The sequence below is a fragment of the Pseudomonas sp. CFBP 5748 genome, from assembly GCF_053850495.1.
Genome location: NZ_JBSPTN010000004.1, coordinates 475,216 through 531,400, shown reverse-complemented (window position 1 = coordinate 531,400; position 56,185 = coordinate 475,216). Strand labels below are relative to the sequence as shown.

Genomic DNA, 56,185 nt, shown 5'->3' with positions numbered 1-56,185 from the left:
ACCGAGGCCGTTGAGGTCGATCAGGGTGTTATCGTCGTATTGGCCGCGCAACGAGTCGCTCAAGCGCTTGAGCTGCGTGTAGTGAGCCAGCGTCCAATCGCCGCTGACGCATAGCTTCGGCGCCGAGCCGGAGGTATCCAGTCGGGCACTGCCAGTTTGGGGGCTGGGGGTCATAAGCTCCATGCTCGTTCGGCTTGAACAGCGCTACCTAATAGCACGACCGCCATCATTTTGCTTGGGGTGCCGCAGCGCTCACATTGAACCTCAGTACACCGATCACCTGGCCATTTTCCGTCAGCACCCGCACTTGCCATTTGCCTGTCGGGTCGTCCGGGAAATTCTGTTTGTGGGTCCAGGCGCGATAGCCTTCCTTGCGCCCGCCATGAATATCCAGGGCGATCCGGTCGACTTCTTTACCGTCGAACTGCCAGACATGGTAGATCCGCTCATTGAGCCCTCGTGGTGCGTTGATGGCGGTGTAGGCGTACAGACCGGTGCCGCGAATCTGGGCCGCGCTGACTTCCTTGAGGCTGGCGCCCGGCGTGCGGTCCTCCAGTTGGGTGCTGATCGCCACTTCGGTCATCCACAGCGTGGCTGGCGGCACCCAGGAGCGCAGCACCCAGCCGGCGGCGCCAATCCCTACGGTGATGCATAAAATCGCCAGGGCGTTGCGCACGGTGCGAATCGGAAAGATCGAAGCCAGGCTCGGGAATGACAGCAGCATGGCAGTGCCCAGCGCCAGCTTGAAGCTCTGGTCGGTGGTCAGGTGCAGAATGACGGGCAGTGCGGTGAGCAGGGCGGCGAACAGCGTCAGTGTGTGCAACGCCAGGAACGCCCAGCGCCGGGGTGCCAGCCATTTGTAGTACAAAGGGTCAATGATCGAGACCAGTGCTGCCGCGGTGAGCAGGCCGGTGAAAATCAGCTGGCTGCTGTTCCAGGTGGTGGTGATGAAGAAAAACGGCAGGACGAAAAACAGGCTTTCCTGGTGAATCATCTGCGTGGCGTAACGCAACAGTGGCTGGGGGATTTCCCGTTTGAAAACCCGTGCGAACAGCCGGGTCATGCTGTTCTCCACCATCAACCAGAGCCAGCTCACCAGCATCATGATCGCGATCCAGGTCGCCAGGCCCTGCTGGCGATCCACCAGCATGAAGCTGCCGAGCCCAGAGATGAAACCACCGAGCGCAATGACCCCTGGATAGCGCTTCATCAATTCAAGGAGGCGCTGGATGTAGAGCGTCAGGTTCTGCATTCGGTGGTTTCACAGTAAGTCGTAGGAAATATCCCTGACAGAGTATCGCCAGGGCAACGATGTGACGAGTGCGCTTTGGTGGCGAGGTGATTTAGCGGAACTTGGCACCGCCCTGTAGGAGCTGCCGAAGGCTGCGATCTTTTGATCTTTCACTTGAGACTCAAGTGCCAGGGGAAAGATCGCAGCCTCGTTGCACTCCGTCAGCTCCTACGTCGCCGCCGCACTTGCCACACCACCAACCCGAGCAACAACAACCCCAGCAAGCCGCTCAGCGCCCAAACAAGCTCATCATCACTGAGCAACGGCTTCTCGATGCGCAGGTAACCCGGGTCCTTGAGCAGTTCGCGCAGGGCCTGGTTGGCCTGTTCCAGGCTCACCCCCTGCAAGCGCACGGCCGGGTTGGCGAAGCGACCGTCCTCATAATCACCAAGGGCCCCCCAATAGTAATCGGCCAAGGCGCTGTTGCCTTGAACCGCCCAGGTCTGATGCGCGATGGCCGCTCGCTTGATACGCATGAAACTGTCGGGGTCCAGGCCATCCTTGAGCAGTCCAGCACGCAGTTCTTCGAGCGTTTGTTCAGCTTGCGGCAAGTCTTCGCGGGCCAGGTCTGCGTTCAAGCTGAAGAAGCCGACGCCACCGAACACCTCCCGTCCCACCCACGGCCCGTAGGACAGGCCGCGGGCCAGGCGCAGCTGGCGATAGAGCGCCCAGTCCAGATAGTCCTTGAGCAGGTCAAAGGTTTCGTCGTGCTGCTGTTCCAGCACGGGCTCGGGGAACAACCAGTGCAGCTTGGCGCTGTTGCCCACCAGACCGCGGGTCAGGTTGCGCTTGGTAACCGCGCTGTATTGGATTTGCGCCAGCGCCTCGTGAACGCTGGGCTCGACCGGCTCGAGTTCGCCGTAGGTGCGTTCCAGATAGGCCGGCAGCAACCGGTCAAGATCGCCAACCACGATCAACGTCATATTGTTCGGCGCGTACCACTCCTTGTGCACCTGCTTGAGTCGGGCAAGGGTGAGGTGTTGTACTTCGGCCCGTTCCGCGCAACGCAGGCCCAATTCCACTGCCAGTTGGTTGCCTGCCTTGTTGCCCAGGTCCTGGCGGTCGAGCCAGCGTTGCAGGTGGGTGTAATGGCCGCCATCTTCGCGTTCGACCACCCGTTTGGCCGCCTCCAGGGCTTTGTCGTCGATGCGGGTGCGGGTCAACAGCGCCAGCAGCAGGTCCAGCACCTTGCGTTGATTGCTGGCTGGCGCCTCGATGACAAACGTGGTGTCGGCGTTGCTCGTGAAAGCGTTCCACTCGCCGCCCAGGGCCTGCATGCGCTCTTCGAGGCCGCCTTCGCCGCTGTCATCGACACCACTGAACAGCAAATGCTCGAGCAGGTGCGGCAGCTCCTTGTCGGCGCATTTGAAGTCATCCAGGCCGACGCCGACCACCAGGCGGATCGCCACGTGCCCGCGCTCAGTGCCGGGCTTGAGCAGCAGCTGCAAGCCGTTGGGCAGCGCATAGCCTTCGACCTGGAACCGATCCAGGGCGACCACCGGCAATGAACCGAGCAAGAGAAAGGCGAGCAACAGACAACGCATAAAGGGCTTCCTGGCGGCTTAGTGGAGGTCCATGGCGCCGGGCAGGCCGTCATCGCAAGCGAGCTCGCTCCCCCATCGAATCTATGCGGTTTTTATGACAGAGGGAGCGGGTCGGCCCGCGAATGGCTTCAAGCCCAAGCCATTGTTACTGACTGATCAATGCGCCAGTCGTTCAAGGCGAATGGGTGATGTCAGAAATTTCATCAGCCGCCAGCGCACCGATCTCGGTCGTCTCCAGGACGACGTAGGCGCTGCCGCAGAACAGCGAATTGAGGCGCCGCATGTCGGCGATCAGCTCCAGGTGCAGGGAACTGGTCTCGAGGCTTTGCACGACTTTGCGCTGCAGGCGACTGACGTGGGCATGGGCCATTCGCCGTTCCTGCGCCCGGAAGCGCCGTTTCTCACGCAGCAACTGCCGGGCACTTTCCCGGTCGGCACTGAGAAACACCGACAGCCCCAGCCGCAGGTTGGCGATCAAATGGCTGTGCAGCCCGGCCAACTCTTCCAGGCCGACGTCAGAGAAGGAGCGGCGTTGTGAAGTTTTCTGTTGCTGGACCTTGCGCAGCATGCGCTCGATCAGATCGCTGGCCAGCTTCAGGTTGATCGCCAGCTCGATGATTTCCGCCCATCGACGGCTGTCCTGTTCACTGAGGTCCTCCCGGGGCATTTGCGCCATGTACAACTTGATGGCGCTGCACAGTGCCTCGACGTCATCGCTTATGCGCCGGACTTCCTGGGTGACCGCCGTCTGCTCCCCGCGCAGCACGTCCAGCATGGCTTCGAGCATGTTTTCGATCAGATCGCCGATGCGCAGGGTTTCCCGGGCGGCGTTCGCCAGCGCCAGGCTTGGGGTGGCGAGGGCCGCGAGATCCAGGTGCCGGGGCGTGGCCGTGCCGTTGGTGTTCGGACGTTCCGGCAGCAGCCAGGAGCAGAGCCTGGCCATCGGCGCGACGCTGGGCAGCAGCACCAGGCAACGCACGGTGTTGTAGAGCAGGTGAAAACCGATGACCGTTTCCTGGGGGCTGAAATCCAGGCTGTCGAGCCAGCCCACCAGTGGGTCGAGTACCGGAATGATCAGCAACAGGCCAATCAGCTTGTACAGCAGGCTACCCAGCGCCACCTGGCGCCCGGCGGCGTTCTGCATGCTGGTGCTGAGGAAGGCCAGTATGCCGCTACCGATGTTGGCGCCGATCACCAGGCCGATGGCCACCGGCAGGCTGATCACTGCGGCACCGGCCAATGTCGCGGTCAACAGCACGGCTGCCAGGCTGGAATAGGAGATCATCGCGAACAGCGCGCCGACCAAGGCATCGAGCAGGATGTCGCCGGTCAGTGAGGCGAAGATCACTTTCACCCCTTGGGCGTGGGTGATGGGCGCAGCGGCTTCGACGATCAACTGCAACGCCAGAATGATCAGGCCGAGGCCGATACCGACCCGGCCCATTTGTCCGACGCGAGTCTGTTTGCGCGACAGGAAAAAAATCACCCCGAGGAAAATCAGCAGCGGCGACAGCCACGACAGGTCCAGGGTCAGCACCCGTGCCATCAGCGCGGTGCCGACATCGGCGCCGAGCATGGTTGCCAGGGCCGGGGTCAGCGCCATCAGGCCCTGGCCGACGAACGACGTGACGAGCATGGCCGTGGCGTTGCTGCTCTGGACCATGGCCGTGACCATGATGCCGGCGACGAACGCCAACCAGCGCCTGGACATGTTCTGGCCAATGACATGGCGCAGGTTCGAGCCATAGACCCGCAAGATGCCGGTACGGACGATGTGCGTGCCCCAGATCAGCAGGGCCACGGCGGAGAGCAAATTGAGCAGGGTCAGCATGAGGAGCCCCCTGTTAGCGTCCCAAAGGGACAAATTGACAGTGCCACATAGTTCTTTGTTGTACTTAAGCTGTAGTTGGCGAACGGTTCGAGCGCCAGCATTGCACAGCTAAAGATGGGTTTGAAACAAAACTGTCATAAAAACCGATCATCCAGGACGACAGAGATCCTGTGGGAGCGGGCTTGCTCGCGAAAGCGGTAGGTCAGTCACATTAATACCATCTGATCCACCGCCTTCGCGAGCAAGCCCGCTCCCACAGGGTTTGCATCCGGCGACTTTCCTGCGCGTATGAAAAAGGGGCTCCAAGAGCCCCTTCATTCAATGCCCGGCAGCCTTACTGGCCCGGTACATCCTTACGCAGTTTCACCGGATCCTGTTGCTTGCGCTTACGCGCCATGGCCGTGCGCATCTTGATGTTGATGGCTTCCACCGCCAGGGAGAACGCCATGGCGAAGTAGACGTAGCCTTTTGGCACGTGCACGTCGAACGACTCGGCAATCAGCACCGTACCGACCACCAGCAGGAACGACAGCGCCAGCATTTTCAGCGACGGGTGCTTGTCGATGAACTCGCTGATGGTGCCCGAGGCCAGCATCATCACCAGCACGGCGACGATAATTGCCGCCACCATCACCGGTACATGGGAGACCATGCCGACGGCGGTAATGACCGAGTCCAGGGAGAACACGATGTCGATGATCGCGATCTGGATGATGGTGTAGATGAAGTTACCACCCTTGCCCGAAGGCTCGTCGTTGGTTTCATCTTCGCCCTCCAGCGCGTGGTACATCTCCTGGGAGCTTTTCCACAACAGGAACAGGCCACCGAAGAACAGGATCAGGTCACGACCGGAGATGCCCTGCCCAAACACTTCGAACAAATCGTTGGTCAGGCGCATGACCCAGGTGATGGACAACAGCAACAGGATCCGCGTGATCATGGCCAGGGCCAGGCCGAAGATCCGGGTGCGTGCCTGCATGTGCTTGGGCATGCGGCTGACCAGGATCGAGATCATGATGATGTTATCGATGCCCAGGACAATTTCCAGGGCGGTCAAGGTAAAGAAGGCAACCCAGATTTCCGGGTTGGTCAGCCATTCCATGTGAGTTCCTTTGAGCGAGTGTTAGGCCGCGCCACCGAAGGCAGCGCAGCGGGCATTGCTTTTATAGAGTGCTGAACAGCGGAAAAATCCCCATCAGCAAGGCGGCGAACATTATGCACAGGCAAACCAGTACTGCCCACTTCAAGGTGAAGCGCTGGTGATCGCCGAACTCGATCCCGGCCAAGGCTACCAGCAGGTAAGTGGACGGCACCAGTGGGCTCAACAGGTGGACGGGCTGGCCGACGATGGAGGCACGGGCCATTTCCACTGCCGTGATGCCGTAGTGACTGGCCGCTTCGGAGAGCACCGGCAACACACCATAGTAAAACGCGTCATTGGACATGAAGAACGTGAATGGCATGCTCACCAGCGCCGTAATCACCGCCAGGTACGGGCCGAGGAAATCAGGAATCACCGCCAGCAGGCTTTTCGACATGGCATCGACCATGCCGGTGCCGGACAGGATACCAGTGAAGATACCCGCTGCGAAAATCAGACCGACCACCGCCAGCACGCTACCGGCGTGGGCCGCGACGCGGTCTTTCTGCTGTTGCAGGCAAGGGTAGTTGACGATCATCGCGATACTGAACGCCACCATGAACAGCACCGGCAGCGGCAACAGGCCAGCGATCAGGGTGCACATCAGGCCCAGGGTCAACGCACCATTGAACCAGATCAGCTTCGGACGACGGGCGTCCGGGAACTGGGAAACGCTGATTTCGCTGTGGTCCATGTCGTCACCGACCAGGTGCAGTTCACCCAGACGGGCGCGCTCGCGCTTACCGTACATGTAGGAAATCGCCAGGATCGCCGCCACACCGGCCAGCATCGCAGGAATCATCGGAACGAAGATGTCGGACGGATCGACATGCAGTGCACTGGCCGCCCGGGCAGTCGGACCGCCCCAGGGGGTCATGTTCATCACGCCACCGGCGAGGATGATCAGGCCAGCCATGATGCGTGGGCTCATGCCGATACGGCTGTAGAGCGGCAGCATCGCGGCCACGCAGATCATGTAAGTGGTCGCGCCGTCACCATCGAGGGAAACGACGAGCGCCAGAACGGCGGTGCCGACCGAAACTTTCAGCGGGTCGCCCTTGACCAGTTTGAGGATCTTGCGCACGGCCGGGTCGAACAGGCCGGAGTCGATCATCAGGGCAAAATAGAGAATTGCGAACATCAGCATCACCCCGGTCGGGGCGAGCTTGGTGATGCCTTCGAGCATCATCGGGCCGATCTTCGGTGCAAAGCCACCGAACAGGGCGAACAGAATCGGGATGATGATCAGGGCGATCAGCGCGGACAGGCGCTTGGTCATGATCAGGAACATGAACGTGATGACCATGGCGAAGCCAAGGAAAGTCAGCATAGGAAATACTCCAGGCGTGGCGCGGCGGGCAAAGGCGAACCAGACAGGTCAGCGCAGGACGCTAAGCACGGGACGGACGGATGGAGTTGACGCGATGGGAGAGGTAGCAGCGGACATCAGAATCACCATTGTTGTTGTTAAAAGGGCCGAACGAGCTTTCAACACTCGCTTCTGGCCACCGGTCTTTTGCCGGTAGTGGGGGCGATCCTAATCGCGCAAGCTTTCAGCCAGCTTTCGCGGCTGGCGATGCTGACGGTTGGGCCAGCCTTTGTGCCGAGCGGGAGCAAGCTCCCTCGCCACAAAGGTAAGTCAGGGATTTGCTTTAAACACCGAAAGATCCAACGGCCGCACCGCGCCCATCCAGATCGCATGCTCGGTGTGGTCCACCAGGTCATCGCCGGTATCCGGGTGCATGAAAACCACCAGGCCTTTGCGATTGAGCGCCAGCCACGGCAAGACCACGCCGATGTACTGCGGATCGAACGCCAGCTGACAGCTCCAATCCGGGTGCGGGCCGACCGGGCGTTGGTGGACGCGGCCCATTTTCAGTGGGAACAGTTGCGAGGCTTCCTCGCACAGCGCCCGCGCCTGGTCGATCGTGGTCGCGTCGAAATACACGTGGGCGTGGTAGCCCTTGATCCGCTGCATCTGTGACTCCTCGAAAACAGGCCGAACCCTCTTGGTTTTCCGCAGGTCAGAGCCTTTACACGCGGGAAAAAAGGAAAACAGCCATGAAAAACGCCGAAACCCCGGTCATCAAAGTGGTGCTCTATGGTGCCATGAGCAGCCTCGGCAGTGCGTTGATGGCTGAAATGCTGCGGCGCCAGCACGAAGTCATCGCCATTCTCGATGATCTTACCGCCCTGGCTCCGCGCCCGGGCCTGCGGACCAAGACCGGAGACCTCTATGACCCGGAACGGGTCAAGCAAAGTGTCGCCGGCGCCAGCGCCGTGGTCTGTCTGCTGAACGCGCCGGGGTTGCCGATGAACAGCGAACAAGTGGAGCGCACATTGATTCCGGGGCCCGTGGAGCAAGTATTGGCGGTGGACTCGCTGATTGCCGGAATGGAAGCGGCGACTATTCCCCGGCTGTTCCTGGTCGGCGACTTTGTCGTGCTTGATGAAGAGCAGACGGACGACGATTTACAGCGCCATGCCGCCGAAGAAGTGCTCGATGCCCTGAAGAACAGCACGTTGCAATGGACCTTGATCAATGCACCGTACGCCGTGCCAGGCCTGGGCATCGAGCATTTCAGCCAGGTCAGCACCAGCCTGGAACCCGGCATGGCCGAATCCCTGGAGCGACTGAATCGAGTGGCGGTCGGCATTGCCGATGAGCTGCACTTGAACCTGCATGTGGGGCAGCATGTCAGCTTCGTGGCCACCAACTAGCTGTGAACATCCCCCGTGGCGAGGGAGCTTGCTCCCGCTGGGCTGCGAAGCAGCCCCAAAAGACGGTTACACACTCAAGTCCCCCGCCACGGGCTCAAACAGCAATCGACGGCAACGGCAATCCCGTGAGCGATTCGGCACTGTTGGCCTGTTCTTCCATCAACCAGTCCACGAACAGCCGTATCAACACCCCGCGCCGTTTACGCTGGGGCAAGACCACGTAATAGCCCAACCGTGACAGCACCGTTTCAGCGATTGGACGACACAAGAGGCCCTGGGCCAATAAGTTATCCACAAGGTGGCGCCAGCCGATTGCCACGCCTTGGCCGCCAATCGCCGCCTGGATAAGCAAGGTGTAGTTGTCGAACCGCAGCTGTCCGGGGGCGGGTGGCGAGGTGATGCCCAGCTCACGGAATACGCCACTCCAGTCGAACCAGTTGCTGCTGTTTTCTCCACGCAGATGCAGCAGCGGGAATTCCGACAAGGCTTGGGCCGGCAGGGGCAGGGGGCGCTCCTTGAGCAACAGCGGGCTGCACACCGGAAAAACTTCTTCGCTGAACAGCCAGCGACATTCGCCCTGTTTGAAGCGTCCGTCGCCGAACAGCACGGCAACGTCGATATCCGTGCGCAGCATATTGTGGTTGCGCTCACTGGTGACGAGGCTGACGTCCACCTGCGGGTTGGCCGCGTGAAACCGGTGCAGTCGCGGCATCAGCCAATAGGCGGCGAAAGCGAAGTCCGTGGCGACCTGCAGCACCTCATGCTGATGCTGGGCGGTGATCGCGTTCAGCCCCGCGTCGATACTCTGCAAGCCGGCCTGCACCTGCTCGAACAGGATCGTCCCGGCCTCGGTCAGTTCGATGCCACGGTAGATGCGATCGAACAATCGCGTGCCCAGTTGCTCTTCCAGGCGTTTGATCTGCTGGCTGATGGCCGGTTGCGTGGTGCCCAGCTCAACCGCCGCCGCCGTAAAGCTGCGATGGCGGGCCGCTGCTTCAAAGGCACGGAACAGGTCCAGGGACAGGTCACCCAAGGCTTCATACATAAGCTGTGCTTATCCTAGTCATTACCTTGCATGGGCTTTACCCCAAAAGGTGGGGGCTACATGCTCAATCGCAGCAATGTCGCATAACTGTCTACTATGGAATGCCGCGAATACATGAAGCGCAAGAACATTCTTTTCATCATGGCCGATCAAATGGCCGCGCCAATGTTGCCGATCTACGGTCCTTCGCCTATCAAGCTGCCCAATCTGTCGCGCCTGGCCGACCAAGGCGTGGTATTCGACGCGGCTTATTGCAACAGCCCGCTCTGCGCACCGTCACGCTTCACCCTGGTGAGCGGCCAGTTGCCCAGCAAGATCGGCGCCTATGACAACGCGGCGGATTTCCCCGCAGACGTTCCGACTTATGCCCACTACCTGCGTCGCCTTGGCTACCGCACGGCGTTGTCCGGCAAGATGCACTTTTGTGGGCCGGACCAGTTGCACGGCTATGAAGAACGCCTGACCAGTGACATTTACCCGGCCGATTATGGCTGGGCCGTGAATTGGGATGAGCCCCACGTGCGGCCGAGCTGGTACCACAACATGTCTTCGGTGTTGCAGGCCGGGCCCTGCGTGCGCACCAACCAGTTGGATTTCGATGAAGAGGTGGTGTTCAAGGCCCAGCAGTACCTGTTCGACCACATCCGCGAGGACGGTGACCAGCCGTTCTGCCTGACGGTCTCCATGACCCACCCACACGACCCGTACACAATTCCCAAGGCGTTTTGGGATTTGTATGACGACAACGACATCCCGCTGCCGCAAACCCCGGCGCAAACCGAACTCGACCCGCATTCCCAACGCTTGCTGAAAGTCTACGACCTGTGGGGCAAGCCGCTGCCTGTGGATAAGATTCGCGATGCTCGCCGCGCGTACTTCGGCGCCTGCAGCTATATCGACAGCAATGTCGGCAAGCTGCTGCAAACCCTGGAAGACACCGGATTGCTGGACGACACCATCATCGTGTTCTCCGGCGATCACGGGGACATGCTCGGCGAAAAAGGCCTCTGGTACAAAATGCACTGGTTCGAAATGGCCGCTCGCGTACCGTTGCTGATCAGCGCACCGGGCCAGTTCGCCAGTGGCCGGGTCAGCGCGGCGGTGTCCACCGCCGACTTGCTGCCCACCTTGGTCGAACTCGCTGGCGGCACGCTGGAGCCAGGGCTGCCCCTGGATGGCCGCTCGTTGGTGCCGCACCTGCAAGGGCAGGGCGGGCATGACGAAGTGTTCGGTGAATACATGGCCGAAGGCACCATCAGCCCATTGATGATGATTCGCCGTGGGCCGTGGAAATTCATCTACAGCGAAGATGACCCGTGCCTGCTGTTCGATGTACGCAACGACCCCAAGGAATTGGAAGATCTCAGCCAATCACCCGAGCATCAATCCCTGTTCGCCGATTTTCTCGCCGAGGCGCGGGACAAATGGGACATCCCGGCCATTCATCAACAGGTGCTCGCCAGTCAGCGACGTCGCCGTTTCGTCGCCCAGGCCCTGGCCTTGGGCACACTCAAGAGCTGGGACCACCAGCCACTGGTGGATGCCAGTCAGCAATACATGCGCAATCACATCGACCTCGACGATCTGGAGCGCAAGGCCCGTTATCCACAACCCTGCCAAAACCAATAACGTAAGGGCAAGCACATGCAAAAGTTATCCACAGTACTGACCGCTGGGCTGTTGGCATTGAGCAGTGTTTCGGCGTGGGCCGAACAGAGCTGCGAAACGGTAAAAATGGCCGACCCGGGTTGGAGTGACATCGCCGCGACCAATGCCATCACCGGTTTCCTGCTCGATGGCATGGGTTACAAGGCCAAGGTCGATACCCTCGCGGTGCCCATCACCTTCGGCGGCCTCAAGGACGGCCAGGTGGACGTGTTCCTGGGTAACTGGATGCCGGCGCAGCAGGGCTTCTATGACAAGTTCGTCGCCACCGGCGATGTCACGCAACTTGCCAAGAACCTGGACGGTACGGAGTTCACCCTGGCGGTTCCGGACTACGTCTGGGACGCGGGTGTGCATAACTTTGCCGACCTGAACAAATTTGCCGACAAGTTCGACAAAAAAATCTACGGCATCGGTTCAGGTGCCCCGGCGAACCTTTCCCTGAAAGAAATCATCAAGACCAATGATTTCGGCATGGGCGAGTGGAAACTGGTGGAGTCCAGCGAACAGGCAATGCTGGCGGAAGTCTCCCGGGCCGTGAAGAAACAGAAGTTCGTGACCTTCCTCGGCTGGACGCCGCACCCGATGAACGTGCAATTGAAAATGCACTACCTCAAGGGCGGCGAGAAGTACTTCGGCGACACCGGCAGTGTTTATACACTGACGCGCAAAGGTTATGCACAGGCGTGCCCGAACGTTGGCAAGTTGTTGACCAACCTGAGCTTCACCCAGGAAATGGAAAACAGCATCATGGCCGAGGTGGTGAACAACAAAGTCAGCAACGCCGATGCGGCCAAGGCCTGGATCAAGGCTAACCCGGCGGTGTTGGATAAATGGCTGGACGGCGTGAAGACCCTCGATGGCAAGGATGCGTTGGCGGCGGTGAAAGCCAAGCTCTAGGCATAACAGCGAGCGGCTTTTGTGGCGAGGGCGCTTGCTCTCGCTGAAGCTGTAGGCGCTGCCGAAGGCTGCGATCTTTTGATCTTTCACTTGAGATTCAAGTGTCTGGGGAAAGATCGCAGCCTCGTTGCACTCGACAGCTCCTACAGTGCAGTCCAGCGGGAGCAAGCCCCCCTCGCCACGGGGGATCGTTCGCCTGATACTCTTGCGCCAAACCCCACCCTTGAGGCCCCATGGCATTCCCCACTCGCCATTCACTCTTCCCTTTCCTGAGCTGGCTGCCGCGACAGACTCGGGCCAGTGTCGGCCGTGATCTGATCGTAGGCCTGAGCGGTGCGATTCTCGCGTTGCCGCAGTCTATTGCCTACGCGCTGATTGCCGGTTTGCCGCCTGAATACGGGCTGTACGCGGCGATTGTCCCTGTGCTGATCGCCTGCCTGTGGGGTTCGTCATGGCACCTGATCTGCGGTCCTACGGCGGCGATTTCCATCGTCCTGTATGCCAGCGTCAGTCCTCTGGCCGTGCCCGCCAGCGACGACTACGTGACTTTGATCCTGCTGCTGACGGTGTTGGCCGGTATTTTCCAATGGCTGCTGGGGCTGTTGCGGTTCGGTGCGCTGGTGAATTTCGTTTCGCACTCGGTGGTGCTGGGTTTCACCCTGGGGGCAGCGGTGGTGATTGCGCTGGGGCAGTTGCCGAACCTGCTGGGCCTCGACCTGCCGAACGAAGCGACGGCGTTGAAAGGTTTGCTGATGTTGCTCAGCCATATCCAGGCTGTGGATAAACCGTCATTGCTGCTGGGATTGGGGACGCTGGTGCTGGGTGTCGTGCTCAAGCGGTTGCTGCCGCGCTGGCCGAGCCTGTTGATCACATTGGTGATCAGCAGCCTGGTGGTCTGGCTGTGGCCGGCGATGTTCGGCCATGTGGCGCTGGTCAGCGCCTTTGCCGGGCGCCTGCCACCTCTCACGCCACTGCCGCTGGATCTGGAGCTGATCCTGCGCCTGCTGCCCGGTGCCGTCGCGGTGGGCATGCTCGGGCTGGTCACCAGCCTGTCTATCGCCCGTTCGCTGTCGGTACGCTCCGGGCAATTGCTCGATGCGAATCAAGAGGTGAGGGCGCAGGGGCTTTCCAACATCATTGGCGGATTTTTCTCTGGATCCTTGTCGGCCGGTTCCTTTACCCGTTCCGGCCTCAGCTATGAAGCCGGGGCGTGTTCACCCCTGGCCGGGGTGTTCTCGGCCCTATGGGTGGCACTGTTTGCGGTGGCGGGCGCGAAACTGATCGCGCACATTCCGATCCCGGCCATGGCCGGCAGTATTCTGCTGATCGCCTGGGGATTGGTGGACCATCGCGGTATCCGGGCGTTGTACCGCGTGAGCCGCGCCGAATTCGTGGTGATGAGCCTGACCTGCCTGGCTACGTTGCTGCTGGAGCTGCAAACCGCAATCTATGCCGGTGTGCTGGCCTCGCTGTTCTTTTACCTTAAGCGCACTTCACAGCCACGAGTACAACATTCCCATGAAGGGGAAGCAGACATCCTACGGGTTGGCGGCTCGATCTTTTTTGGTGCCAGTCATTACTTGCAAGTGCGCTTGCAACGGCTGCAAGCGCAGCGGGTGGTGATTGATGCCCAGCAGATCAACTTCATCGACTATTCAGGGGTGGAAATGCTCCACCAGGAAGCCCGGCGCCTGCGCAGCCAGGGGCGCAGCCTGACGTTGCGCAGGGCCCGGCCGCATGTGGTGGAGGAGTTGAAGAAGCTGGAAGGGCCGCAGAACTGCCCGATCCTTTTCGAGGACTGAAAAGCTTCAGATGAATGCAATTTGTGGCGAGGGTTTATGTGGGAGCAAAGCTTGCTCCCACAACAGCTTAAAGTGCTAGCTGACGGCGCAGTTCGGCCAGTACCGGCGCAGTGTCCGGGCGAACCCCGCGCCACAGGTAGAACGCTTCGCCCGCCTGTTCGGCCAGCATGCCCAGGCCATCCATCACCACCGCAGCGCCTTGTTCCTTTGCCCAACGGCAGAACGAGGTCGGTTCCTTGCCATACATCATGTCGTAGCAAACCGTCTTGCCGGGCTCGATCAAACTTCCAGCAATGGGCGGTACATCCCCTGACAGGCTGGCGGATGTGGCATTGATGATCAGGTCCACCGGCTCTTGCAGCCAGTCGAAACCACTGGCCGACACCGGGCCCAGGTCCGCAAACAACTCAGCCAGCAATTCGGCCTTTTCCACCGTACGATTGGCGATGATCACCGAGGCTGGCGCTTCAGCCAGCAGCGGCTCCAAGGCACCACGCACCGCACCGCCGGCCCCCAGCAACAGGATGCGCTTGCCCTTGAGGCTAAAACCCGCGTTGACGGTCAGGTCCCGAACCAGCCCGGCGCCATCGGTGTTGTCGCCCAACAGGCGACCGTCGGCCAGCTTGCTCAACGTATTGACCGCCCCCGCCCGCTGAGCTCGCTCGGTCAGGCTGTCGGCCAGGCGGAAGGCGTCTTCCTTGAACGGCACGGTGACATTTGCCCCACGGCCCTCGCGGAAAAATTCCCGCGCGCAACCGACGAAATCATCCAGGGGCGCCAGCAGCGTGGTGTAGTCCAGCACTTGCCCGGTCTGTTCGGCGAACAGGCGGTGGATCAATGGCGACTTGCTGTGGCCGATCGGGTTACCCATTACAACGTAGTGATCCATGGAAAATCCCCGTTCAGGCTGTCGCCAGCCAATCGCGATCCTGCAGGAAGTATTCGGTCAGCCGTGCCTCTTCGCTGCCCGGTTCGGCTTTCCAGTCGTAGCCCCAGCGCACTTGCGGCGGCAGCGACATGAGGATCGACTCGGTACGCCCGCCCGATTGCAGCCCGAACAGGGTGCCGCGGTCGTAGACCAGGTTGAATTCCACGTAGCGCCCACGGCGGAACTCCTGGAATTCCCGTTGTTTGGCGGTGAACGGGTCATGCTTGCGGCGACGCATGATCGGCAGGTAGGCATCGATGTAGGCATCGCCGATAGCGCGCATGAAGGCGAAGCTGGTGTCGAAATCCCACTCGTTCAGATCGTCGAAAAACAGGCCGCCGATACCCCGGGGCTCGTTGCGATGCTTGAGATGGAAATAGCTGTCGCACCAGGCCTTGTAGCGCGGATACACCTGCGGGCCGAATGGCGCGCAGGCCTGCTCGGCAATGCGATGCCAATGCACACAATCTTCCTCCACGCCGTAATAAGGCGTCAGGTCGAAGCCGCCGCCGAACCACCAGACCGGTTCTTCGCCTTCCTTTTCAGCGATGAAAAAGCGCACGTTGGCGTGGGACGTCGGCACATGGGGGTTATGCGGATGGATCACCAACGATACACCCAAGGCCTCGAAACCACGCCCGGCCAATTCCGGCCGATGGGCGCTGGCCGACGGTGGCAGGCCGCTGCCGAAGACGTGGGAAAAGTTCACGCCGCCTTTTTCGATCACCGTGCCGTGTTCGATCACCCGGGTGCGACCGCCACCACCGGCAGGCCGGGTCCAGGCATCTTCGACAAAACGAGTGCCGCCGTCCTCGGTTTCCAGGGCGGCGCAGATACGGTCTTGCAGGTCGAGCAGGTAGGCTTTCACGGCCTCGGTGCGAGTGGACATGACATCACCTTGATCAGGACTACGCTACGCGGCGTACAGTGGGCCGGTGGCAAATGGGCGCACAGGATACCACCGCACTTGCCCATGCCACAGTTGACGAAGGTCAAGCTTAGGAGTCCGATAGAAGGCTTGGTAAAAAGTCCTGCGACAAGGAGAGAGTGAAGATGGCCAAACGTATCCAGTTCAGTTCCCACGGTGGTCCCGAAGTGCTTGAGTATGTGGGTTATCAGCCTGCCGAGCCGGGCCCGCAGCAGGTGCGTGTCAGCAACAAGGCGATCGGCCTGAACTTCATCGACACCTATTACCGCAGTGGGCTTTACCCACCGCCGACGCTGCCATCAGGCCTGGGCGCCGAAGGCGCGGGCGTGGTCGAGGCGGTCGGTAGCGACGTCACGCGGTTCAAGGTGGGTGACCGGGTGGCCTATGGCAGCGGTCCGCTGGGGGCCTACAGCGATGTGCATGTGTTGCCCGAGGCCAACCTGGTGCATTTGCCCGAAACCATCAGTTTCGAACAGGCCGCCGGGGTGATGCTCAAGGGCCTGACTGTGCAATACCTGTTGCGCCAGACGTATGAACTCAAGGGTGGCGAAACCATCCTGTTCCACGCCGCCGCCGGTGGCGTGGGCTCCTTGGCCTGTCAATGGGCCAAGGCCTTGGGCGTGAAGTTGATCGGTACCGTCAGCTCGCCGGAAAAAGCCGCCATCGCCAAGGCCCACGGCGCTTGGGAAACCATCGACTACAGCAAGGAAAACGTCGTACAGCGTGTGCTGGAGTTGACCGACGGCAAGAAAGTGCCGGTGGTGTACGACGGGGTCGGTAAGGACACCTGGCTGACCTCGCTGGACTGCGTGTCCCCCCGTGGCCTGGTGGTGAGCTTCGGCAATGCCTCCGGGGCGGTGGATGGCGTGAACCTGGGGATTCTCTCGGCCAAGGGCTCGCTGTACGTCACCCGCCCGACCCTGGCGACTTACGCCAACAATGCCGAAAACCTGCAACGCATGGCCGACGAGCTGTTCGGGATGATCAGCAGCGGCAAGATCAAAGTGGATATCAACCAGCGTTATCCCCTGGCGGAAGCGGCCAAGGCCCAGGCCGAGTTGTCGGCACGGCGCACGACTGGCTCGACGATTCTCCTGCCCTGATTTAAAGGTTGCTAAAGAACCTGTGGGAGCAAGCTCGCTCCCACAGTGGTTTTGTGCAAGATGCAGAAGGTGTGTTCGGGCTCAGTCCGGCCGCACCACTTTCCCGGTCGCCAGGTCACGAATCACGCTGGGGTTCCTGCGTCCACCCAGGTTGCCACCGAGCACCAGGTCGATCTGCCCACGGAAATACTGCTCGACGCGAATCCGCGTGCGCGCTGCCGGGCGGCCCTGGGGGTTGGCCGAGGTGGACACCAGCGGCCCCACCAGTGAGCACAAATCACGTACGGTCGGGTGATCGCTAACCCGCAGTGCAACGGTGTCGTGCACGCCGGTGATCCATTCCGGCAACAGGTTCTGGTGCGGCACCAGCCAGGTATTGGGCCCCGGCCAAGTGCTGGCCATGCGGTCCATCCAGGTTTCCGGGAAGTCTTCGAACAGAAAGTCGAACTGGTGGATGTTGTCAGCCACTAGAATCAGACCCTTGTCAGGCAGCCGTGACTTGATCGCCAGCAGACGCTCCACCGCTTCCTCGTTCCACGGGTCGCAGCCCAGGCCCCAGACCGCCTCGGTTGGATAGGCAATCACCGCCCCGGCGCGAATTTCTCGCGCGGCTTGTTGCACACGCCAACTGTTGACCATGAAAGACTCTCCGCAACACAAATAAGGCTGTGCGCAGTTTACCGATCTTCCCCATAAAACCTAGCGCGCAAACCAGCGCCCGTTGTCACAGGTGGCGCGTCCTTCCATTTCCAACTCGGTCAGCGCCGCCAGCACTTTGGGCAAGCCCCAGCCACTGGCGTCGGCCAGCGCCTCGCTGCTCAGCGGCGCGGCATGCAGCAGGCGCAGCAGCGGATGGGTCACGGGCTGAGGCTCCGAGGCCGGCGGCAACCGCTGCCAACCGCGCAGCGCTTCGAGGATGTGCTCGACGGTTTCCACCAGCGCCGCGCCGTCGCGGATCAATTGATGGCAGCCCCGGGCGCCGGGGTGATGAATCGACCCCGGAATGGCATACACCTCGCGGCCTTGTTCCGCCGCCAATCGCGCGGTGATCAGCGAACCGCTGGCGACGCTGGCCTCGACCACCAGCACTCCCAGGGACAAGCCACTGATGATCCGGTTGCGCCGTGGAAAGTTGCTGGCATGGGGTGGCGCGTCCAGGGGGAACTCCGATAACACCGCGCTGCCCTGGGCGATCATCGCGTCCGCCAGCCGGCGATTGCGCTGTGGATAAAAATTTTCGAGCCCGGTGCCCAACACGCCGATGGTCTGCCCGCCGACGTCCAGCGCTGCTTGATGAGCCGCTGCGTCGATGCCCAAAGCCAAGCCGCTGGTGATGACAAAACCGGCCCCGGCCAGGCTTCGGGAAAAAGCCGCCGCGGTGTCCATGCCTGGCCGCGATGCGCGGCGACTGCCGACCATCGCCAACTGTGGTTTTTCCAGGAATCCGGCGTTGCCGGCAACGAACAGCAGCGGTGGCGCATCGCTGATCTGCGTCAGCAGCGCCGGGTAGTCAGGCTGGTCCCACATCAGTAAATGCTGGTCCGAACGCTCAAGCCAGGCCAGTGCGTGGGCGGCGCCGTCACGCACATCCGGGTTACGCCGGGCTTCGGCACACGCCGCCGGCAACCCCAGCGCGCGCCATGCGCTGGCCGGTGCGCTGATGGCTTTGGAGGCAGAGCCAAAGGCCTCCATGAGGGTCATGAAACGTTTGGGCCCCAGTTCCGGCAAACGGTGCAGGCGTAGACGGGCCTCCAGTTCCGCAGGGGAAACCGAAGCAGATTCAGGCAATGGCATGTGATCATCCTTGATCGTTATAAGCCCCGACAAAACGGGAACAAGCTGTGGATAACTCTGTTGGTAACTTGTGAGAACAGCTAAGGATTACGCACCTTGTCGAGCACCGCCAACGAGCGCGAGGCGTACAGCACCAAGCCGTAGCTGAGCTTGTCGTAGGTGCGGAAAACCATCAGCAGGCCGGCCCGTTCATCCGGGATTTTCACCTGCTCGCCGGTGATGCGGTCGCGCACGGTTTCGCCGGTCTTCATCACCGCCAGCACGTTGCCTTCAGCCAGCCCGTCCCGGCGCCCCTTGTTCAGGGTAACCACATCCAGCGCACCGATCTGGGTCACGCCGCGGGGTACGTCAAGGATCAGCCCATTGATCGGCGACTTCGGCGCGCTAGGCATGAACGTCGAGTTGATCGAGCGCTCTTCGCCGCTGAACAGCCGGTCACCGAGGCGCACCTCCTGGGTGGTGCGTTGCAGGGCCAGGGTGGTGACGTCGCCTTCGGTGGCGACCACCTCGCCGCTGCCGATGTCGTCGGCGTTGACGCCCAGGAACTCCTTGGTCTCGGGGTCAGTGTAGACCTTGCCCTGGCGGAAGATACCGTACGCTGGCTGGCTCGCGTCGAATGGGCCACGGGCAAAGACCCGATCCCCCATGCCGCTGAGTACCCGTTCGGCATTGCCGGCAACGATGTACGGCGCTTTATTGAAGTCCTCGGCCTTGTCGACGATGCGGTTGCTCAACAGAAAGCTGTTGATGGCTTGCAGCGGAATGCTCGGGATGGCATCGGCCACTGGCGAGCTGCGGATGCGTGGCGACAGCTTGATGGTGCCACGCGAGGCACCGCGATTGAGAGTCAGGCGCGGCTGGCCGTTGACGTAGACCAGTGACAGGGTGTCGCCAGGGTAAATCAGGTTGGGGTTTTCGATCTGCGGGTTGGCCTGCCAGAGCTCCGGCCATTTCCAGGGTTCGCGCAGGTATTTTCCGGAAATGTCCCACAGTGTGTCCCCCGTCACCACCGTGTATTGCTGGGGAAAACCTTCCCGAAGTTGCACTTGCCCGTGCGCGATACCGGCCGAGGCCAGGAGCAGCAGGGCGAGTAGTGATTTCCTCATGCGGTGAATCCCTTTATTATGTGCGTTCGCGTAAAACGCCAGAGCCCCCGTGGCTCGCTCCGTTTCACACAGAGCAACGTTTTACAACGGTAGCCTGCATCCCAAGACACGCCAGGCCAGCCACCCGACTTTACCTCACACGTGCATTTATCAAGCTTATGGCCATTTTGAACATTCTCGAATTTCCGGACCCGCGCCTGCGCACTATCGCCAAACCAGTGGCCGTAGTGGACGACGAAGTGCGTCAGTTGGTCGATGACATGTTTGAAACAATGTATGAAGCGCCAGGCATCGGCCTCGCCGCGACCCAGGTCAACGTGCACAAGCGTATCGTCGTGATGGACCTCTCCGAAGACCGCAGCGAGCCGCGGGTGTTCATCAACCCCGAGTTCGAAACCCTGACCGACGAGATGGGCCAATACCAGGAAGGCTGCCTTTCGGTGCCGGGCTTCTATGAAAACGTCGACCGCCCGCAGCAGGTCAAGATCAAGGCCCTGGATCGCGACGGCCAACCTTACGAGCTGATCGCCGAAGGCTTGCTGGCGGTGTGCATCCAGCACGAGTGTGACCACCTCAACGGCAAGTTGTTCGTCGATTACCTGTCTACCCTCAAGCGTGACCGGATCAAGAAGAAACTGGAAAAACTTCATCGCCAGAATGCTTGATGCCCTCCTTACAAAGGCTTGCTGCGGCAAGCCTTTTTCTTTTGCGACTGCTTTGTAAATGAGAGCCTCCCATGACTGAGCCACTGCGCATCGTCTTTGCCGGCACCCCCGAGTTTGCCGCCGAACATCTCAAGGCCCTGCTCGCCAGCCCCCATGAAATCATCGCGGCCTACACCCAGCCGGATCGGCCGGCCGGTCGCGGGCAAAAACTGATGCCCAGCCCGGTCAAGCAGCTGGCCCTGGAGAATGGTCTCCAGGTGTTGCAGCCGCCGACTTTACGTGATGCCCAAGCCCAGGCCGAACTGGCGGCGCTGAAACCGGACTTGATGGTGGTGGTCGCCTACGGCCTGATCCTGCCCCAAGTGGTGCTGGATATCCCGCGCCTGGGTTGCATCAACAGCCACGCCTCGTTGCTGCCGCGCTGGCGCGGTGCGGCGCCGATCCAGCGCGCCGTGGAAGCCGGCGACGCGATGAGCGGCGTCACGGTGATGCGCATGGAAGCCGGCCTGGACACCGGGCCGATGCTGCTCAAGGTCAGCACCCCCATCAGCGCCGAAGACACCGGCGGCAGCCTGCACGATCGCCTTGCACTGATCGGCCCGCCGGCCGTGGTCCAGGCCATCGCTGGCCTGGCCGCCGGTACGCTGGAGGGCGAAGTGCAGGATGACCACCTCGCCACCTATGCGCACAAACTGAACAAGGACGAGGCGCGCATCGACTGGAGCCGCCCGGCCATCGAGCTGGAGCGCCTGGTGCGCGCCTTCTACCCATGGCCGATCTGCCACAGCACCTTGAACGGCGAAGCCCTGAAAGTGCTGGCGGCCAGCTGCGCCGAAGGGCAGGGCACACCTGGTGAAATCCTCGGCGCCAGCAAGGACGGCCTGGTCGTGGCCTGCGGTGAGCAGGCGTTGTGTCTGACGCGCCTGCAACTGCCCGGTGGCAAGGCGCTGAACTTCAGTGACTTGTTCAACAGCCGACGTGAGAAATTTGCCGTCGGCACGCGCCTGGGCCAAGCGGTGGACGCCTCATGAACCCGCGTCTGGCCGCCGCCAAGGCGCTTGCTGCCGTCCTCAACGGAAAAGCCTCACTCAACAGTTCCCTGCCGACCCAGCTGGACAAGGTGGAAGACCGCGATCGCGGTTTCACCCAGGACCTGGCGTTCGGCACCGCCCGCTGGCAGCCGCGCTTGTCGGCCCTGGCGGCCAAGCTGCTGCAGAAGCCCTTCAAGGCGGCCGATGCCGACGTCGAAGCGCTGCTGTTGGTGGGGCTTTATCAGTTGCTCTACACCCGCGTTCCCGCTCACGCCGCCATTGGCGAAACCGTGGGCTGCGCCGACAAACTGAAAAAGCCCTGGGCCAAGGCCCTGCTCAATGCCGTGTTGCGCCGTGCCCAACGGGAAAGCGAAACCCTGCTGGCCGAGCTGGAACATGATCCGGTGGTGCGCACCGCCCACCCGCGCTGGTTACAGAAATCCCTGAAAGCTTTCTGGCCCGAGCAATGGGAAGCCATCTGCGCGGCCAACAATGCCCATCCACCGATGATCCTGCGGGTCAACCGCCGCCACCATACGCGCGATGCCTACCTGGCCTTGCTCGGCGAGGCGGGCATCCCGGCCATCCCGTGCCAGTACAGCCGCGACGGTATCGTGCTGGAAACCCCCGGCGATGTGCGTGCGCTGCCGGGCTTCGCCGAGGGCTGGATCAGCGTCCAGGACGAAGCTGCCCAACTGGCCGCCGATCTGCTGGAACTGGCGCCCGGTCAACGGGTGCTGGACGCCTGCTGCGCACCGGGTGGCAAGACCTGTCACATCCTTGAGGTCGAGCCAAAACTGGCCGGCGTGGTGGCGGTGGACCTGGAAGCCAAGCGCCTGGTGCGGGTCAAGGAAAACCTCGAGCGCCTGGGCCTGGAGGCCGAACTGATCGCCGCCGATGGTCGCGACACCGCGACCTGGTGGGACGGCAAGCCGTTCCAACGTATCCTGCTGGACGCGCCGTGCTCGGCCACCGGTGTTATCCGCCGTCATCCAGACATCAAGCTCACCCGCCAGCCGGACGACATCGCCGCACTGGCGGTGCTGCAGGGCGAATTGCTCGATGCCCTGTGGCCGACCCTGGAAGTCGGCGGCATGTTGCTGTACGCCACCTGTTCGACGTTGCCGACCGAGAACACTGAAGTGATCGAAGCCTTCCTCGCTCGCACCCCGGGCGCCCGGGAGCTGGACATCGCCAGCCAGGCCGGCGTGAAGCAGCCCCATGGCCGCCAGTTGCTGGCCCAGGAGGGCGGTCATGACGGGTTCTACTACGCCAAACTGATCAAGATCGCCGCCGCACGCGGTTAAAACCGATTCGATAGGAGTGACTGGATGAAAATCATCATCCTCGGCGCAGGACAAGTCGGCGGTTCGCTGGCAGAGCATCTGGCCAGCGAAGCCAACGACATCACCGTGGTCGACACCGACGGCGACCGCCTGCGGGACTTGGGCGACCGCCTCGACATCCGTACCGTACAAGGGCGCGGCTCGCTGCCTACGGTGCTGCGCCAGGCCGGTGCCGACGACGCCGACATGCTGGTAGCCGTGACCAACAGCGATGAAACCAACATGGTCGCCTGCCAGGTCGCCCACACGTTGTTCCACACCCCGACCAAAATCGCCCGGGTGCGCGAAGCGTCCTACCTGACCCGCGCCGAACTGTTCGACAACGAAGCGATTCCGGTGGATGTGCTGATCAGCCCCGAGCAGGTAGTGACCAATTACATCAAGCGCCTGATCCAACACCCGGGCGCTTTGCAGGTGATCGACTTCGCCGAAGGCAAGGCCCAACTGGTGGCGGTCAAGGCTTACTACGGCGGGCCGCTGGTGGGTCAGCAACTGCGCCAGCTGCGCGAGCACATGCCGAATGTGGAGACCCGGGTCGCGGCGATTTTCCGACGTGACCGGCCGATCCTGCCCCAGGGCGATACGGTGATCGAAGCGGACGACGAGGTGTTCTTCATCGCCGCCAAAGCGAACATTCGCGCCGTCATGAGCGAAATGCGCCGTCTCGACGAGAACTACAAGCGCATCGTGATTGCCGGTGGCGGGCAGATCGGCGAGCGCCTGGCCGAAGCCATCGAAAGCCGCTACCAGGTCAAGATCATCGAGATGAACCCGGCACGCTGCCGCTACCTCTCGGACACCCTCGACAGCACCGTGGTGTTGCAGGGCAGTGCCTCGGACCGCGACCTGTTGATGGAAGAGAACATCGCCGACGCCGACATCTTCCTGGCCCTGACCAATGACGACGAAGCCAACATCATGTCGTCGCTATTGGCCAAGCGCCTGGGGGCGAAGAAGGTGATGACCATCATCAACAACCCGGCCTACGTCGACCTGATCCAGGGCGGTGACATCGACATCGCCATCAGCCCGCAACTGGCGACCATCGGCACCTTGCTTGCCCACGTGCGCCGCGGCGACATCGTCAGCGTGCACTCCCTGCGCCGTGGCGCGGCCGAAGCGATCGAGGCGATTGCCCACGGCGATGCCAAGTCCAGCAAAGTCATCGGCAAAGCCATCCGCGACCTCGGCCTGCCGCCAGGCACCACCATCGGCGCGATCATCCGCGACGAAGAAGTGCTGATCGCCCACGACGACACCACCATCCAGACCGGCGACCATGTGATCCTGTTCCTGGTGGATAAAAAGCACATTCGTGATGTCGAGAAGCTGTTCCATGTGGGGTTGAGCTTCTTCTGATTCAGGCTTTGCGGTGGCAGTAATGGCCCCATCGCGAGCTTGCTCGCGATAGCTATCTAGCAGCCAACTGATCAACCCCTGACACAACCGATAAGGACGCCGCCATGCTCGACTCCCTGGAAAAAATGCTCGCCAAGGGTGTGGATAACTCCCTGCTGCGCTTCGGCCTGGGCAAGGGTTACCTGGACCTCGGCGAATTCGCCCGGGCAGCCGAACACCTTCAGCGCTGCGTCGAATTCGACCCCAAATATTCAGCCGCATGGAAACTGCTGGGCAAGGCCCACCAAGGCCACGGCGACCTACCGGCAGCCCGCCAAGCCTGGGAACAAGGCCTCGAAGCCGCCCGAGCCCACGGCGACAAACAAGCCGAAAAAGAAATGACCGTGTTCCTCAAAAAACTGGACCGCCAGCGCTGAAAACTTTCAGCCCAGCACAGCCCCCGTGGCGAGGGAGCTTGCTCCCGCTTGAGTGCAAAGCACTCATAAAAAAGCCCACCCCCAACCCACTGCCAATCCGCTAAAAGCTCAGACGGCGCAAAAACTGTGGGAGCAAAGCTTGCTCGCGATAGCGGTAGACCAGCCAAACCCGTTGTCGACAGCCCTGCCCCAATCGCGAGCAAGCTTTGCTCCCACAGGTTTGCGGCTTAACTGGCCGGCATTCCCCGCTCATGAAAAGGGGACAGAATTATTGGCTGGAAATAAATCTGCCCTTTTTCTGAAGCGATTCACTCCGCCCCCGCTAGCCGGGCTGATTACCGATGCAATCAGGCAGGTCGGTGCCAATCGTGATCATTTCGACAGAAACCGTAGGGTGGCTGCCGAAGCCCCAAGACACAGGCCCCCCATAATTCACCAGATCGTAGATCGCGCTTTCGCCAATCAGCTGGCCGTTGCGATTATCGTACAGGCGAAAAAAGGCTGGAATCTCCCAGCGAACAAACCACTGCTGCTGCTCTGGCTCATCCGGGGGCGACTGGGGGTGAAAGAGGCCGGGCAGTAACCAAAAAGGTTTGAATTCCTGAACCCGGTAGCAGCCGTTGGGGCTGATCCTGGCGGCGCCAACGGGCTTCGCCAGAGCCTTTTCCCACCACTGTGAAACGGCCCATAGCCCCGCGCAGAACACGAGTGCAATGAGGGCTAACGTTGGGAGCCGGGTTAGTTTTTTCATGTTCGCAGACCTATCGGTAACTCGCATATGAAGTTGTTCCCACTCTTGAGCCCCTGGCACTGGGCTAACGCTCAATGCGCGGTTTGACTGCCGGAATGGCAGTCACCTTACTCAAGGCAGATTTGAGACGTTGCGGGCAAGCTATTGAGGGACAGAAAAGGGGACACCCAATAGCCGGTATCAAGTCAAGGCTAATGGGTGTCCCCTTATTCCTTGAGACGGGTTGCATCGATAGCAGAGTAGAGGGTCGTCCAAGCACCTCCCTTCGTCTCGTAAAGTGGCAACCCGACTGAGCCGTGCCTATAGTCTTTGGCGCCATTTTGGCTATCGGAGGCATGGACATGAGCCAGAGCATTTCGCCCGCCGCTTCAGCTGCGCGGAACACAGGCATGGTCGCCACGACCTTATGGGGCTCGGACAAAATCGCAGGTATCACGGTCGATCCGGACGGTGCGATCTGGCTTGGCGCTTATAGTCGCCTGGGGCTAGGAGGCGAAGAGGATTCAGGCTTCACCGGCAGCCTGGTCCGGTTCAATGCCAACGGTAGCCTGGACCGCAACTTCAGCGGCGACGGTAAATCCCTCCTCCCTGTTGCGCTCGATATCGAGGACGGCGGCAATGCCGCCGTGCAGCCGGGAGGGGGCTACCTGGTGGCGCGCTACGTGAAAGTAGGCGACGCCTGGGTGTCGGGCGTCAGTCGTAACTTGGCGGACGGCAGCCTCGATACGAGTTTCGGGAACGGCGGCACCGCGACAGTGCCTTTCTATTGGAATGAAGATCTAGGCCAGCAAGCGTCGTTCTCCGTGCAACGCGACGGCAGCTTCTTCGCAAGCGCTGGGTATCCCTCTGGAGAGATCTACATCGCCCGCTTCGACGCGACGGGGGCCTTGGTTTCGTCTTTCGCGGAGGCCGGGGTCCTGCACCTACCAGCATCCGTCGGCATTCATCCCAGCGGTACGATCGACGTTTCGCTGCAGGGAGACGGGAAGGTATTGGTCACGGGGCAAGATACCCTGACCCGCCTCAACCCGGACGGTACGGTGGATAGCAGCTTTGCGAACGGGGGCAGCCTGGCCCTGGATGTTCACGCAGCCGCCCTCGTCATCCAGGATGACGGCAAAATCCTGCTGGCAGGCGCCTCGGGCGGCGTGGCGAGCGTCATCCGACTCAATGCCGACGGCTCACTTGACACCGATTTCGGTGATCAGGGTCAGGTACGTTGGGGCTCAGAAAGCGCTCCGTTCGCAGTCGCCGACATGATCGTGCTGGCTGACGGCAAGCTATTGATAGGTGGAAGCCAAGGTACGCGCGCGGACGGCTATCTGGCCGCCTTGGTCCAGTTGAACCCCGACGGCAGCCTGGACCACAGCTTTGGCAATCCCGACGACGGCTATTACCACCTTGACGGTGGCCACGACGATGACTTCTTGCTCGGGACCGCCTCGTTCGACGATGCGATCTTTGGCGGGGCCGGAAACGATCTGCTCGATGGCCAGCAAGGTCGTGACCTGCTGACGGGCGGTGCCGGGGCCGATACGTTCCGTTACCAGTCAGTCACAGACAGCTACCGCACCGCAACCGCAGCCCATAGCGACCGCATCACCGACTTCGACCCCGGCAGCGATACCCTCGACCTCTCCTCCCTGGGCTTCCTCGGGCTGGGCAATGGCCATGACGGAACGCTGGCGATACGCGTCAATGAAAGCGGGACGCGGACCTACCTCAAGAGTTTCGATACCAACGCGGACGGGGAACGTTTCGAAGTGGTCTTCGACGGTAACTTGGGCCAAGCGCTGAATGAAACCAACATTCTGTTTCAGCAAGCCAGGTTGGTGGGCACCGAAGGGGACGATCGTTTACAAGGCAACGCTCGAGGCGAAATTATCGAAGGGGGCGCGGGCGATGATCGCCTTTATGGCGCGCTAGGGAATGATGTGTTGGTTGGCGGAGAGGGCCGGGACCTGTTGGTGGGTGGTGGTAACAACGATGTGTTCCGCTTCGACGGACTGAGCGACAGCTACCGTACCGCCACCGAAAACCACACGGATCGCTTGATCGACTATACCGCGGGTGAAGATACGATCGACTTGTCTGCCTTGGGCTTTACCCGGCTGGGAGATGGTTATGGCGGCACGTTGGATGTGGTGGTCAATGAAGCCAAGAACCTGACTTACTTGAAGAGCTACGAAGTCGATGCGTCCGGGGCTCGATTTGAGTTGAGCTTGGTGGGGGACCACTCCGGTTACCGTGATTTGAACATCATCTTTGCCGAGCCCTCGGAAGGGGAGGCTATTCAATTAGTTGGAGTGGCTAATGACGTCTGGGTGTAAAACGCACTCCCTGCTGTGCTTCGGCCTGGATAAGGGCTACCTGGATCTCGGCAAATTCATCCGGCAGCCGAACACCTTTTGTGGCGAGGGGATTTATCCCCGCTGGGCTGCGAAGCAGACCCTAATAGCCAACGCGGTCGTCTGACATACCGGGAGTAACAGAGACTTCTCCTTAATCGATGTCTGTTTTCGGCCGGGGCTGTGTAAAAACGTTTTAGGGCCGGTTCAACGGTCAAAACCAGAACGAAAATTTCGTTCCTACGCAAATTTTGGGTCTACTGACTAACCAAGCACAGGCAGATTTTACGTAGCAACGCGGACTTCAAAACGACGCCTGCGTTTTTACACAGCCTGGGCCAAAAGCAGACTGTCCTCCAGCGGGGGTAGTCCAAAAGCCTGTCGACCACCTTGGCGTAGATTTCTGCATTTCATAAGCCCAAAGGCTAGCTAACCTGATCATCCTTTTTCATGGATATAGTAGAGGAGCAGCCGCGTCGCGAACCGGCGAGGCACTTCTGCTTCTGCACGTAAGCTTGAGCAAGACAGGCCGATTGGCTGAGACAAAGCACAACATACATGCACTATCAGTCGATCTAGCACTACATGTTGTATTTATCCGTTTCGATGCTACCTTCTACTAGGCAGGCAACTCACTAGTAGAGGTGTTCCATGGCAGGCAAAAATCAGCACGTCGTGAAACGTGATGAAGGCTGGGCGGTTCGGGGTGAGGGCAATACTAAAGACACCTCCCACCATCGGACTCAAAAGGAAGCTGCTGACGCGGCTCGTCAGATAGCTCAAAACCAAAAAAGCGAGGTGCTCATCCACGGCCGGGACAACCTGATCCGTGAACGTGACTCTTATGGCAACGACCCCCATCCTCCCAAGGGCTAATTACGACCTCACAGCGCCTCCGGAAGGAGGCGCATCCTGGGCTTCAATAAGGTATTCGGTATGAAGATCGTAACGGTGGTTCACGTGCACCTGAATCGAATCGGCTCTACCCGTGGCGGGTTTGGAAGTCATAAGCGACTGACCACCTATGCAGAAGCATCGGATGCAGAAATCGAAACCCTTCGAGATCTAGTGATTTCGATTGCCGAGCAAAATGGTGAGGCACCTGGGTCTCTGAACGACCTTCGCCATGAACGGCAAAGCCGCCACCCTCCCCAGGTTAAGGTCTTCAACATTCATGCGCCCAGCACCTCATTCAGCGAGCCCTATGCATATTGCGAAGCCTTTCCAGCGCTCAAGGCTGACAACCGGATCTTCAAGCTAGAAGAACTGCCAAGCTGAGACACGAAGGGTTCGAAGGGTTCATTGTTGCTTATCCCCCTTCCGCCTGCTGGCCACGCTCAATTCTTTAGGAAAGCTTGCGCCCGATTCGGAACAAAGCGTCTTCCAGCCACTGGTTGAAAACGCCCTGTGACGCTGGAATCAGCAGTTTTCTTTCCTCAATGTTTTTCTCACTGCGGTGCGGCATGGACATCGACGATGCAGGGGTGGTTGGCGGCTCTGCGTAGACTTGGTGAGAAATTCCGTAGATCCCCAGCTGGAACCAGCCTCCCTTACCTCGGCTAATCAAACTAAAAGCTTCTTCCGCAAAGCGTTTTAGCCGGCTGGGTGAGATGTAATAGGAGGCAAAATATTCGCCGCCCTTTCCTGGGGCTGCCAGAGGAATAGAGAGCCAGCTCATCCCATTATCGTGATGCCGCCAAGAGGCCTCCTCCGCATCTAGGCCGGTGATGTCTCCCTCGTTAAATGACTTGTAACCACCCTTGATAGAAACCAAGCCCGCCTGAGAAAGCTTGAGGAAGAATTCATCATGCTGAGTATGCATGGAACGCAACGTACCCGAGAGAATGGGCTGCGGTAGAAACACGAGCTCAATGCGATCTTCACGAGGCCGGCTATTCCAATTTCGGCTGTTGCTACGATTCTGCAGGTGCTGAACGAACTCCTGTTCGGAAATGGCGCTGCGACTGGCTGCAAGTTGGCTTAGCCCCTGGATGATTTTGTCTGAGAGGTCGCGATCACCTGTGAAGGTGGAACGGAAAAGGCCGTCGACGTAATCGGAAACCTCCCAGTGAAAGCGCTTTTGATCATCCTCGACCGGAACCTCTTCCAGAAAAGCCAGGATGGGTTTATTGGCAGCTTTGGCGCGATGGAACTCCTGCTGAGTGACGGACTCACCTGTGTGGGTTTTGAAGCCGAAGTCCGCGCCAAGAATCAGCACCACTACGTCGGCCTGGTCAACCTCAGTCATGCATGCGACTTCAGAGGAATAGGGTCTTGCACCAAAATCCTCACACATCACTGGGGTGTGCCCCAACAGAGAAACTGCTTTTTTGGCGGCCGCACGATAGTGCTCAAAATTACGTACTACAGAGCTGATAAACACGTTCATAGCAGTCCCCATCACTAATCGGCCACATCCGTTTCGCCTCATCATACCGGCCGCTTTACTCGAAGTGACATCTGCTGAAAAAAAAGCTAGCCGCTGAATAGCCCCCCGATTTCGTAGATACTGACTGCTTTTGGCCGATTTCTGCCTGTCACGAGGGGCTGTAATCGACCCAAAGCTCCCCTGGCTGAAAGTATGAATTGACCTATTACTACCGGTCGCTGTAAGCAGTTCAGAGTCCAAAATCATCGCCCAGGATTGGCACCATTGACACGCAACGGGAGATCACGGTATCCCGCTTCGTGGGGACAACATATCGTTCGCTTCAGTTTTTTGCTGACGGCAGGACTGAAAAGTCTCATTTGGTGGGGCGAGTAGTCCCTACCGCTAGATCATATACATCGCCCTCCCAATCAGCTTGTGAGGTTTTCAGTAAAAATTGAGGTAATAGCCCGATATGTCAGAACCTCTAGAGAGGCCCACGGAATTCAAACATTTAATAGCTGAGCTATTTAGTTGCTTAGGCTTTAATAAAGTAAAAATTGACCATGTATATTACGGGGCACTTGGACATGACTATGATATAGATATTCTCTATGGAGTTTTAGGTAACGCAACTGTAGCAGAGGTTAAGTGCTATAGAATCGATTCCCCTCCACGTAACGACCTTGTCATGGCTGCCCTTCAAAGCGTTAGGAGTCTGAAAAGTAACACTGGGGCGGAAAATTGCGCGTTGATAATGTCTTGTCAATTGACCGTAACCACTGCATCTCTGGTATCAGCATACGGGGATGTTGATGTATGGGACTTAGGGCGAATATTTTCGGCGGCTCAAGCATTTCCTGATGTGTTTCGCAGACTAGCGGTTTCCCTAGAAATCGATGTGAATAAGGCAGCAAGCTATGTAGGCAGTTCCATCGCTGTAGTTCACGACGATGGTCAGCCTTACAAAAGAGGTCTAGTATTAGCCGAGATCATCAAGAATATTCCCTCTGGCAGAGAGAAATTTCGAGACTATGAAGACGCCTGCATACATTCCTTGAAGTATTTGTTTGATCAGGACCTTACAGGATGGCATGAGCAGCACCAAACTCATGACGGGCATCATAGAAGGGACCTTGTATGCCGAGCTCTGCCGAATGCAGAGCTTTGGAGATTAATACTCTCTGACCTAAAAAGCCGATATGTAGTTTTTGAATTCAAAAATTATTCTTACGAAATAAAAGAGACCGAAATCAGTCAGGCAGAAAAATACCTTTACCCTGTTGCCTTGAGGTGCGTTGCATTCATTATTTCACCTACGGGTTTTTCAACAGCTGCTCTCGCAGCCACACATGGCGCAATGCGCGAGAGCGGAAAAATGATTATTTCCATTAGCTCTAAGGAGCTAATTCAGATGCTAATAGGAAAAGATGAGGGTGCTGACCCTAATGTTATTATGTTCAAGATTGTAGACGAGCTTCTCATGGGATTGGGACGGTAAACACCGTAAAGATCGAAGAAGAAAACAATTTACTCTCCTGTGGGGACTTCTAACGCAGCATGGCGGCAGTAGCGGCCAAAAGTGTGCTTCTGCTAGCGCTGAATGCTCTGGCGTTGTTTGACAACACACGCCTCTCAGTCGGAATCTGATTTAGGAGAGCGGCAGTAATTTTAGCAAAATTTAAGCTTTAAAACAGGGGCGGACGTAAATTTCTAAAATAAACTCGCTCTTTTTTCTGGAGGGCGGGAGCCGTCAAGAAGCCGTCGCTCAGATGCTCCAAAAAACTAGAGATGATTCATACGTGCGAGAAATTTGATGTTCGGAAAACACTTCTTATACATCCTATTTAGAGAGAATGGTGTTTGTCACAAAATGGGCGTTACCAGTGACATTCATCGTCGAGTAAATGATCTCAACAGACTGCATGGACCATTTTGTTTGAAGCGGTCATTGGTTCTCCGAACCGATAGCAAAAACGAAGCTTATATGCTCGAGACGGCACTGAAGTGCTCATATTCAGGCTACAATACTCCACTCCCTGGAGAGTATTACACGGATGGTGGAACCGAGTGGTTTGCAATAGATTGTTATAGCGATATGTGTAATTCATTAATTTCTTTTGCAAAGGATAGAATGGGCGACGGATACAGCATTGAGCTGATGAATCCAAGCCTCCTAAAGCCACTTACTAAAAATGGTATTTCTAAGCAACTTAAATTTCAGAAATTTTTAGAAGGTAGAAAGGCTCAGATTGAGGCGCTTTGCCAAAACACAAAAAACGTCAGGAGCTTTAGAACAGCAATTAAATTACTAATGCCAAGCCTTATTGGAGTTGCGAAAACCGACTCCAATGAACTTAGTAATTCATACGAGATTTTTTTGAGTGCAGATACATCGTCAGAGGTTCTTGATGAGGTCTTCTCGGTCTCACGCTTAAGTGCGGACAATGATGAAGTTTGGGCTGGCGCGAACTTATGCGTATCAACGCAGAGCTCCTGCAAGTATAAAAAAGCTTCATTTTCAATCCCTCACCGAGGCGATCACTTTGAAAGCAGCTGGGAGTCAAAGGGAAAGCTTTTAACTTATGTTTCTATGCTGGAGGATCTAGCAGTCGCATTTCCTGTGCCGCCCGCATATCAACAACATGTCGGGCGCACACTCTGGGATGATCTGTCACCTGATGAACGCTCTTTATATCGTCGCGCCATTTGGGAGGCGCTATTCGATTATGGTTCTGAAAGCCACTATGAAACTGACAATAAAATACTCCGCCACAGGAAAAATTCTAATTCTCGAACAATCAAAATACGGAGAGATGAGTCGCCAGGTGAGCACCCTTATACCCAACTAAATTTTGATTTTTCTGATTAGAACTGCTGGCAATCAATAGCTTTTTCTTTTTTTTACAAAATCCGTAAGGTGTTTGGATGTGTGAAATCTCTGCCATTGAATCAATAGCCCTAAATGGCCGGTGTAAGCCCCAAAAGAAGGTTTACTATTGCCAACGGCAGCCTTGGCCTGAGAGGCTACTTTTGGCCGGTTACTGTCTGTCACGAATGGCTGCTTCCTGCGAAACTGGGACAGACCACGATTTTGCGTTCACCTGTAATCGGCCCGTCTCATAATCGTGGTTTGTCCCCGTTTCCGCAGGCTGCGTTTTGGCCGGTCAGACCCGCTTGTTGGGGTTTGATCTGGGGTTGCTGTCGGCTTTTGCCGTGGCGATAGGGATGGGGTTGTTCATGAAGCGACGGCGGTTTGAGTAGGTTGGCTGAGTGCGAAAGGCGGGCGGATTTAATACTTGAAAATAAATCCGTCCGCTTGAGTGCTCATACCAGAAAATTTATCCATCTTCTTATTCCAGCTTATCAGGGCTTGTAGAGGTCAGTTTCAAGCTCTACTCGATAGGTATCGTCCAGTTTTACCTCATAGGTCTTCTGGGTGACGATGTACGTGAAATCGGGAAAGACTTCGAATCTGAGCAGATCGCCTCGATTTATGGAGTCGTCCAGGGTTATTTCCTTGACGGAGGCTCCCTTGGAAAGTTGGTGTTCGGGTAGTTTGATCCAATATGAATGAGCCATTGGATAGTTCCTTTTACTTGTTCGGGAAGACCATTCAATGCTTATCGAACCTTCTTCGCTACTGTCAGAAATGACAGTAGCGACAAATGGTAAAAGGAAACGATAGCACTACCGGCAAGCGAGTCCAGGGCTTTGCTCCGTGTCGTGGTCAGCGCACGCGCCGGTGACATTTAGAAGGCCATCGTTCAGCTCTACAGGGAGAGCGTTGGCGAGTGCCCCAAGCTTTGAGTGCTAGGCTTGGTCTCTGAGATATCTTGTGGCGTATTGCTGCTTTGGGTGTCTAAGCACCATGGTTGCCTCTGGCCGAGATATAGCGCCAACCCCTGCTGGGGTTTTCCCACGTTTCGTTAGCGAGCCTCCAAGCCCTTGTGTATGCGCATTGTAGTGCTGGCCCTGGTCCTCACGCTGTTCGGCTGCGCTACCGCGTCGGACCCGCCGAGGGGCGAGGGTGGCGATTGGCGGTCCTTCTATGTAGTGAATCATGGCCTGCATACCGGGTTGATAATTGCGCGCCCCGATCTACTTCAAGTGCTTCCCGCACTGGCTGAAGAATTCAGCGACGGCGACTTCGTTGAGTTCGGTTGGGGTGACGAGGATTTTTACCGAGCCCCACAGGCCACCTTGAGCCTCGCCCTGCGAGCCTTGTTCGGGTCGAAGGCAACCGTGCTGCATGCGGTGAAGATTGATGGGGACCCCAGGCGGCGTTTCGCCGCAAGCGAGGTCATCGAGGTGCGGGTGACGGGGGACGGCTACCAACGACTGCTCGCGTTCGTGGCCGGGACCTTCACCCACTCAGCGACGGGCACCTTGGTGGTACTCGGGCCTGGCCTGTATGGAGAGAGCCGGTTCTTCCAGGCCGAGGGTCGCTATTCGCTGTTTTATACCTGCAATACCTGGGTTGCAGAGGCGCTGGCAGCGAGCAACTGTCCAATGTCGCCTGCAGCGGTGATTACGGCGGGGAACGTCATGTCGCAGTTGCGCCGGGCGACAGCGGTTGGTGCATCCTGCGTTGACTGAAAAGGGGACAGAATCATTTGCTATTTGTTGGAAATAAACCTGTCTCTCTTTTTTCCATTTAAATGTTTGCGGCAAGCCGTTTGAGAGTTGAGGCGGCGCTTTCGTAGCCCGGTTTTCCATCTAGATGTTCGCCGAGCTTTTTAACTGCTTCTGCGACGGTAGGATTTGCCTGCTCTTTGATATTGAATAGGGAAACTTGTTTCAAGTGTTCAGAGCATAATCTCTCGCCAAGGCTTGATCTGAAACGAAAAACCCGCACGTAAATGTGATTGGTCTGAAGCTTTAGAAAGTCAACATGTTCATCGTAAGTATGGAAGATTGGATGAAGGCAATCGAACAAATTGGCTTTGTAATTACCAGAAAGATTTTTGACACGATAAAAATCATTGTCGCTCTTCAAGGCATTGCACGTGACGCATGCGAGAGCTAGGTTGTTATAATCAAAAGCAAACATCGGATAATGCTTGATTGGTAAGATGTGTTCAATATTAGAGTTTTTTCCGTGGAAGATCCTGTCGCGACAATAACAGCACAGAGACTTCTGTCGTTCAAGCAAGTGTTTGCTAAGTTTTTTATGTATGTACTTGCCTCTGGCCTCTTCGTAAAACTTGCTCCAGATACTTTTCCGCGGAGGAAACTGATTATGTGCGGCCGACCTGTATTCCAAAATACAGCTTAGTGCTTCACGGTGATATTTTATTGACCTGCTGTACAAGCTTTTTACGAAGCCGGCACGACTACTGCTTACAGGTTTAAGCATGGTTACCGTTCCTGTTCAATATTTCTAGCACTGCTCCTTCAAACTCTTCCGCTGCTCCTGTTACACCCAGGCTGTCAGCGTCAGAGGTAGAAAGGTCTTGGATTCGCTTTTTTAGCGCGCCAAGCTCAGCCTTTATACTGCTTTTTGTATACGTACTATCATTAACATGATCAATAGCCATGCTTAGAATTCTGGCGAACTCTTCAAACAACGCTTTGTTCTTTGGCGTGTAAGTATGGAACTCCTTGAGCATCAGCATTTCAACATTGATATCTTCCCTCGTTATCACCCTCAAGCCGCTACCTTGCTCCATATTAAAACAATTAGCCCCCACGGCCATTGCGCTTGATATCAGCACCGGAGAGTGTGTGGCAACTATCATTCGGCAATTATTAGTACTGGAAATAATACGATGTACAAGGCTCGGCCAAGCTAACTGCCACTCCAAGTGCAGACTAATTTCGGGTTCGTCTACAAAAAAAATAACGCCTTCCCTTAAGTTTGAAATAATTTTTAGTGCTGTCGATATGATATTTTGCTCGCCAGAGCTGAGATCAATAAAATTTATTTGCTCATCACGTTTACTGATCGATAATGAAAAAGGTTTGACAGGATTCGCCAGAACTTTTGAGTGCTGCTCAACGAAGGTGTCGTCAAGGACTGAACGATTAAAGCCTGCGTCTTCTGCGCGTATCTTCTTGGTGGTACGGGGTGTTACATAAACAATTGGATCAAAACCAAGCCTAATCAAAAAATCAGATAATATGGAAGAAGTTCCCCTCTTTAGGCTCTCCACATAATGCAACACTGCATTCGCAGAAAGAGTAGTTATATGGCTTGCGTTTCCAACAGTACGATTACCTAAATAGGTATAGCTCCCTTGTTTTTCTTTTCTAACTGTCCTGCCAAATCGAAATTTATCAGTCAGGCCTGATGCAATGACCACAACATCCTGTCGAAGGGAGATTTTCTTGGCATTATGCTCAAGCATGCGGCTCTTCCCTACGCCGTTGTTACCGATCAGGTATGTGAATTTCGCACTCAAATCGAGAGTAGGAAATACTGGAATTGAAATCGTAATTTCCATAGAAGCGTGCTTCCTTGCTAAATTTTGATAATGGCATTATGCCTTAGTCGTAAGAACCCATAAAGCACCAGATGGACGTGTATTTCAAGAACATGCGCTACGAATTCGGCCTAAAAATATCGTCTGATGCACCGTTGCATCAATGTGAAGGCAAGGCACCAACATAAGGCATACACGTGTCTGCTTATCGTCGTTTGTAACTGTCGCTGGAAAGGAGGGGGTCATTGGCTAAAAATTTAAGGAAAGCAGAAATTGCTCCCCCGTGTTTGCGGGTGAAGAAAAAACCCGGCACAGGCGTCGGGTTTTTCTTTGAATATTATTGACTACCGTCTCGGCTCCACGTTATCCAACACCTGATTCGCCAGCAACGAACTCAGCTCAATCAACTGCTGAATACCAAGCGCAATATGACGCCGCGATCCATCCAACTCAAACGCCAAGTCATTAATCATCGCATCAGCCGAAGCCAGGGTTTCACTGAGATTCGCGAGCAAGCATTCGTTATCGAGGCCTTTCACGATGGTGAATACCTGCCCAGGTTTGGGGTCGTCTTGAGATTTGTCCGGTTTCGGTAGCAAGTAGTGATCGAGCACGCGTTTGGTGGTTTCGTCTTGCTTCTTGGCTTTGGATTTTGCGGATGTAGAGGTGGAATCTGCTTCTGGCGGATTCGGGGATACTTTGAACATACGCTTCGGTTCCTGATGTGGTGCCGACACCCCGAAGCTACTAAACAATGGGGTGGTAGCTGTACGCAGGTTAGTAGACCGGGGAACCGAAGAAGCCGGCGCGCCTAAGCGCCCTGCGTACAGCCACCATCAAGAACAGGGGTTGGGCCCTGTTTGAGAAGCGCTTGTACAACTTCGATTACCTCGGGCTACTAAACCCGACCACTGATGGGCAGTGGCAGGAGAGACAATAGAACCCAGGGAAAAGGCGCACAAGCGGGCGGATTCTGGCGTAGTTGTAGGCAAAGGCGCAAGGATGCGTGGCTTGGTGGAGGTGTGTAGGTGGGGGCTGTAGGAGCGAGGTTTGCCGGCGATGCGGGAGACTTGTTTTGGTCTGGAACCGCGTCGATTTCATCGCCAACAAGCTCGCTCCCACAGGAGAATGGCGGTGGGAGCAAGCGCTCTCGTCGTGGCGTTATTTACGCTTGAGCATCTCCGGCAACTGCGCCACCAGTTTCTGGTTATTCAATGGCGCACGAATAAACCCACGTTGGGTGCCGTCCGGGCCGATGACGGCCAGGTTGCCGCTGTGATCAACCGTGTAGTTGGGTTTGCTGGTGTCCGCCGGAATGAACGGAATGCTCACCGCATTCGCCAGTTTCTGCAGGTCTTCAACCGACGAGGCGGTCAGGCCTTTGAACTGCGGGTCGAAGTAACCCAGGTACTGCTTGAGTTGCTTGGGCGTGTCGCGGTTCGGGTCGACGCTCACCAGTACGATCTGCAACTTATCCACAGCCTCGGGCGGCAGTTCGCTTTTGATCTGGCGCAGTTGGGCGAGGGTGGTCGGGCAGATGTCCGGGCAGAAGGTGTAGCCGAAGAACAGCAGGCTCCATTTGCCTTTCAACCCGTCCATCGCCACGGGCTGGCCGTCCTGGTCGGTCATTTTCACGTCCGGCAGGTTGCGGCTCTGGGGCAGCAGGATGATGCCGGCATCGATCAGCGCAGTCGGGTCGCCCTGGCCTCTGCCGGACAGTACTTTGTTGATGGTCAGGCCGAGGATCACAGCGATCACGGCCGCGAGGATGAAGACGGTTTTCTGGGTTCGAGTCATAGGCTCAACAGTAAGTAATGATCTACAAGCAGGGCGATGAACAGCAGGAACAAGTACCAGATAGAGTACTTGAAGGTGTTGATCGCCGCGTGCGGCCGACTGCCACGGTACAACACCACGGCCCATTGCAGGAACCTGGCGCCCAATACGAGAGCGCAGACAAGATAGAGCATCCCGCTCATCTGGATCACGAACGGCATCAGGCTCACCGCCAGCAGCACCAGGGTGTACAGCAGGATATGGATCTTGGTGTAGTGCTCGCCGTGGGTCACCGGCAACATCGGGATGTCCGCCTTGGCGTATTCCTCCTTGCGGTGAATCGCCAGGGCCCAGAAATGCGGCGGGGTCCAGGCGAAGATGATCAGCACCAGCAACAGCGGTTCGGCGCTGACGTGACCGGTGGCGGCCACCCAACCCAACAGCGGTGGCGCCGCACCGGCGAGGCCGCCGATGACGATGTTCTGCGGTGTCGCCCGTTTGAGGAAACCGGTGTAGACCACCGCATACCCCAGCAACGAGGCCAGGGTCAGCCAGGCGGTCAGCGGGTTGGTGAACGCCAGCAGCATGGCCTGGCCGGCCACTGCCAGCGCCAGGGCGAAGGTCAGTGCGGCGGCCGGTGAGATGCGTCCCTCGGCCAAGGGTCGTTTGTGGGTGCGGGCCATCACCGCGTCGATGCGCCGGTCCACCACATGGTTGACTGCCGCCGCGCCACCGGCACACAGGGCGATCCCCAGGTTGCCGAATACCAGGACCGTCCACGGCACCCCGGCGCGGGTGGCGAGGAACATGCCGACCAGCGAGGTGATCAGCATCAGCACCACCACTTTGGGCTTGGTCAGCTCCAGATAGTCGCGCCAGATCGCCTGGTTGTGGCGTTCACCGGTCAGGGTTGCCATGGCATCTCTCCTTTTATTGTTATGGGACTGGCGCTGTGTTTATGCGGGTAGAAGCGCCAGCGCAGCGGGACGTGATGCTTGACCCGGACCAGGCTGGTACGGGCGTGATAATTGACCAGCACCAGGGTCAGCAGCAGCGCGGCGCCCCCGGCGTTATGAGCGACCGCCACCGGCAACGGCAGATGGAACAGCACGTTGCTGATGCCCAGGGTGATCTGCGCCGCCAGGGCGATCAACACCAGCCCGGCCAGGCGGGTCATGCCAACCGCCTTGAGTTGCCAGGCCAGCCCCAGTAGCACCAGCGTCACCAGCAATGCGCCAATGCGATGGGTCAGGTGGATGGCTGTGCGCGCATCGCTGTCGAGCTGGCCGCCCAGGTAGTTGGGGCCGATGTGCTGGGTCAGGTGAAAGCCATTGGCGAAATCGGCTGGTGGCAGCCATTGGCCGTGGCAGGTGGGGAAATCAATGCAGGCCACCGCCGCGTAATTGGAGCTGACCCAGCCGCCCAGGGCGATCTGGCCGATCACCAGCAGCAGCCCGGCCGTCGCCCAATGTTGCAGGCGCTTGGGCACAGTCAGCGCCGGCAGTACGCCGGACAATCTCAAGGTCAGCAGAAACAGCAGGCTCAACGTCGCGAACCCGCCCAGCAAGTGCCCGGTGACCACTTGCGGCCAGAGTTTCAGGGTCACGGTCCACATGCCGAACGCCGCTTGCGCAAAGACCACGGCCAGTAGAAACAGCGGCAGCTTCAAGGGTAGACCGGGGTGACGACGGTTCATCCAGGCCCGGGCGGCCAGCACGGTAATCATTAGCCCCAGGGCGCCCGCGAAGTAGCGATGGACCATTTCGTTCCAGCCCTTGTGGGCTTCCACCGGGGCGTCGGGATAATGCAACTCGGCATGGGCCAGTTGGGCTTCGCTCTTGGGCACGCTGATAAAACCGTAGCAACCGGGCCAGTCCGGGCAACCGAGGCCCGCGTGGGTCAGCCGGGTGTAGGCGCCCAGCAGTACGACGATCAGTGCCAGCAACGTGGCAAACAGCGCGAGGCGAAATCCAGGTTTGGCCATGTCGATGCCCTCATCCGATGTTCGACAGTTTCAGCAGGTGGCGCAGGTCGTTGAGCAAGTCCTTGCCCTTGACCCGGGCGTCGTAGCGCAGCACCAGGTTGCTGTGGGGATCGATAATCCACAGTTGCGCGCCGCCAGAGCCCTGGGCGCCTTTCTGATAGGCCGGCAGGTCCAGTGGATAGCGTTGCAGTTGCGGGTATTCGCGCTGCAGTTGCGCGTCATATTCCGCATCCAGCGGTTGTGCGATGGCCAGGGCATGACTGGCGCGACCGGCTTCGCGGCCCAGGCCGATCTGCACCTGGCGGGCCAGGTACACCAGTTGCCGGCAATCCACCGAGCATTCCTGCGGTGCGGTGACCAGGATCTGCCAGCGCTGTTCATCGGCCTGTACGCCAATTTCGGCGCGGGTCTGGCCGTTGCCAATCAGTTCGCCGTGGTAGCTGCGGCTTTCCGGCACCCAGAACTGGAATTTGTACATGCCGGTGGCGAGAATCATCGGGCCGATCACCCCGAGCACGATCAGCAGCAATTGCACGCGGCCCTTGCGACGGTTGGGCGCCTCAGACGTGTTGGTTGGATTCATGGTGCTTCCCATGGTGTCTCCCTGCGTTGTGCCATCCGAGATAAAGGAACAGGCCAAACAGCGCCGCCGCCATGGCGAACCACTGCACGGCATAACCGAGGTGTTTTTCCGGCCCCATGGCCACCACGGGCCAATCGGTCCGGTAGGCGCCGGGGCCGTTTTGTTGGCGTAACTCGTATGTGAAACCGTTGCGGCCCAGTTCGGCCCAGAGCTTGCCCGGCTCGATGGCGGTGACCAGTCGCGGCCACGGTGCATCGGCCGGATCGGCGTGCAATTGGAACGTGGCGCCCGGTGCAACGTAGACCCAGGCTTGAAGGCTCACAGGTGCTTCAGGTGTGTTGAAGACTGGCGGGGTGCGGCGGTCGGGCCAGGGTATCCAGCCGCGATTGACCAGCAGCCACAACCCGGTTGCCTGGTCGAGAAACGGTTGCAGCAATTCGACGCCGACCTTGCCGTCGTGCTGACGGTTGTCCAAAAGGATGCTGTGCTCGGTGTCGAACTGGCCGTGCAGGCTGACCGGTCGAAAAGCCGGATCCGGCGTTTGTTGCAACTGCGTGCTGTCCAGCGGCGGCGCCACGCGGCGCTCGGCATAACTGTCCATGAGCACACGCTTTTGTTCGCCCCGGCTCAATTGCCAGAACCCCAGGCACACCATGACCGGCACTAGAACAGCGACCACCAGAGACGGCACGACGCCCGGCCGGAAGTGTTTCATGGCACCGTCCGAAAGCCGTCGAACGGGATAGCTATACTCACGTGCATTGCATCCCCCCGGAGTGTCCCTAATGCTAAAAGCAGCCATCGTCCTGATGCTGATTGCCACGATTGCCAGCCTGTTCAGCGGTCTGTTTTTTCTGGTCAAGGACGACAGCAGTTCCAATCGCCTGGTCATCGCCCTGGCGATTCGGGTCAGCCTGGCTGCCGCCACCGTCGGCTTGATTGCCTGGGGTTTTTTCAGCGGCCAGTTGGTCTCCCACGCGCCCTGGTAACGCTGGTTTCAGAGCACGTAGACGAAGACGAACAAGCCGATCCACACCACATCGACGAAGTGCCAGTACCAGCTTGCAGCCTCGAAGCCGAACTGGTGCTCGTTGTCGAAATGCCCGCGCATGATCCGCATCAGCATGACGAACAGGATGATCGTGCCGATGGTGACGTGGGCGCCGTGGAACCCGGTGAGCATGAAGAACGTTGCGCCGTAGACACCCGAGCCCAGGGTCAGGCCCAGTTCCTTATAGGCGTGGATGTATTCCTCGGCCTGGAAGCCCAGGAAGGCACAACCCAGCAGGACAGTGATCGCCAGCCAGACTTTCAGCGCGCCGCGATGGCCTTTTTTCAGGGCGTGGTGGGCGATGGTGACGGTCACGCTGGAGCTGACCAGCAGGATGGTATTGAGCAGCGGCAAGCCCCAGGGGCTGATGACGTCCTTGGGCGCCGGAAAGAGTTTCGGGTCGGGGTTGTTCAGCAAGGGCCAGGCGAACTCGAAGCTCGGCCAGAGCATGTGCGACAGGCCCTTGGTCCCTTCACCCGCCAGGCCTGGCGCCGAGATGTTGCGCACATAGAACAGCGCACCGAAGAAGGCGATGAAGAACATTACTTCGGAAAAGATGAACCAGCTCATGCCCCAGCGGAACGAGCGATCGAGCTGCGCACTGTAGAGCCCGGCGCGACTTTCCTTGATCACCGCGCCGAACCAGCCGAACAGCATGTAGGCCACCAGCAGGCCGCCGACGAAAAAGATCAGCGGGCCATGGGATTCCGGGCGCGCCGCCTTCAGGTCGTTGAACCAGGTCGCCAGGCCATACACCGTGACGAACATCCCGACCGTGGCGATGATCGGCCATTTGCTCTGGGCCGGAACGTAATAGTGTTCGTGAGTTGCCATTTATTGTTCTCCTTATCGGGCACGCTATCGGTCAGTGTTTACAGCCACCGGTGGATGACGAGCGGTGATATCGAACAGCGTGTAGGACAGCGTCAGGTGCTTCACTTCCTTGGGCATGTCCCGGTCAACGATGAAGCGCATGGGCATTTCGATACGTTCGCCGGGTTGCAGCACTTGCTGGGTAAAACAAAAACATTCGGTCTTGTGGAAATAGGCCGCCGCGTTGCTCGGCGCGATGCTCGGCACCGCCTGGGCGCTCATCGGCCGGTTGGTGGGGTTGTGGGCGACGAAGACCATCTCGTTCACCGCCCCCGGCCGGACCACCAGTTCATCGCCCTTGGGGTAGAAGTCCCAGACCATGTCCACTGAGTTGGTCGACAGGAACTGCACGCGAACCTGCCGTGATTCATCGACGGTTTGCTCACCTTCGTACTGCCCGGCGGTCTTGCCGTTGATGCCAAACGCCTTGCACATCACGTCGTAGATCGGCACCAGGGCAAAGCCGAAGATAAACATGGCCACCACCACCATCAGCAGGCGAGTGACCAGCTTCTTCAGCGAGATCGAGTCAGCCATGATTTCCAGCCCCTACCAAGCACCCTGTGGGAGCGAGCTTGCTCGCGATGCAGGCAGCGCGGTGTGTCAGACACACCGCTATCGCGAGCAAGCTCGCTCCCACATAGGGCCCCGGTATCATCTATTTCACTTCCGGCGGCGTAGTGAAGGTGTGATACGGCGCCGGCGAAGGCACGCTCCACTCCAACCCTTCGGCCCCATCCCACGGCTTGGCCGGTGCCGGTTCGCCGCCACGGATGGTCTTGATCACGATGAACAGGAAGAAGATCTGCGTGGTGCCGAACATGAATGCGCCGATGGACGAAACCATGTTGAAGTCGGCGAATTGCAGGTTGTAGTCGGGGATCCGCCGGGGCATGCCCGCCAGGCCGACGAAGTGCATCGGGAAGAACGCCAGGTTCATGCCGACGAACGACAACCAGAAATGCAGCTTGCCAAGGGTTTCGTCATACATGTGGCCGGTCCACTTCGGCAGCCAATAGTAGGCCGAGGCGAAGATCCCGAAGATCGCGCCAGGCACCAACACATAGTGGAAGTGCGCGACCACGAAGTAGGTGTCCTGGTACTGGAAGTCCGCCGGTGCGATGGCCAGCATCAGCCCGGAGAAACCGCCAATGGAAAACAGGATCACGAACGCCACGGCAAACAGCATCGGCGTTTCGAAGGTCAGTGAGCCTTGCCACATGGTGCTGGCCCAGTTGAACACCTTCACCCCGGTGGGCACGGCGATCAGCAGGGTGGCGTACATGAAGAACAGCTCGCCCACCAGCGGAATGCCCACCACGAACATGTGGTGCGCCCAGACGATGAACGACAGGAACGCAATGGCCGCCGTGGCGTAGACCATCGAGGTGTAGCCGAACAACGGCTTGCGCGAGAACGCCGGGATGATCGAGCTGACGGCACCGAAGGCCGGCAGGATCATGATGTACACCTCGGGGTGACCGAAGAACCAGAACACGTGCTGGAACAGCACCGGGTCACCGCCGCCGGCGGCACTGAAGAAGCTGGTGCCGAAGTGGATGTCCATCAGCATCATCGTCACGCAGCCGGCCAGCACCGGCATTACCGCAATCAGCAGGAACGCGGTGATCAGCCAGGTCCAGACGAACAGCGGCATTTTCATCAAGGTCATGCCGGGGGCGCGCAGGTTGAGGATGGTGGCGACCACGTTGATCGCGCCCATGATCGAACTGATGCCCATCAGGTGGATGGCAAAGATGAAGAACGTCACGCTTTCCGGCGCATAGGTGGTGGACAGCGGCGCGTAGAAGGTCCAGCCGAAGTTCGGCCCGCCGCCGGGTGTGAACAGTGTGGACACCAGCATCAGGAACGCCGCCGGCAACAGCCAGAAGCTGAAGTTGTTCATCCGTGGCAGCGCCATGTCTGGTGCGCCGATCATCAGCGGGATCATCCAGTTGGCGAGGCCGACGAAGGCCGGCATCACCGCGCCGAAAACCATCACCAGGCCATGCATGGTGGTCATCTGGTTGAAGAATTCCGGCTGCACGATCTGCAAGCCGGGCTGGAACAGCTCGGCGCGGATCACCATGGCGAACGAGCCGCCCAGCAGGAACATCGAGAACGCGAACCACAAATACAGCGTGCCGATATCTTTGTGGTTGGTGGTCAGTACCCAGCGCATCAGGCCCTTGGCGGGGCCGTGGGCGTGGTCGGCACCGGCATGACCGTGGTCATCGATCACAGCACTCATGTCCTGTCTCCTTCGAACGAGTGGGCTGGACGGCGCGGGGCGCTGAGCCCCGACCGGCTGCAGGAACAAGCATCAGGCCGGCTCATTTGCTTTCCGCCTGTTTGAGTTCCAGCACTTGTTTGGGCGTAACCATGTCGCCCTTGTTGTTGCCCCAGGCGTTACGTTCATAGGTCACGACCGCGGCGATATCGACTTCCGACAACTGCTTGCCGAATGCGGCCATGGAGGTGCCGGGTTTGCCGTGGAAGACAATGTTCAGGTGGTCAGCCACAGGCCCGGTGGCGATTTTCGAGCCCTTGAGTGCCGGGAACATCGGCGGCAGGCCCTGGCCTTCGGCCTGGTGACAGGCCACGCAGGTGGTGTGGTAGACCTTGTCACCGCGCTCGATGAGCTCCTGCTGGGTCCATTCCTTGCTGGTCAGCTCTTTAAGCTGCGCGGCCTCGGCCTTGCGCTCGCCCAGCCACTTTTCATAGTCGGGCTTGCTCTTGACCTCCACCACGATCGGCATGAACCCGTGGTCCTTGCCGCACAGCTCGGCGCACTGGCCGCGGTACAGGCCGGGCTTGTCGACGCGGGTCCAGGCTTCGTTGACGAACCCGGGAATCGCATCGCGCTTGACCGCGAAGGCCGGCACCCACCAGGAGTGGATCACGTCGGCGGAGGTCACCAAAAAGCGCACCTTGGCATCGACCGGCAGCACCAGCGGCTTGTCGACTTCCAACAGGTAATGTTCGCCCTTGGCGCTCTGGTTATGGATTTGTTCGGCGGGGGTGGCCAGGTTGCTGAAGAACTCGACGTCCTGGCCCAGGTACTTGTAGTGCCACTTCCATTGATAGCCGGTGACCTGGATATCGATGTCCGACTCGCTGGAGTCGTACATCTTGATCAGGGTGGCGGTGGCAGGAATCGCCATCAGCACCAGGATCAGGAAGGGCACGATGGTCCAGAGAATTTCGACCCGGGTGTTTTCGTGAAAATGAGCGGCATTTTGGCCGGTTGAACGGCGGTGCATGATCATCGACCAGAACATGGCGCCGAAGACGATGATGCCGATGACTACACAGATCCAGAAAATGGTCATGTGCAAGTCGAACACTGCGTTGCTGATCTGTGTCGCTCCAGGCGCCATATTCACAGTCCAGGCCGCTTGCGCCTGGCTGAAAATCGACCACAACAGGAGGCCCATCCATACGTGTGGATGTCGCGTCATTGCGGGTTCCCCTTATCGTTCTTGTTATCCCGTAGGCTTAACGCCTGCGGCAAGGGAGCGGTTACAACAGACTACGAACTCGACCGCCGTGCCTTGCTGCTTGTGCATCGGGTGTCATCAGCTAACTCCATTCAGAACCGAGTATAGACAGCGACTGCAACCTCGCAACGCGATGGCGTAAATCGTTTGAAACAGACGGGGCTTGCGCTAGAGCCCGCGAATGGAGAAGGATGCGAACTGCGTGATGGCAAATCGATATAACTGATGTCGTATCAAGGAAGAGGCAGTTATGCAAAATAGGTCTTAGGAGTGTTTTTGCGCCAGCTAAGTTATGTCTTCCCTATTTCATTGCCTTTGTTTCCTGGAGTTGTCATGAACACCGCCGCATTGCGCGAGCAGATCCAAAAAGCCCAACAACATGAAGCCGAGACCGGCCAGTTGACCCGTCAGCTGGAAGCCCAGTTGCCGAGCTTGCATGCAGCCATTCAACTGCCAGACGTTGATGCCAAGGGCGTCATGACCCGCTTTGTCACCGCTTATATCGAGCAGGTGCCCGACCTGCTGGACGCCGCCAACGAGGTGGCTCGCGAGGCCGGTATTGAATCGCAGATCAAGCCGGTGCTGAAAATCGCCGAGCAGTTTTTCCTCCAGCCACCCAAGTTGATGGAAGGTCACGTCGGCCTGGACAGCCTGTTGGATGAAGCCTACCTGGCGCACCGGCTGGTGGAGGAGGTCAACGATTTGTACATCAAGCATTTCAGCCAGCCACTGATCCCACTGGACATGACCGTCGCCAACCTGATCGCCCACCATTTGATCGGCGAACCGTTCGCCAACCAGTTGGATGAAGCCGTGCACCACGCGGTGGATGAAATGCTCGACGAAGACAGCTTTGCGCTGGAGTCGGTGGAATCGTATCGGGAAAAGCTCAACAGCCCGGACACCGGCGCTGCCTGGAAGCGCTGGCCGTGCCTGTCGCGCCAGTTGGGCGTTGGGTTGGAGCTGGATCAGCCAGCGGCTTGATCCAGCAGAAACCTAACCCCCTGTGGGAGCGGGCTTGCTCGCGAAAGCGGTGGATCAGTTAACGAACAGGTTGACTGGTGGTCTGCAATCGCGAGCAAGGCTTACCCGCAGGTCCATTCGATACCTGTGTAAGCAAGGCTTGCCCGCGATGACGTCCTACCCGCAATAAAGCCCTTTCAGACTACCCTCAAGCCGGAATCGCCTTAGCCTTAGGCTCCCGCGCCCACACCCGATGCTGAGCAATCGCCGCAAAAAATGCCGGGAATTTGCTGGCATCCGCGTCAGGAATCAACCCCGCATCCGCCTCCAGTTTCAACAGCACCAACAACTGCCGCGCTTCGCCATTCAGCGCGATGGCTTTCAAGTGCTTGTAAGCCTCCAGCACGTAATGCAACGCCACCCCATCGGCACTCAAGGCCTTGATCGATTGCGCACCGCCCGGTACGAACACCGCGTCAAAGGCAATCGAGGGCAGCCCTTCCATCGACGCATCCACGGGTAGCGTCTTCCCGGCGGCAGTGGTGACCGGCGCAGAGGTCGGCCCCAGCACCTTGGCGTGAGCCCCCTCAGCCTTCAGAGCTTTTTTGAGCGCCTCGATGATCGCGCCATCGACACCGTTGGCCACCAGCACCGCCACCTTGCGGGTCTTGATGTCCCCGGGAAGCAGGTTCGCCTGGCTCAAGGCCGGGGATTTCTCCAGCGAGGGCTTCGGTACATCGACGGTGCCGGCGGTGGGAGCTGGCAATCCGAGGTTTTTCGCCACCCGCGCCGCCAGTTCCAAGTCGATGTTGGCGAGGATCTCATTGACCTGCCGCGCCCGAATGAACTCCCGCTCGACTTTGCCCAACTCGAAGCTGTAGGCCGCGATGATGTGCTCCTGCTCGTGGGCGCTCATGCTCTGGTAGAACAGCCGCGCCTGGGAGAAATGATCGCCGAACGACTCGCTGCGCTGGCGAATCTTGTACGCGTCGATGCGCTCCGGATAGCTTTCAAAACCACCGTCCTCAGGGCCGGACGGGGTTTCCTTCGGCCAGCCGCCATCGATGGAGTTCGGCTCGTAGGACGTGCGCCCCTTGTCGATGGTGCTGCGGTGCATGCCGTCACGCTGGCCGTTGTGCACCGGGGTGATAGCACGGTTGATCGGCAGTTCATGAAAGTTCGGCCCACCGAGTCGGCTGATTTGCGTATCGGTGTAGGAAAACAGCCGACCTTGCAGCAACGGGTCGTTGGAAAAGTCGATGCCCGGCACGATGTGCCCGGGGCAGAACGCAACTTGCTCAACCTCGGCAAAGAAATTGTCCGGGTTGCGGTTCAGCACCATCTTGCCCAAAGGTGTAATAGGGACGAGTTCTTCCGGGATCAGCTTGGTCGGGTCGAGCAGGTCGAAGTCGAACTTGTGCTCGTCTTCTTCAGCGATGATTTGTACGCCAAATTCCCATTCCGGGTAGTCCCCCATCTCGATCGCCTCCCAAAGATCGCGACGGTGATAGTCGGTGTCTTTACCGGCCAGTTTCTGGGCTTCGTCCCACACCAGCGAGCAGGTGCCTGCCGAGGGACGCCAGTGGAACTTGACGAAACTGCTACGGCCTTCGGCGTTGATCATACGGAAGGTGTGCACCCCAAAGCCCTGCATGCTACGTAGGCTTTTCGGGATCGCCCTGTCGGACATCGCCCAGATCACCATGTGCGCCGATTCCGGCACCAGCGAGACAAAATCCCAGAAGGTGTCGTGAGCCGAGCCGCCGGTAGGAATTTCATTGTGGGGCTCGGGTTTCACCGCGTGGACAAAGTCGGGGAACTTGACCGCGTCCTGGATGAAAAACACCGGCATGTTGTTGCCCACCAAGTCGAAGTTGCCTTCGTCAGTGAAGAACTTCACCGCAAAGCCACGCACGTCGCGCACGGTGTCGCCGGACCCCCGGGGCCCTTGCACAGTGGAAAAACGCACGAATACCGGGGTCTTTTTGCTCGGATCCTGTAGGAAACCGGCTTTGGTCAGCGCCGAATGCGCTTCATAGGTTTGGAAATAACCATGGGCGCCGGTGCCGCGGGCGTGAACGATACGTTCCGGGATGCGTTCATGGTCAAAATGCGTGATTTTCTCACGCATGATGAAGTCTTCCAGCAGCGAGGGACCGCGCGCCCCGGCCCGGAGGGTGTTCTGGTTATCAGCGATTTTCACACCCTGATTGGTGCGCAGGGCCTGTTCGGTGGCGTCGGAGCGAAATTGTTCCAGACTTTCGAGCTTGGTATTGGTGTTGCCGCGATCCAGCGTATCGGTCCCGGCCAGTTGGCTCTTGTTGACCGTGGTTTTTTTGTTACTCATCAGGCATAACTCCTCTTTGCGATCCCCGCCATGGCCAGGACTCTGAGTTCGATACCGCAGGTCGATACCCGGGCATTTTCGAGTTGCTTAATGAGTGACCGATGCCGTTTGGCCGTGTTCCTTTTTTATGGCCTTTGATCGCGTTATTGCCAAATGACAGGTCTGATCGCAAATAAATGCTAAGAACCTCTATACGGACAGGCTAAAATGCGCGCCCGGCTAACCGCTGATCCTTTTCCAACGCGCCCCACAAGGTTCGCTACGTGATCGAGTTTCAAAACGTCCATAAAACCTACCGGGTCGCCGGTAGGGATATCCCCGCCCTGCACCCGACCAGTCTGACGATTGAGAACGGTCAGGTCTTCGGCCTGATTGGCCATTCCGGTGCGGGAAAAAGTACCCTGCTGCGCCTGATCAATCGCCTGGAAGACTCCAGTGGCGGCAAGATCATCGTCGACGGCGAAGAAGTCACCGCCCTCGACGCCAGCGGCCTGCGGCGCTTCCGGCAGCAGGTCGGGATGATTTTCCAGCACTTCAACCTGCTGGCCTCCAAGACCGTGGCCGACAACGTCGCGCTGCCGCTGACCTTGGCGGGCGAATTGTCCCGCAGCGAAATCGATCAGCGCGTCGCCGAGTTGCTGGCGCGGGTGGGTTTGTCCGACCACGCCCGCAAATACCCGGCGCAATTGTCCGGTGGCCAGAAGCAGCGCGTCGGCATCGCCCGCGCCCTGGCGACCAAGCCCAAGATTTTGCTGTGCGACGAAGCCACCAGCGCCCTCGACCCGCAAACCACCGCATCGGTGCTGCAGCTGCTGGCGGAGATCAACCGCGAACTGAAGCTGACCATCGTGTTGATCACCCATGAAATGGACGTGATCCGCCGCGTCTGCGATCAGGTAGCGGTGATGGACGCCGGCGTGATCGTCGAGCAAGGGCCGGTGGCCGAGGTGTTCCTGCACCCCAAGCACGCGACCACCAAACGTTTCGTCCAGGAAGACGAACAGATCGACGAAAGCGAACAGCGCGACGATTTTGCCCACGTGCCGGGGCGCATCGTGCGTCTGACGTTCCAGGGCGAAGCGACCTACGCGCCGTTACTCGGCACCGTCGCCCGGGAAACCGGCGTGGACTACAGCATCCTGGCCGGCCGCATCGACCGCATCAAAGACACCCCCTACGGGCAACTGACCCTCGCCATCACCGGCGGTGACATGGAGGCGGCGTTTGCCCGCTTCACCGCGGCTGATGTCCACATGGAGGTGCTGCGCTGATGGACCTGTTGAATTCGTTTTTCTCCAACATCGACTGGCTGGAAATCTGGCTGGCGACGGGCGATACCTTCCTGATGCTGTTCGGCTCGCTGTTGTTCACCGTGCTGCTCGGCCTGCCGCTGGGGGTGCTGCTGTTCCTGTGCAGCCCGCGCCAGTTGCTCGAAGCCCGCGGCGTTTATGCGCTGCTGTCGCTGGTCGTCAACATCCTGCGCTCGCTGCCGTTCATCATCCTGTTGATCGTGATGATCCCGTTCACGGTATTGATTACCGGCACTTCGCTGGGCGTGGCCGGTGCGATCCCGCCTCTGGTGGTCGGCGCGACGCCGTTCTTCGCGCGGTTGGTGGAAACCGCCTTGCGCGAAGTCGATCGCGGCATCATCGAAGCGACCCAGGCCATGGGCGCGACGACTCGGCAGATCATCGTCAACGCCTTGCTGCCGGAAGCCCGTCCGGGCATTTTTGCCGCGATTACGGTGACAGCGATTACGCTGGTGTCCTACACGGCCATGGCCGGTGTGGTCGGCGCCGGTGGTTTGGGCGACCTGGCGATCCGTTTCGGTTACCAGCGCTTCCAGACCGATGTCATGGTGGTCACGGTGGTGTTGCTGCTGGTGCTGGTCCAAGTCCTGCAAACCGTGGGCGACAAACTGGTTGTACATTTTTCTAGAAAATAAGGCCTCGCGGCCAATAAACCATGAGCCGGCCATTCGCTGGCAGGCGCCGAGAGCAGGCGCCTCAAAAGGAGTTAGCTGAATGAAGAAACTACTGGTTGCCTTCGCTGCCGCCGCAGCGTTTTCCGCCCACGCCGCCGACACCCTGACCGTCGCCGCAACGCCGGTGCCGCACGCGGAAATCCTCGAATTCGTCAAACCTGCCCTGGCCAAAGAAGGCGTGGACCTCAAGGTCAAAGTCTTCACCGACTACATCCAGCCGAACGTACAGGTCGCCGAAAAGCGCCTGGACGCCAACTTCTTCCAGCACCAGCCATACCTGGATGAGTTCAACAAGGCCAAGGGCACGCACCTGGTGAGCGTGGCCGGTGTGCACCTGGAACCCCTGGGCGCGTACTCCAGCAAGTACAAGGCCCTTACCGAACTGCCGGGCGGCGCCAACGTGGTCATCCCGAACGACGCCACCAACGGCGGCCGTGCGCTGTTGCTGCTGGCGAAGGCCGGGGTGATCAAGTTGAAGGATTCGAACAACATCCTGTCGACTACCAAAGACATCACCGAGAACCCGAAGGATCTGAAGTTCCGTGAACTGGAAGCGGCGACCATTCCGCGGGTACTGACTCAGGTGGATCTGGCGCTGATCAATACCAACTATGCGTTGGAGGCCAAGCTTGATCCTTCCAAGGATGCGCTGGTGATTGAAGGTAACGACTCGCCTTATGTGAACATCCTGGTGGCTCGTGAGGATGACAAGGACAGTGAGGCGATGAAGAAGCTGGTGGCGGCGCTGCATACGCCGGAAGTGAAGGCTTTTATTCTTGAGAAGTACAAAGGGGCGGTTTTGCCGGCTTTTTGAGCTGATTGAGTGGTAAAAAAACGGGCCTGCATGGGAATGCAGGCCCGTTTTTTATGCTCGAGATGTCACTGGCTCGTGGCGAGAGAGCTTGCTCCGCTAGGAGGAAGGCGGCGGGAACGACGCAACCCTTTTCAGCAATCACCGGCTCCCGACCCTCTATCTGCATTTGCCTATTTTTCGGGCCGAATGAACCATAGGATCTGCTTCATTGTTCTACAACCCTCATGATAAATTCCCCACCGCGACCTCTAATGAATAGAGGGCATTCAGGGAGAGAAGTGAGTGATCAAGTCTTTGTTGGTTGGGGCATTGCTGGCAATGGCATCAGCATCGGCATCTGCGATGAGTTGCGATAACCCTAGAAACGCCTATGACAGAACCTATTGCGCGTCGCTGAAAATGGTTCAGTCGGATCAGGACATCAACGATCAATACAAGAAGACGATGAGTGCTCTGAACCCGGAGCAAAAGAAAAAGGTGAAAGCCGCTCAAATCCAATGGATCAAAAATCGTGACAGCGCCTGTTCCAACGATGGCCTGCTCTACCTGGACTGTGCCAATGAGAAGACCGAGGCACGTATCGTCATACTCAAGGCTGTCGAGCGCGAGTGCCGTGCTGCCGGTTGCGACGACGCCAAGCTGTCGCAAGTCGAGTAACCCGTAAACAATGAGCACATCGGGCTTGCTCTCGCTCATTCAACATTGCGCTCCATCCCTTTTGCACCCGTGACTCACTCGCGGGTCGGAATAAGCTGCGTTTGAGTGGCCGTTTTTGGCCGCAGTCTGCCAAGGGCCGCTGACCTCTATCGCTAAGAAGAAGCGATAGGACAAGCGATAGGACAAGCGAAAAGTCGTACCCCACGAAAAACCCGACGTAAAGCGTCGGGTTTTTCTTTTGGCGGATTGATTCCAGCTTGATTGCCGATCCCTTGTAAAACAGAAGATGCGGTTTGTCCGCGCAGTGGTTAAGGCTGCTTTGTAGCCTAGCGGGAGCAAGCTCTCGCCACGGGGTTCAGTTTTAATCGAGATATTGGAACCTGGTTGTGGCCAAGAGCGTAATTCAGTTGTTTGCGCTAATGGCAGGGTGCCACAATCGTTTTTTTGTTGCGTCATAACCAGGTGGTTCAAATGGATGGCCCAAGATTGCGCAATGGCCAGGATTTTGTAATAGCCGAGCAGGTGCGAACTGACCGATTGCAGCAACTGTTTCGCCAATCCGTTTCTGCGGTTTTGGGTAGTTACCTTGCTGCCATCATGCTGAGTTGGCTGTGCTGGGATCGTTTTGAACACGGCGCTATTTTCTGGTGGCTGGCCATACTGACCGGCTCGACGCTGTTGCGTATCGCGATGTTTGTTGCCTATTTCCGCAGCGACGAAAGTCAGCGCACGCCTCAACATTGGGAGCGCAAATATTGGGTCACGCTGGTGTTATCCGCCAGCATTTGGGGCGGTGGCGCGTTCGTTGTCATGCCGGCGGACGACCTGTTGTCGCAGGCGTTGGTCATGCTCTTTACGGTCGGCATGTCCGTCAGCGCGGTGTCCTGCTACTCGGCTTACCGCGATATGACTTTGGTCTCCATTGGCCTGGTGCTATTCCCGTGCACCGCCTGGCTGCTGTTTCAACCGTCGCCGATTCAAGTCGGCATGGCACTTTCGATCTTGGTGTTCGCGGCATTTGCTGCCCGCGCCACACACAAAATGTCCCAGGCACTGGAAATCGCCTTTCGACTCACCCGTGAAATGGAACAGGCGAACAGCATTTCAACCCGCGCCGCACAAACCGATGAACTGACTGGCCTGAAAAGTCGTCGGGCTTTTTTCGAGCATGCCCAGCAGCTTTACAACGAATGTAAGGCCAAGCGGCAAGGGTTATGCGCGGTCATGTTGGACATGGATCACTTCAAGCACATCAACGACACCTACGGCCATCAGGTGGGGGATCAGGTTTTGCGCCAAATGGGAGAGGTCATCAGTTCGTCGTTTCGGGCAACGGACATCCATGGCCGGCTAGGTGGTGAAGAATTCGCCATTCTGCTGCCGAACACTTCCATCGAAGTCGCCACCCAGATTGCAGAGCGGCTCATTGATACGATCGCAGCCTTGGTGATCGAGCCCGTGCACTGCATATCAGCCAGCCTCGGCGTTGCATCGACGGAGGCCTGTAATAAGGATCTTCACAGCTTGATGAACGATGCGGATAAGGCCCTGTATCGAGCGAAGGCGCTAGGGCGGAATCGAGTGGCTGTTGCTTAGTCGGATTGGCTTTGCATCATTAATCGGAATTAAAAAACAAAAAGACCGCCAATTCGGCGGTCTTTTTGTATCGGCAGAACTCAGGTTCTGACACCAGCCATTCGGCCAACGGGTTCAAGCTGCTTACCCTTGTCAAGGCTAACCGACAAGAATTGGCGCTCAATACTGGTCGCGCAACCAGCCAGACGGCGGGCTTCCGCTTGGTACTGAGCTGCAAGCAAGGGCTTTGGAGTGGGCTTGGAAGTCTTCATGGAAAACTCGTCAATAGAATGGGGGATCATGTTATGCCTCGTTCACCGCTATAACTCTGATGTTTAAAATCGCTGATGCGTGGCCGTTTCATGTGGCAAATACGATGATGGGCAGTGGCAGAAAACAATAGAACCCGGGGACAGGGCGTACAAGCAGGTGGGTTCTGGCGTTGTTGTAGGCAAAGGCGCAAGGATGTGTGGGCTGGCGGAAGCGTGGTGGGAACGATCGAGAACCCACCATTCTGCTGCTGAACGCCCTCTCCCCGAAGGCCTGCAACTGCACTGTCCCTGCTGATACCCCCTAGCACCTCCTTCCCCTTGGCTCATCTCGCGGCCCACGCGGGTAGGCAGCACTGCGACACCTAAAAATAAATTTCCTTTTATATCAACTAGTTAAATACAAATCGGTAAATTTTCAAAAATTTATCTTGCGCGCAAACTATTTGCCCGTTAACTTTAACTCAACTGGTTAGCGCACAAACATTTAGCGCAAACCAAACGATCAAATCAATCAGCAAGAGAGGAAACACCATGAACGTTCTCTATACCGCAGTCGCAACCTCCACCGGTGGCCGTGATGGCCGTGCTGTTTCCAGCGACAAGATTCTCGACGTGAAATTGGCCACTCCAAAAGCCTTGGGCGGCGCCGGTGGTGAAGCCACCAACCCTGAGCAGTTGTTCGCAGCCGGCTACTCGGCCTGCTTCATCGGCGCATTGAAGTTTGTCGCCAGCCAGAGCAAACGCAGCATTCCTGCTGACGCCTCGATCACGGCACACGTCGGCATCGGCCAGATCCCTGGTGGTTTCGGTCTGGACATCGATCTGCACATCAACCTGCCAGGTCTGGATCAAGCCGATGCTCAAGCGCTGGTCGACGCGGCTCACCAGGTTTGCCCGTACTCCAACGCGACACGCGGCAACGTCGACGTCCGTTTGCACGTCACCGTCTAACTCACTTCATTCACGAATAAAAAGGATCAGGACATGAACACTTTCAGCAAAACTCTCGTTGGCTCGCTTCTGGCACTGTCCCTCGGCAATGCGTTCGCGACTTCTTTTGTTCAACCTACGTTCGCTGAGGGTGGTTCGGATCGCCTGATCGAAAAACGCGTAGCCGAAGGCGGCTCGGATCGCCTGATGGGAAACCGCGTAGCCGAAGGTGGCTCGGATCGACTGATGGGAAACCGTGTAGCCGAAGGTGGCTCGGATCGACTGATTGAAAACCGTGTAGCCGAAGGTGGCTCGGATCGACTGATGGGAAACCGCGTAGCCGAAGGTGGCTCGGATCGACTGATGGG

53 protein-coding genes and 1 pseudogene (1 of these 54 cut by a window edge) are annotated in these 56,185 nt (G+C 58.4%); 25 read left to right on the top strand and 29 right to left on the bottom strand.

Annotated elements, in window-relative coordinates; genetic code table 11:
• The 7 genes from ACWNZ1_RS12450 to ACWNZ1_RS12420 all read right to left on the bottom strand — a co-directional run.
• Positions 1-174, bottom strand: partial view of an ABC transporter permease gene (locus tag ACWNZ1_RS12450; protein ID WP_135843007.1) — the start only. 975 nt of this gene lie to the left of the window's left edge; 174 of the gene's 1,149 nt are visible here — the first part of the coding sequence; its start codon is at positions 172-174; the stop codon falls past the left edge of the window.
• Positions 175-226: 52 nt separating this feature from the next.
• Complete coding sequence (locus tag ACWNZ1_RS12445) at positions 227-1,252, bottom strand: DUF5924 family protein (protein ID WP_135843008.1); 1,026 nt, start codon at positions 1,250-1,252, stop codon at positions 227-229.
• Positions 1,253-1,452: 200 nt separating this feature from the next.
• A complete protein-coding gene (locus ACWNZ1_RS12440; RefSeq protein ID WP_256453987.1) occupies positions 1,453-2,835 on the bottom strand; it encodes a M16 family metallopeptidase in 1,383 nt (460 codons plus the stop codon).
• Between the two features lie 172 nt (positions 2,836-3,007).
• A complete protein-coding gene (locus ACWNZ1_RS12435; RefSeq protein ID WP_256453988.1) occupies positions 3,008-4,666 on the bottom strand; it encodes a Na/Pi cotransporter family protein in 1,659 nt (552 codons plus the stop codon).
• A 334-nt stretch (positions 4,667-5,000) separates the two neighbouring features.
• The gene (locus tag ACWNZ1_RS12430) at positions 5,001-5,768 is read right to left on the bottom strand and encodes a TerC family protein (protein ID WP_135843011.1); all 768 of its coding nucleotides are present in this window, start codon (positions 5,766-5,768) and stop codon (positions 5,001-5,003) included.
• Positions 5,769-5,829: 61 nt separating this feature from the next.
• Positions 5,830-7,137 (bottom strand): CitMHS family transporter, encoded by a 1,308-nt coding sequence (locus ACWNZ1_RS12425; protein ID WP_135843012.1) that lies wholly within the window; start codon positions 7,135-7,137, stop codon positions 5,830-5,832.
• A gap of 309 nt (positions 7,138-7,446) precedes the next feature.
• Complete coding sequence (locus ACWNZ1_RS12420; RefSeq protein WP_135843013.1) at positions 7,447-7,785, bottom strand: DOPA 4,5-dioxygenase family protein; 339 nt, start codon at positions 7,783-7,785, stop codon at positions 7,447-7,449.
• 83 nt (positions 7,786-7,868) lie between these two features.
• Here ACWNZ1_RS12420 and ACWNZ1_RS12415 point away from each other — a divergent pair, with 83 nt between their 5' ends.
• Positions 7,869-8,528: an NAD(P)-dependent oxidoreductase gene (locus ACWNZ1_RS12415; RefSeq protein WP_135843014.1), complete on the top strand. Its 660-nt coding sequence runs from the start codon at positions 7,869-7,871 to the stop codon at positions 8,526-8,528.
• 94 nt (positions 8,529-8,622) lie between these two features.
• On the opposite strand, the gene ACWNZ1_RS12410 is transcribed toward ACWNZ1_RS12415, so the two are convergent.
• Positions 8,623-9,573, bottom strand: coding sequence for a choline sulfate utilization transcriptional regulator (locus tag ACWNZ1_RS12410; RefSeq protein ID WP_456027652.1), 951 nt, complete (start codon positions 9,571-9,573; stop codon positions 8,623-8,625).
• A 114-nt stretch (positions 9,574-9,687) separates the two neighbouring features.
• On the opposite strand from ACWNZ1_RS12410, the gene betC reads away from it, so the two are divergent.
• From betC to ACWNZ1_RS12395, 3 genes are all read left to right on the top strand, one after another.
• Entirely contained in the window at positions 9,688-11,202 is a 1,515-nt protein-coding gene (gene betC, locus ACWNZ1_RS12405; RefSeq protein WP_135843017.1) for a choline-sulfatase, read from the top strand.
• A gap of 15 nt (positions 11,203-11,217) precedes the next feature.
• Entirely contained in the window at positions 11,218-12,138 is a 921-nt protein-coding gene (gene choX / locus ACWNZ1_RS12400) for a choline ABC transporter substrate-binding protein (protein ID WP_092167778.1), read from the top strand.
• A gap of 233 nt (positions 12,139-12,371) precedes the next feature.
• Positions 12,372-13,940: a SulP family inorganic anion transporter gene (locus ACWNZ1_RS12395; RefSeq protein ID WP_135843019.1), complete on the top strand. Its 1,569-nt coding sequence runs from the start codon at positions 12,372-12,374 to the stop codon at positions 13,938-13,940.
• 67 nt (positions 13,941-14,007) lie between these two features.
• On the opposite strand, the gene aroE is transcribed toward ACWNZ1_RS12395, so the two are convergent.
• On the bottom strand, positions 14,008-14,829 hold the full coding sequence (gene aroE / locus ACWNZ1_RS12390) for a shikimate dehydrogenase (RefSeq protein WP_265072534.1): 822 nt from the start codon (positions 14,827-14,829) through the stop codon (positions 14,008-14,010).
• A 13-nt stretch (positions 14,830-14,842) separates the two neighbouring features.
• Positions 14,843-15,757: an oxygen-dependent coproporphyrinogen oxidase gene (hemF, locus tag ACWNZ1_RS12385; protein WP_135843021.1), complete on the bottom strand. Its 915-nt coding sequence runs from the start codon at positions 15,755-15,757 to the stop codon at positions 14,843-14,845.
• A gap of 164 nt (positions 15,758-15,921) precedes the next feature.
• Between hemF and ACWNZ1_RS12380 the strand changes: the two genes are divergently transcribed.
• A complete protein-coding gene (locus tag ACWNZ1_RS12380) occupies positions 15,922-16,899 on the top strand; it encodes an NADPH:quinone reductase (protein ID WP_135843022.1) in 978 nt (325 codons plus the stop codon).
• 81 nt (positions 16,900-16,980) lie between these two features.
• Here ACWNZ1_RS12380 and ACWNZ1_RS12375 read toward each other — a convergent pair whose 3' ends face one another.
• The 3 genes from ACWNZ1_RS12375 to ACWNZ1_RS12365 all read right to left on the bottom strand — a co-directional run bounded on the left by ACWNZ1_RS12375 (position 16,981) and on the right by ACWNZ1_RS12365 (position 19,799).
• Entirely contained in the window at positions 16,981-17,538 is a 558-nt protein-coding gene (locus tag ACWNZ1_RS12375; RefSeq protein WP_018603585.1) for an L-threonylcarbamoyladenylate synthase, read from the bottom strand.
• A gap of 60 nt (positions 17,539-17,598) precedes the next feature.
• Positions 17,599-18,693, bottom strand: coding sequence for a DNA-processing protein DprA (gene dprA / locus ACWNZ1_RS12370; RefSeq protein ID WP_265072535.1), 1,095 nt, complete (start codon positions 18,691-18,693; stop codon positions 17,599-17,601).
• A gap of 80 nt (positions 18,694-18,773) precedes the next feature.
• Positions 18,774-19,799 (bottom strand): LysM peptidoglycan-binding domain-containing protein, encoded by a 1,026-nt coding sequence (locus tag ACWNZ1_RS12365; RefSeq protein ID WP_135843024.1) that lies wholly within the window; start codon positions 19,797-19,799, stop codon positions 18,774-18,776.
• 158 nt (positions 19,800-19,957) lie between these two features.
• On the opposite strand from ACWNZ1_RS12365, the gene def reads away from it, so the two are divergent.
• From def to ACWNZ1_RS12340, 5 genes are all read left to right on the top strand, one after another.
• A complete protein-coding gene (gene def, locus ACWNZ1_RS12360) occupies positions 19,958-20,464 on the top strand; it encodes a peptide deformylase (RefSeq protein ID WP_456027651.1) in 507 nt (168 codons plus the stop codon).
• A gap of 71 nt (positions 20,465-20,535) precedes the next feature.
• Positions 20,536-21,495 (top strand): methionyl-tRNA formyltransferase, encoded by a 960-nt coding sequence (gene fmt, locus ACWNZ1_RS12355; RefSeq protein ID WP_265072536.1) that lies wholly within the window; start codon positions 20,536-20,538, stop codon positions 21,493-21,495.
• On the top strand, positions 21,492-22,802 hold the full coding sequence (gene rsmB, locus ACWNZ1_RS12350) for a 16S rRNA (cytosine(967)-C(5))-methyltransferase RsmB (RefSeq protein ID WP_256453993.1): 1,311 nt from the start codon (positions 21,492-21,494) through the stop codon (positions 22,800-22,802). The genes fmt and rsmB overlap by 4 nt, the downstream gene beginning before the upstream one ends.
• A 24-nt stretch (positions 22,803-22,826) precedes the next feature.
• Entirely contained in the window at positions 22,827-24,200 is a 1,374-nt protein-coding gene (gene trkA / locus ACWNZ1_RS12345; protein WP_135843028.1) for a Trk system potassium transporter TrkA, read from the top strand.
• A gap of 104 nt (positions 24,201-24,304) precedes the next feature.
• The gene (locus ACWNZ1_RS12340; RefSeq protein WP_456027650.1) at positions 24,305-24,616 is read left to right on the top strand and encodes a tetratricopeptide repeat protein; all 312 of its coding nucleotides are present in this window, start codon (positions 24,305-24,307) and stop codon (positions 24,614-24,616) included.
• 322 nt (positions 24,617-24,938) lie between these two features.
• Here the strand turns inward: ACWNZ1_RS12340 and ACWNZ1_RS12335 are convergent, their stop codons facing one another.
• Positions 24,939-25,367, bottom strand: a complete 429-nt coding sequence (locus ACWNZ1_RS12335; protein ID WP_280944578.1) for a hypothetical protein — start codon at positions 25,365-25,367, stop codon at positions 24,939-24,941.
• Between the two features lie 341 nt (positions 25,368-25,708).
• Between ACWNZ1_RS12335 and ACWNZ1_RS12330 the strand changes: the two genes are divergently transcribed.
• From ACWNZ1_RS12330 to ACWNZ1_RS12320, 3 genes are all read left to right on the top strand, one after another.
• Positions 25,709-27,697, top strand: coding sequence for a M10 family metallopeptidase C-terminal domain-containing protein (locus ACWNZ1_RS12330; protein WP_456027649.1), 1,989 nt, complete (start codon positions 25,709-25,711; stop codon positions 27,695-27,697).
• A gap of 669 nt (positions 27,698-28,366) precedes the next feature.
• Positions 28,367-28,591 carry a DUF2188 domain-containing protein gene (locus tag ACWNZ1_RS12325; RefSeq protein ID WP_017136943.1) on the top strand — a complete coding sequence of 75 codons (225 nt, stop codon included), beginning with the start codon at positions 28,367-28,369 and terminating at the stop codon, positions 28,589-28,591.
• Positions 28,592-28,651: 60 nt separating this feature from the next.
• Positions 28,652-28,993, top strand: coding sequence for a hypothetical protein (locus tag ACWNZ1_RS12320; protein ID WP_280944580.1), 342 nt, complete (start codon positions 28,652-28,654; stop codon positions 28,991-28,993).
• 67 nt (positions 28,994-29,060) lie between these two features.
• Here the strand turns inward: ACWNZ1_RS12320 and ACWNZ1_RS12315 are convergent, their stop codons facing one another.
• Positions 29,061-30,104 carry a DUF4062 domain-containing protein gene (locus ACWNZ1_RS12315; RefSeq protein ID WP_265072539.1) on the bottom strand — a complete coding sequence of 348 codons (1,044 nt, stop codon included), beginning with the start codon at positions 30,102-30,104 and terminating at the stop codon, positions 29,061-29,063.
• Between the two features lie 454 nt (positions 30,105-30,558).
• Here ACWNZ1_RS12315 and ACWNZ1_RS12310 point away from each other — a divergent pair, with 454 nt between their 5' ends.
• Both ACWNZ1_RS12310 and ACWNZ1_RS12305 read left to right on the top strand, forming a co-directional pair.
• A complete protein-coding gene (locus ACWNZ1_RS12310) occupies positions 30,559-31,584 on the top strand; it encodes a restriction endonuclease (protein ID WP_280944581.1) in 1,026 nt (341 codons plus the stop codon).
• Positions 31,585-31,899: 315 nt separating this feature from the next.
• Positions 31,900-32,955 carry a GIY-YIG nuclease family protein gene (locus ACWNZ1_RS12305; protein ID WP_265072541.1) on the top strand — a complete coding sequence of 352 codons (1,056 nt, stop codon included), beginning with the start codon at positions 31,900-31,902 and terminating at the stop codon, positions 32,953-32,955.
• A gap of 494 nt (positions 32,956-33,449) precedes the next feature.
• Here ACWNZ1_RS12305 and ACWNZ1_RS12300 read toward each other — a convergent pair whose 3' ends face one another.
• A complete protein-coding gene (locus ACWNZ1_RS12300) occupies positions 33,450-33,665 on the bottom strand; it encodes a hypothetical protein (protein WP_265072542.1) in 216 nt (71 codons plus the stop codon).
• Between the two features lie 372 nt (positions 33,666-34,037).
• Here ACWNZ1_RS12300 and ACWNZ1_RS12295 point away from each other — a divergent pair, with 372 nt between their 5' ends.
• A complete protein-coding gene (locus ACWNZ1_RS12295) occupies positions 34,038-34,682 on the top strand; it encodes a DUF2459 domain-containing protein (RefSeq protein WP_280944582.1) in 645 nt (214 codons plus the stop codon).
• Positions 34,683-34,740: 58 nt separating this feature from the next.
• Here the strand turns inward: ACWNZ1_RS12295 and ACWNZ1_RS12290 are convergent, their stop codons facing one another.
• The 8 genes from ACWNZ1_RS12290 to ACWNZ1_RS12255 form a co-directional block, all read right to left on the bottom strand.
• The gene (locus ACWNZ1_RS12290; protein ID WP_280944583.1) at positions 34,741-35,442 is read right to left on the bottom strand and encodes an HNH endonuclease; all 702 of its coding nucleotides are present in this window, start codon (positions 35,440-35,442) and stop codon (positions 34,741-34,743) included.
• The gene (locus ACWNZ1_RS12285) at positions 35,435-36,529 is read right to left on the bottom strand and encodes an AAA family ATPase (RefSeq protein ID WP_280944584.1); all 1,095 of its coding nucleotides are present in this window, start codon (positions 36,527-36,529) and stop codon (positions 35,435-35,437) included. The genes ACWNZ1_RS12290 and ACWNZ1_RS12285 overlap by 8 nt, the downstream gene beginning before the upstream one ends.
• Positions 36,530-36,852: 323 nt before the next feature.
• Complete coding sequence (locus ACWNZ1_RS12280; RefSeq protein ID WP_280944585.1) at positions 36,853-37,215, bottom strand: DUF6124 family protein; 363 nt, start codon at positions 37,213-37,215, stop codon at positions 36,853-36,855.
• Positions 37,216-37,669: 454 nt separating this feature from the next.
• Positions 37,670-38,305, bottom strand: coding sequence for an SCO family protein (locus tag ACWNZ1_RS12275; protein WP_135843038.1), 636 nt, complete (start codon positions 38,303-38,305; stop codon positions 37,670-37,672).
• Entirely contained in the window at positions 38,302-39,201 is a 900-nt protein-coding gene (gene cyoE, locus ACWNZ1_RS12270) for a heme o synthase (RefSeq protein WP_135843039.1), read from the bottom strand. The genes ACWNZ1_RS12275 and cyoE overlap by 4 nt, the downstream gene beginning before the upstream one ends.
• Entirely contained in the window at positions 39,189-40,268 is a 1,080-nt protein-coding gene (locus tag ACWNZ1_RS12265; RefSeq protein WP_135843040.1) for a COX15/CtaA family protein, read from the bottom strand. Before ACWNZ1_RS12265 ends, cyoE begins: the two co-directional genes overlap by 13 nt.
• 10 nt (positions 40,269-40,278) lie before the next feature.
• A complete protein-coding gene (locus ACWNZ1_RS12260; RefSeq protein ID WP_456027648.1) occupies positions 40,279-40,863 on the bottom strand; it encodes a hypothetical protein in 585 nt (194 codons plus the stop codon).
• Positions 40,829-41,566 carry an SURF1 family protein gene (locus ACWNZ1_RS12255; RefSeq protein WP_135843042.1) on the bottom strand — a complete coding sequence of 246 codons (738 nt, stop codon included), beginning with the start codon at positions 41,564-41,566 and terminating at the stop codon, positions 40,829-40,831. The genes ACWNZ1_RS12260 and ACWNZ1_RS12255 overlap by 35 nt, the downstream gene beginning before the upstream one ends.
• Positions 41,567-41,636: 70 nt before the next feature.
• Between ACWNZ1_RS12255 and ACWNZ1_RS12250 the strand changes: the two genes are divergently transcribed.
• Positions 41,637-41,840 carry a twin transmembrane helix small protein gene (locus ACWNZ1_RS12250; protein ID WP_014335867.1) on the top strand — a complete coding sequence of 68 codons (204 nt, stop codon included), beginning with the start codon at positions 41,637-41,639 and terminating at the stop codon, positions 41,838-41,840.
• 8 nt (positions 41,841-41,848) lie between these two features.
• Here the strand turns inward: ACWNZ1_RS12250 and ACWNZ1_RS12245 are convergent, their stop codons facing one another.
• From ACWNZ1_RS12245 to coxB, 4 genes are all read right to left on the bottom strand, one after another.
• Positions 41,849-42,736, bottom strand: a complete 888-nt coding sequence (locus tag ACWNZ1_RS12245) for a cytochrome c oxidase subunit 3 (RefSeq protein WP_256454004.1) — start codon at positions 42,734-42,736, stop codon at positions 41,849-41,851.
• A gap of 24 nt (positions 42,737-42,760) precedes the next feature.
• Complete coding sequence (locus ACWNZ1_RS12240; protein ID WP_135843044.1) at positions 42,761-43,312, bottom strand: cytochrome c oxidase assembly protein; 552 nt, start codon at positions 43,310-43,312, stop codon at positions 42,761-42,763.
• A gap of 121 nt (positions 43,313-43,433) precedes the next feature.
• On the bottom strand, positions 43,434-45,026 hold the full coding sequence (ctaD, locus tag ACWNZ1_RS12235; protein WP_135843045.1) for a cytochrome c oxidase subunit I: 1,593 nt from the start codon (positions 45,024-45,026) through the stop codon (positions 43,434-43,436).
• Positions 45,027-45,108: 82 nt separating this feature from the next.
• A complete protein-coding gene (coxB, locus tag ACWNZ1_RS12230) occupies positions 45,109-46,236 on the bottom strand; it encodes a cytochrome c oxidase subunit II (RefSeq protein ID WP_135843046.1) in 1,128 nt (375 codons plus the stop codon).
• 372 nt (positions 46,237-46,608) lie between these two features.
• Here coxB and ACWNZ1_RS12225 point away from each other — a divergent pair, with 372 nt between their 5' ends.
• On the top strand, positions 46,609-47,259 hold the full coding sequence (locus ACWNZ1_RS12225) for a hypothetical protein (protein ID WP_135843047.1): 651 nt from the start codon (positions 46,609-46,611) through the stop codon (positions 47,257-47,259).
• Positions 47,260-47,446: 187 nt separating this feature from the next.
• Here ACWNZ1_RS12225 and katE read toward each other — a convergent pair whose 3' ends face one another.
• Positions 47,447-49,585 carry a catalase HPII gene (gene katE, locus ACWNZ1_RS12220; RefSeq protein ID WP_456027647.1) on the bottom strand — a complete coding sequence of 713 codons (2,139 nt, stop codon included), beginning with the start codon at positions 49,583-49,585 and terminating at the stop codon, positions 47,447-47,449.
• Between the two features lie 263 nt (positions 49,586-49,848).
• Between katE and ACWNZ1_RS12215 the strand changes: the two genes are divergently transcribed.
• The 7 genes and pseudogenes from ACWNZ1_RS12215 to ACWNZ1_RS12185 form a co-directional block, all read left to right on the top strand.
• Positions 49,849-50,856 (top strand): methionine ABC transporter ATP-binding protein, encoded by a 1,008-nt coding sequence (locus ACWNZ1_RS12215; RefSeq protein ID WP_135842983.1) that lies wholly within the window; start codon positions 49,849-49,851, stop codon positions 50,854-50,856.
• Positions 50,856-51,530, top strand: coding sequence for a methionine ABC transporter permease (locus ACWNZ1_RS12210; protein WP_135842982.1), 675 nt, complete (start codon positions 50,856-50,858; stop codon positions 51,528-51,530). The genes ACWNZ1_RS12215 and ACWNZ1_RS12210 overlap by 1 nt, the downstream gene beginning before the upstream one ends.
• A 79-nt stretch (positions 51,531-51,609) precedes the next feature.
• Positions 51,610-52,383: a MetQ/NlpA family ABC transporter substrate-binding protein gene (locus tag ACWNZ1_RS12205; protein ID WP_072407698.1), complete on the top strand. Its 774-nt coding sequence runs from the start codon at positions 51,610-51,612 to the stop codon at positions 52,381-52,383.
• 282 nt (positions 52,384-52,665) lie between these two features.
• The gene (locus ACWNZ1_RS12200) at positions 52,666-53,040 is read left to right on the top strand and encodes a lysozyme inhibitor LprI family protein (protein WP_122567698.1); all 375 of its coding nucleotides are present in this window, start codon (positions 52,666-52,668) and stop codon (positions 53,038-53,040) included.
• A 471-nt stretch (positions 53,041-53,511) separates the two neighbouring features.
• The gene (locus ACWNZ1_RS12195; protein WP_280944573.1) at positions 53,512-54,636 is read left to right on the top strand and encodes a GGDEF domain-containing protein; all 1,125 of its coding nucleotides are present in this window, start codon (positions 53,512-53,514) and stop codon (positions 54,634-54,636) included.
• A 782-nt stretch (positions 54,637-55,418) separates the two neighbouring features.
• Complete coding sequence (locus ACWNZ1_RS12190) at positions 55,419-55,838, top strand: organic hydroperoxide resistance protein (RefSeq protein WP_003196182.1); 420 nt, start codon at positions 55,419-55,421, stop codon at positions 55,836-55,838.
• Between the two features lie 33 nt (positions 55,839-55,871).
• A pseudogene (locus ACWNZ1_RS12185) lies at positions 55,872-56,185 on the top strand (phage infection protein); the annotation flags it as partial.

What these genes read in the sequence shown, in the direction of transcription:
- ACWNZ1_RS12445 (WP_135843008.1), bottom strand. Translation starts at nt 1,252, where the DNA reads ATGCAGAACCTGACGCTCTACATCCAGCGCCTCCTTGAATTGATGAAG.
- ACWNZ1_RS12440 (WP_256453987.1), bottom strand. Translation starts at nt 2,835, where the DNA reads ATGCGTTGTCTGTTGCTCGCCTTTCTCTTGCTCGGTTCATTGCCGGTG.
- ACWNZ1_RS12435 (WP_256453988.1), bottom strand. Translation starts at nt 4,666, where the DNA reads ATGCTGACCCTGCTCAATTTGCTCTCCGCCGTGGCCCTGCTGATCTGG.
- ACWNZ1_RS12430 (WP_135843011.1), bottom strand. Translation starts at nt 5,768, where the DNA reads ATGGAATGGCTGACCAACCCGGAAATCTGGGTTGCCTTCTTTACCTTG.
- ACWNZ1_RS12425 (WP_135843012.1), bottom strand. Translation starts at nt 7,137, where the DNA reads ATGCTGACTTTCCTTGGCTTCGCCATGGTCATCACGTTCATGTTCCTG.
- ACWNZ1_RS12420 (WP_135843013.1), bottom strand. Translation starts at nt 7,785, where the DNA reads ATGCAGCGGATCAAGGGCTACCACGCCCACGTGTATTTCGACGCGACC.
- ACWNZ1_RS12415 (WP_135843014.1), top strand. Translation starts at nt 7,869, where the DNA reads ATGAAAAACGCCGAAACCCCGGTCATCAAAGTGGTGCTCTATGGTGCC.
- ACWNZ1_RS12410 (WP_456027652.1), bottom strand. Translation starts at nt 9,573, where the DNA reads ATGTATGAAGCCTTGGGTGACCTGTCCCTGGACCTGTTCCGTGCCTTT.
- betC (WP_135843017.1), top strand. Translation starts at nt 9,688, where the DNA reads ATGAAGCGCAAGAACATTCTTTTCATCATGGCCGATCAAATGGCCGCG.
- choX (WP_092167778.1), top strand. Translation starts at nt 11,218, where the DNA reads ATGCAAAAGTTATCCACAGTACTGACCGCTGGGCTGTTGGCATTGAGC.
- ACWNZ1_RS12395 (WP_135843019.1), top strand. Translation starts at nt 12,372, where the DNA reads ATGGCATTCCCCACTCGCCATTCACTCTTCCCTTTCCTGAGCTGGCTG.
- aroE (WP_265072534.1), bottom strand. Translation starts at nt 14,829, where the DNA reads ATGGATCACTACGTTGTAATGGGTAACCCGATCGGCCACAGCAAGTCG.
- hemF (WP_135843021.1), bottom strand. Translation starts at nt 15,757, where the DNA reads ATGTCCACTCGCACCGAGGCCGTGAAAGCCTACCTGCTCGACCTGCAA.
- ACWNZ1_RS12380 (WP_135843022.1), top strand. Translation starts at nt 15,922, where the DNA reads ATGGCCAAACGTATCCAGTTCAGTTCCCACGGTGGTCCCGAAGTGCTT.
- ACWNZ1_RS12375 (WP_018603585.1), bottom strand. Translation starts at nt 17,538, where the DNA reads ATGGTCAACAGTTGGCGTGTGCAACAAGCCGCGCGAGAAATTCGCGCC.
- dprA (WP_265072535.1), bottom strand. Translation starts at nt 18,693, where the DNA reads ATGCCATTGCCTGAATCTGCTTCGGTTTCCCCTGCGGAACTGGAGGCC.
- ACWNZ1_RS12365 (WP_135843024.1), bottom strand. Translation starts at nt 19,799, where the DNA reads ATGAGGAAATCACTACTCGCCCTGCTGCTCCTGGCCTCGGCCGGTATC.
- def (WP_456027651.1), top strand. Translation starts at nt 19,958, where the DNA reads ATGGCCATTTTGAACATTCTCGAATTTCCGGACCCGCGCCTGCGCACT.
- fmt (WP_265072536.1), top strand. Translation starts at nt 20,536, where the DNA reads ATGACTGAGCCACTGCGCATCGTCTTTGCCGGCACCCCCGAGTTTGCC.
- rsmB (WP_256453993.1), top strand. Translation starts at nt 21,492, where the DNA reads ATGAACCCGCGTCTGGCCGCCGCCAAGGCGCTTGCTGCCGTCCTCAAC.
- trkA (WP_135843028.1), top strand. Translation starts at nt 22,827, where the DNA reads ATGAAAATCATCATCCTCGGCGCAGGACAAGTCGGCGGTTCGCTGGCA.
- ACWNZ1_RS12340 (WP_456027650.1), top strand. Translation starts at nt 24,305, where the DNA reads ATGCTCGACTCCCTGGAAAAAATGCTCGCCAAGGGTGTGGATAACTCC.
- ACWNZ1_RS12335 (WP_280944578.1), bottom strand. Translation starts at nt 25,367, where the DNA reads ATGAAAAAACTAACCCGGCTCCCAACGTTAGCCCTCATTGCACTCGTG.
- ACWNZ1_RS12330 (WP_456027649.1), top strand. Translation starts at nt 25,709, where the DNA reads ATGAGCCAGAGCATTTCGCCCGCCGCTTCAGCTGCGCGGAACACAGGC.
- ACWNZ1_RS12325 (WP_017136943.1), top strand. Translation starts at nt 28,367, where the DNA reads ATGGCAGGCAAAAATCAGCACGTCGTGAAACGTGATGAAGGCTGGGCG.
- ACWNZ1_RS12320 (WP_280944580.1), top strand. Translation starts at nt 28,652, where the DNA reads ATGAAGATCGTAACGGTGGTTCACGTGCACCTGAATCGAATCGGCTCT.
- ACWNZ1_RS12315 (WP_265072539.1), bottom strand. Translation starts at nt 30,104, where the DNA reads ATGAACGTGTTTATCAGCTCTGTAGTACGTAATTTTGAGCACTATCGT.
- ACWNZ1_RS12310 (WP_280944581.1), top strand. Translation starts at nt 30,559, where the DNA reads ATGTCAGAACCTCTAGAGAGGCCCACGGAATTCAAACATTTAATAGCT.
- ACWNZ1_RS12305 (WP_265072541.1), top strand. Translation starts at nt 31,900, where the DNA reads ATGTTCGGAAAACACTTCTTATACATCCTATTTAGAGAGAATGGTGTT.
- ACWNZ1_RS12300 (WP_265072542.1), bottom strand. Translation starts at nt 33,665, where the DNA reads ATGGCTCATTCATATTGGATCAAACTACCCGAACACCAACTTTCCAAG.
- ACWNZ1_RS12295 (WP_280944582.1), top strand. Translation starts at nt 34,038, where the DNA reads ATGCGCATTGTAGTGCTGGCCCTGGTCCTCACGCTGTTCGGCTGCGCT.
- ACWNZ1_RS12290 (WP_280944583.1), bottom strand. Translation starts at nt 35,442, where the DNA reads ATGCTTAAACCTGTAAGCAGTAGTCGTGCCGGCTTCGTAAAAAGCTTG.
- ACWNZ1_RS12285 (WP_280944584.1), bottom strand. Translation starts at nt 36,529, where the DNA reads ATGGAAATTACGATTTCAATTCCAGTATTTCCTACTCTCGATTTGAGT.
- ACWNZ1_RS12280 (WP_280944585.1), bottom strand. Translation starts at nt 37,215, where the DNA reads ATGTTCAAAGTATCCCCGAATCCGCCAGAAGCAGATTCCACCTCTACA.
- ACWNZ1_RS12275 (WP_135843038.1), bottom strand. Translation starts at nt 38,305, where the DNA reads ATGACTCGAACCCAGAAAACCGTCTTCATCCTCGCGGCCGTGATCGCT.
- cyoE (WP_135843039.1), bottom strand. Translation starts at nt 39,201, where the DNA reads ATGGCAACCCTGACCGGTGAACGCCACAACCAGGCGATCTGGCGCGAC.
- ACWNZ1_RS12265 (WP_135843040.1), bottom strand. Translation starts at nt 40,268, where the DNA reads ATGGCCAAACCTGGATTTCGCCTCGCGCTGTTTGCCACGTTGCTGGCA.
- ACWNZ1_RS12260 (WP_456027648.1), bottom strand. Translation starts at nt 40,863, where the DNA reads ATGGGAAGCACCATGAATCCAACCAACACGTCTGAGGCGCCCAACCGT.
- ACWNZ1_RS12255 (WP_135843042.1), bottom strand. Translation starts at nt 41,566, where the DNA reads ATGAAACACTTCCGGCCGGGCGTCGTGCCGTCTCTGGTGGTCGCTGTT.
- ACWNZ1_RS12250 (WP_014335867.1), top strand. Translation starts at nt 41,637, where the DNA reads ATGCTAAAAGCAGCCATCGTCCTGATGCTGATTGCCACGATTGCCAGC.
- ACWNZ1_RS12245 (WP_256454004.1), bottom strand. Translation starts at nt 42,736, where the DNA reads ATGGCAACTCACGAACACTATTACGTTCCGGCCCAGAGCAAATGGCCG.
- ACWNZ1_RS12240 (WP_135843044.1), bottom strand. Translation starts at nt 43,312, where the DNA reads ATGGCTGACTCGATCTCGCTGAAGAAGCTGGTCACTCGCCTGCTGATG.
- ctaD (WP_135843045.1), bottom strand. Translation starts at nt 45,026, where the DNA reads ATGAGTGCTGTGATCGATGACCACGGTCATGCCGGTGCCGACCACGCC.
- coxB (WP_135843046.1), bottom strand. Translation starts at nt 46,236, where the DNA reads ATGACGCGACATCCACACGTATGGATGGGCCTCCTGTTGTGGTCGATT.
- ACWNZ1_RS12225 (WP_135843047.1), top strand. Translation starts at nt 46,609, where the DNA reads ATGAACACCGCCGCATTGCGCGAGCAGATCCAAAAAGCCCAACAACAT.
- katE (WP_456027647.1), bottom strand. Translation starts at nt 49,585, where the DNA reads ATGAGTAACAAAAAAACCACGGTCAACAAGAGCCAACTGGCCGGGACC.
- ACWNZ1_RS12210 (WP_135842982.1), top strand. Translation starts at nt 50,856, where the DNA reads ATGGACCTGTTGAATTCGTTTTTCTCCAACATCGACTGGCTGGAAATC.
- ACWNZ1_RS12205 (WP_072407698.1), top strand. Translation starts at nt 51,610, where the DNA reads ATGAAGAAACTACTGGTTGCCTTCGCTGCCGCCGCAGCGTTTTCCGCC.
- ACWNZ1_RS12195 (WP_280944573.1), top strand. Translation starts at nt 53,512, where the DNA reads ATGGATGGCCCAAGATTGCGCAATGGCCAGGATTTTGTAATAGCCGAG.
- ACWNZ1_RS12190 (WP_003196182.1), top strand. Translation starts at nt 55,419, where the DNA reads ATGAACGTTCTCTATACCGCAGTCGCAACCTCCACCGGTGGCCGTGAT.